The 57,671-nt window shown below is 43.9% G+C and carries 61 protein-coding genes and 2 tRNA genes (1 of these 63 only partly in view); 26 read left to right on the forward strand and 37 right to left on the reverse strand.

Annotated elements, in window-relative coordinates; translation table 11 throughout:
* From MKS91_RS02425 to MKS91_RS02450, 6 genes are all read right to left on the reverse strand, one after another.
* A protein-coding gene (locus MKS91_RS02425) for a hypothetical protein (protein ID WP_258569251.1) crosses the window boundary here: on the reverse strand, positions 1–108 show its start. It extends 666 nt beyond the left edge of the window; the window shows 108 of its 774 coding nt (coding positions 1–108); the start codon lies at positions 106–108; the stop codon falls past the left edge of the window.
* An 81-nt stretch (positions 109–189) separates the two neighbouring features.
* A complete protein-coding gene (locus MKS91_RS02430; protein WP_258569252.1) occupies positions 190–699 on the reverse strand; it encodes a hypothetical protein in 510 nt (169 codons plus the stop codon).
* A 148-nt stretch (positions 700–847) separates the two neighbouring features.
* Entirely contained in the window at positions 848–1,444 is a 597-nt protein-coding gene (locus MKS91_RS02435) for a hypothetical protein (RefSeq protein WP_258569253.1), read from the reverse strand.
* Between the two features lie 241 nt (positions 1,445–1,685).
* A complete protein-coding gene (locus tag MKS91_RS02440) occupies positions 1,686–2,219 on the reverse strand; it encodes a hypothetical protein (protein ID WP_258569254.1) in 534 nt (177 codons plus the stop codon).
* A gap of 211 nt (positions 2,220–2,430) precedes the next feature.
* On the reverse strand, positions 2,431–3,099 hold the full coding sequence (locus MKS91_RS02445) for a hypothetical protein (protein ID WP_258569255.1): 669 nt from the start codon (positions 3,097–3,099) through the stop codon (positions 2,431–2,433).
* A 295-nt stretch (positions 3,100–3,394) separates the two neighbouring features.
* Positions 3,395–3,745 (reverse strand): HU family DNA-binding protein, encoded by a 351-nt coding sequence (locus MKS91_RS02450; RefSeq protein ID WP_258569256.1) that lies wholly within the window; start codon positions 3,743–3,745, stop codon positions 3,395–3,397.
* A 195-nt stretch (positions 3,746–3,940) separates the two neighbouring features.
* On the opposite strand from MKS91_RS02450, the gene MKS91_RS02455 reads away from it, so the two are divergent.
* Positions 3,941–4,648 (forward strand): DnaA ATPase domain-containing protein, encoded by a 708-nt coding sequence (locus MKS91_RS02455; RefSeq protein ID WP_258569257.1) that lies wholly within the window; start codon positions 3,941–3,943, stop codon positions 4,646–4,648.
* Here MKS91_RS02455 and MKS91_RS02460 read toward each other — a convergent pair.
* The 10 genes from MKS91_RS02460 to MKS91_RS02505 all read right to left on the reverse strand — a co-directional run bounded on the left by MKS91_RS02460 (position 4,638) and on the right by MKS91_RS02505 (position 16,116).
* On the reverse strand, positions 4,638–5,234 hold the full coding sequence (locus MKS91_RS02460; RefSeq protein ID WP_258569258.1) for an exonuclease domain-containing protein: 597 nt from the start codon (positions 5,232–5,234) through the stop codon (positions 4,638–4,640). The genes MKS91_RS02455 and MKS91_RS02460 overlap by 11 nt on opposite strands.
* On the reverse strand, positions 5,235–5,900 hold the full coding sequence (gene rpiA, locus MKS91_RS02465; RefSeq protein ID WP_258569259.1) for a ribose 5-phosphate isomerase A: 666 nt from the start codon (positions 5,898–5,900) through the stop codon (positions 5,235–5,237). It lies immediately after the preceding gene.
* The gene (locus MKS91_RS02470) at positions 5,893–6,687 is read right to left on the reverse strand and encodes a symmetrical bis(5'-nucleosyl)-tetraphosphatase (protein WP_258569260.1); all 795 of its coding nucleotides are present in this window, start codon (positions 6,685–6,687) and stop codon (positions 5,893–5,895) included. The genes rpiA and MKS91_RS02470 overlap by 8 nt, the downstream gene beginning before the upstream one ends.
* Positions 6,684–7,901 carry an inorganic phosphate transporter gene (locus tag MKS91_RS02475; protein WP_258569261.1) on the reverse strand — a complete coding sequence of 406 codons (1,218 nt, stop codon included), beginning with the start codon at positions 7,899–7,901 and terminating at the stop codon, positions 6,684–6,686. Before MKS91_RS02475 ends, MKS91_RS02470 begins: the two co-directional genes overlap by 4 nt.
* 4 nt (positions 7,902–7,905) lie before the next feature.
* Complete coding sequence (locus MKS91_RS02480; protein ID WP_258569262.1) at positions 7,906–8,586, reverse strand: TIGR00153 family protein; 681 nt, start codon at positions 8,584–8,586, stop codon at positions 7,906–7,908.
* A gap of 232 nt (positions 8,587–8,818) precedes the next feature.
* On the reverse strand, positions 8,819–9,943 hold the full coding sequence (gene pgk, locus MKS91_RS02485; RefSeq protein ID WP_258569263.1) for a phosphoglycerate kinase: 1,125 nt from the start codon (positions 9,941–9,943) through the stop codon (positions 8,819–8,821).
* A complete protein-coding gene (locus MKS91_RS02490) occupies positions 9,940–11,862 on the reverse strand; it encodes a transketolase family protein (protein ID WP_258569264.1) in 1,923 nt (640 codons plus the stop codon). Before MKS91_RS02490 ends, pgk begins: the two co-directional genes overlap by 4 nt.
* Positions 11,825–14,389, reverse strand: a complete 2,565-nt coding sequence (gene polA, locus MKS91_RS02495) for a DNA polymerase I (protein ID WP_258569265.1) — start codon at positions 14,387–14,389, stop codon at positions 11,825–11,827. The genes MKS91_RS02490 and polA overlap by 38 nt, the downstream gene beginning before the upstream one ends.
* Positions 14,390–14,398: 9 nt before the next feature.
* Positions 14,399–15,805, reverse strand: a complete 1,407-nt coding sequence (locus tag MKS91_RS02500) for a TrkH family potassium uptake protein (RefSeq protein WP_258569266.1) — start codon at positions 15,803–15,805, stop codon at positions 14,399–14,401.
* Positions 15,802–16,116: a YqfO family protein gene (locus MKS91_RS02505; RefSeq protein ID WP_258569267.1), complete on the reverse strand. Its 315-nt coding sequence runs from the start codon at positions 16,114–16,116 to the stop codon at positions 15,802–15,804. The genes MKS91_RS02500 and MKS91_RS02505 overlap by 4 nt, the downstream gene beginning before the upstream one ends.
* A gap of 116 nt (positions 16,117–16,232) precedes the next feature.
* On the opposite strand from MKS91_RS02505, the gene MKS91_RS02510 reads away from it, so the two are divergent.
* Complete coding sequence (locus tag MKS91_RS02510; RefSeq protein WP_258569268.1) at positions 16,233–16,760, forward strand: hypothetical protein; 528 nt, start codon at positions 16,233–16,235, stop codon at positions 16,758–16,760.
* Here the strand turns inward: MKS91_RS02510 and MKS91_RS02515 are convergent.
* From MKS91_RS02515 to MKS91_RS02540, 6 genes are all read right to left on the reverse strand, one after another.
* A complete protein-coding gene (locus MKS91_RS02515; RefSeq protein ID WP_258569269.1) occupies positions 16,757–16,945 on the reverse strand; it encodes a hypothetical protein in 189 nt (62 codons plus the stop codon). The genes MKS91_RS02510 and MKS91_RS02515 overlap by 4 nt on opposite strands.
* 58 nt (positions 16,946–17,003) lie before the next feature.
* Positions 17,004–17,399, reverse strand: coding sequence for a DUF1841 family protein (locus MKS91_RS02520; protein ID WP_258569270.1), 396 nt, complete (start codon positions 17,397–17,399; stop codon positions 17,004–17,006).
* Complete coding sequence (gene nth, locus MKS91_RS02525; protein WP_258569271.1) at positions 17,389–18,027, reverse strand: endonuclease III; 639 nt, start codon at positions 18,025–18,027, stop codon at positions 17,389–17,391. The genes MKS91_RS02520 and nth overlap by 11 nt, the downstream gene beginning before the upstream one ends.
* Complete coding sequence (locus MKS91_RS02530; RefSeq protein ID WP_258569272.1) at positions 18,014–18,580, reverse strand: RnfABCDGE type electron transport complex subunit B; 567 nt, start codon at positions 18,578–18,580, stop codon at positions 18,014–18,016. The genes nth and MKS91_RS02530 overlap by 14 nt, the downstream gene beginning before the upstream one ends.
* 6 nt (positions 18,581–18,586) lie before the next feature.
* On the reverse strand, positions 18,587–20,191 hold the full coding sequence (gene metG, locus MKS91_RS02535; RefSeq protein ID WP_258569273.1) for a methionine--tRNA ligase: 1,605 nt from the start codon (positions 20,189–20,191) through the stop codon (positions 18,587–18,589).
* 67 nt (positions 20,192–20,258) lie between these two features.
* Positions 20,259–20,669, reverse strand: coding sequence for a hypothetical protein (locus tag MKS91_RS02540; protein WP_258569274.1), 411 nt, complete (start codon positions 20,667–20,669; stop codon positions 20,259–20,261).
* A 137-nt stretch (positions 20,670–20,806) separates the two neighbouring features.
* Between MKS91_RS02540 and MKS91_RS02545 the strand changes: the two genes are divergently transcribed.
* On the forward strand, positions 20,807–21,256 hold the full coding sequence (locus MKS91_RS02545) for a hypothetical protein (RefSeq protein WP_258569275.1): 450 nt from the start codon (positions 20,807–20,809) through the stop codon (positions 21,254–21,256).
* 56 nt (positions 21,257–21,312) lie between these two features.
* Here MKS91_RS02545 and MKS91_RS02550 read toward each other — a convergent pair whose 3' ends face one another.
* Complete coding sequence (locus tag MKS91_RS02550) at positions 21,313–22,146, reverse strand: DUF4389 domain-containing protein (RefSeq protein WP_258569276.1); 834 nt, start codon at positions 22,144–22,146, stop codon at positions 21,313–21,315.
* Between the two features lie 145 nt (positions 22,147–22,291).
* Between MKS91_RS02550 and MKS91_RS02555 the strand changes: the two genes are divergently transcribed.
* On the forward strand, positions 22,292–25,345 hold the full coding sequence (locus tag MKS91_RS02555) for a hypothetical protein (protein WP_258569277.1): 3,054 nt from the start codon (positions 22,292–22,294) through the stop codon (positions 25,343–25,345).
* Here MKS91_RS02555 and MKS91_RS02560 read toward each other — a convergent pair.
* Together MKS91_RS02560 and efp are read right to left on the reverse strand one after the other, a co-directional pair.
* Positions 25,337–26,218 (reverse strand): amino acid--tRNA ligase-related protein, encoded by an 882-nt coding sequence (locus MKS91_RS02560; RefSeq protein WP_258569278.1) that lies wholly within the window; start codon positions 26,216–26,218, stop codon positions 25,337–25,339. The genes MKS91_RS02555 and MKS91_RS02560 overlap by 9 nt on opposite strands.
* On the reverse strand, positions 26,196–26,762 hold the full coding sequence (efp, locus tag MKS91_RS02565; protein WP_258569782.1) for an elongation factor P: 567 nt from the start codon (positions 26,760–26,762) through the stop codon (positions 26,196–26,198). Before efp ends, MKS91_RS02560 begins: the two co-directional genes overlap by 23 nt.
* A 134-nt stretch (positions 26,763–26,896) precedes the next feature.
* Between efp and MKS91_RS02570 the strand changes: the two genes are divergently transcribed.
* The 3 genes from MKS91_RS02570 to MKS91_RS02580 all read left to right on the forward strand — a co-directional run bounded on the left by MKS91_RS02570 (position 26,897) and on the right by MKS91_RS02580 (position 28,137).
* A complete protein-coding gene (locus MKS91_RS02570; protein WP_258569279.1) occupies positions 26,897–27,322 on the forward strand; it encodes a hypothetical protein in 426 nt (141 codons plus the stop codon).
* 83 nt (positions 27,323–27,405) lie between these two features.
* A tRNA-Ile gene (locus MKS91_RS02575) sits at positions 27,406–27,479 on the forward strand.
* A gap of 19 nt (positions 27,480–27,498) precedes the next feature.
* A complete protein-coding gene (locus MKS91_RS02580) occupies positions 27,499–28,137 on the forward strand; it encodes a diaminopimelate epimerase (protein ID WP_258569280.1) in 639 nt (212 codons plus the stop codon).
* Here the strand turns inward: MKS91_RS02580 and MKS91_RS02585 are convergent, their stop codons facing one another.
* Both MKS91_RS02585 and MKS91_RS05305 read right to left on the reverse strand, forming a co-directional pair.
* Complete coding sequence (locus MKS91_RS02585) at positions 28,138–28,329, reverse strand: hypothetical protein (protein WP_258569281.1); 192 nt, start codon at positions 28,327–28,329, stop codon at positions 28,138–28,140.
* Complete coding sequence (locus MKS91_RS05305; protein ID WP_258569282.1) at positions 28,326–28,895, reverse strand: TraR/DksA C4-type zinc finger protein; 570 nt, start codon at positions 28,893–28,895, stop codon at positions 28,326–28,328. Before MKS91_RS05305 ends, MKS91_RS02585 begins: the two co-directional genes overlap by 4 nt.
* On the opposite strand from MKS91_RS05305, the gene MKS91_RS02595 reads away from it, so the two are divergent.
* The 16 genes from MKS91_RS02595 (at position 28,863) to MKS91_RS02670 (ending at position 41,636) form a co-directional block, all read left to right on the forward strand.
* Positions 28,863–28,936, forward strand: a tRNA-Met gene (locus MKS91_RS02595). The two genes, MKS91_RS05305 and MKS91_RS02595, sit on opposite strands and share 33 nt — an antisense overlap.
* 88 nt (positions 28,937–29,024) lie before the next feature.
* Positions 29,025–30,491, forward strand: a complete 1,467-nt coding sequence (locus MKS91_RS02600; protein WP_258569283.1) for a phosphoenolpyruvate carboxykinase (ATP) — start codon at positions 29,025–29,027, stop codon at positions 30,489–30,491.
* 47 nt (positions 30,492–30,538) lie between these two features.
* On the forward strand, positions 30,539–31,459 hold the full coding sequence (locus MKS91_RS02605) for a hypothetical protein (RefSeq protein ID WP_258569284.1): 921 nt from the start codon (positions 30,539–30,541) through the stop codon (positions 31,457–31,459).
* 149 nt (positions 31,460–31,608) lie between these two features.
* A complete protein-coding gene (locus MKS91_RS02610) occupies positions 31,609–31,983 on the forward strand; it encodes a HesB/IscA family protein (RefSeq protein WP_258569285.1) in 375 nt (124 codons plus the stop codon).
* The gene (locus MKS91_RS02615; protein WP_258569286.1) at positions 31,980–33,008 is read left to right on the forward strand and encodes a ketose-bisphosphate aldolase; all 1,029 of its coding nucleotides are present in this window, start codon (positions 31,980–31,982) and stop codon (positions 33,006–33,008) included. Before MKS91_RS02610 ends, MKS91_RS02615 begins: the two co-directional genes overlap by 4 nt.
* On the forward strand, positions 32,980–33,564 hold the full coding sequence (gene yihA, locus MKS91_RS02620; protein WP_258569287.1) for a ribosome biogenesis GTP-binding protein YihA/YsxC: 585 nt from the start codon (positions 32,980–32,982) through the stop codon (positions 33,562–33,564). Before MKS91_RS02615 ends, yihA begins: the two co-directional genes overlap by 29 nt.
* 109 nt (positions 33,565–33,673) lie before the next feature.
* The gene (locus tag MKS91_RS02625) at positions 33,674–34,027 is read left to right on the forward strand and encodes a hypothetical protein (protein ID WP_258569288.1); all 354 of its coding nucleotides are present in this window, start codon (positions 33,674–33,676) and stop codon (positions 34,025–34,027) included.
* The gene (atpB, locus tag MKS91_RS02630; RefSeq protein ID WP_258569289.1) at positions 34,018–34,791 is read left to right on the forward strand and encodes a F0F1 ATP synthase subunit A; all 774 of its coding nucleotides are present in this window, start codon (positions 34,018–34,020) and stop codon (positions 34,789–34,791) included. Before MKS91_RS02625 ends, atpB begins: the two co-directional genes overlap by 10 nt.
* Before the next feature lie 12 nt (positions 34,792–34,803).
* Positions 34,804–35,100 (forward strand): F0F1 ATP synthase subunit C, encoded by a 297-nt coding sequence (gene atpE / locus MKS91_RS02635; protein WP_258569290.1) that lies wholly within the window; start codon positions 34,804–34,806, stop codon positions 35,098–35,100.
* 3 nt (positions 35,101–35,103) lie between these two features.
* The gene (gene atpF, locus MKS91_RS02640; RefSeq protein ID WP_258569291.1) at positions 35,104–35,586 is read left to right on the forward strand and encodes a F0F1 ATP synthase subunit B; all 483 of its coding nucleotides are present in this window, start codon (positions 35,104–35,106) and stop codon (positions 35,584–35,586) included.
* Positions 35,573–36,073: an ATP synthase F1 subunit delta gene (atpH, locus tag MKS91_RS02645; protein WP_258569292.1), complete on the forward strand. Its 501-nt coding sequence runs from the start codon at positions 35,573–35,575 to the stop codon at positions 36,071–36,073. Before atpF ends, atpH begins: the two co-directional genes overlap by 14 nt.
* A gap of 4 nt (positions 36,074–36,077) precedes the next feature.
* Entirely contained in the window at positions 36,078–37,637 is a 1,560-nt protein-coding gene (gene atpA, locus MKS91_RS02650) for a F0F1 ATP synthase subunit alpha (protein WP_425248423.1), read from the forward strand.
* Positions 37,630–38,490 (forward strand): ATP synthase F1 subunit gamma, encoded by an 861-nt coding sequence (gene atpG / locus MKS91_RS02655; RefSeq protein ID WP_258569294.1) that lies wholly within the window; start codon positions 37,630–37,632, stop codon positions 38,488–38,490. Before atpA ends, atpG begins: the two co-directional genes overlap by 8 nt.
* Positions 38,487–39,899 carry a F0F1 ATP synthase subunit beta gene (gene atpD / locus MKS91_RS02660; RefSeq protein ID WP_258569295.1) on the forward strand — a complete coding sequence of 471 codons (1,413 nt, stop codon included), beginning with the start codon at positions 38,487–38,489 and terminating at the stop codon, positions 39,897–39,899. The genes atpG and atpD overlap by 4 nt, the downstream gene beginning before the upstream one ends.
* Entirely contained in the window at positions 39,892–40,308 is a 417-nt protein-coding gene (gene atpC / locus MKS91_RS02665; RefSeq protein ID WP_258569296.1) for an ATP synthase F1 subunit epsilon, read from the forward strand. The genes atpD and atpC overlap by 8 nt, the downstream gene beginning before the upstream one ends.
* On the forward strand, positions 40,308–41,636 hold the full coding sequence (locus tag MKS91_RS02670) for an NTP transferase domain-containing protein (RefSeq protein WP_258569297.1): 1,329 nt from the start codon (positions 40,308–40,310) through the stop codon (positions 41,634–41,636). The genes atpC and MKS91_RS02670 overlap by 1 nt, the downstream gene beginning before the upstream one ends.
* Before the next feature lies 1 nt (position 41,637).
* Here the strand turns inward: MKS91_RS02670 and MKS91_RS02675 are convergent, their stop codons facing one another.
* Together MKS91_RS02675 and MKS91_RS02680 are read right to left on the reverse strand one after the other, a co-directional pair.
* On the reverse strand, positions 41,638–42,888 hold the full coding sequence (locus MKS91_RS02675; protein WP_258569298.1) for a hypothetical protein: 1,251 nt from the start codon (positions 42,886–42,888) through the stop codon (positions 41,638–41,640).
* Between the two features lie 62 nt (positions 42,889–42,950).
* Positions 42,951–44,675: a hypothetical protein gene (locus MKS91_RS02680; RefSeq protein ID WP_258569299.1), complete on the reverse strand. Its 1,725-nt coding sequence runs from the start codon at positions 44,673–44,675 to the stop codon at positions 42,951–42,953.
* Positions 44,676–44,936: 261 nt separating this feature from the next.
* Here MKS91_RS02680 and glmS point away from each other — a divergent pair, with 261 nt between their 5' ends.
* Together glmS and dut are read left to right on the forward strand one after the other, a co-directional pair.
* A complete protein-coding gene (glmS, locus tag MKS91_RS02685) occupies positions 44,937–46,637 on the forward strand; it encodes a glutamine--fructose-6-phosphate transaminase (isomerizing) (protein ID WP_258569300.1) in 1,701 nt (566 codons plus the stop codon).
* A gap of 93 nt (positions 46,638–46,730) precedes the next feature.
* Positions 46,731–47,186 (forward strand): dUTP diphosphatase, encoded by a 456-nt coding sequence (dut, locus tag MKS91_RS02690; protein WP_258569301.1) that lies wholly within the window; start codon positions 46,731–46,733, stop codon positions 47,184–47,186.
* On the opposite strand, the gene MKS91_RS02695 is transcribed toward dut, so the two are convergent.
* The 3 genes from MKS91_RS02695 to MKS91_RS02705 are packed head-to-tail and all read right to left on the reverse strand — an operon-like array spanning position 47,183 to position 49,986.
* Complete coding sequence (locus MKS91_RS02695; protein WP_258569302.1) at positions 47,183–47,935, reverse strand: TatD family hydrolase; 753 nt, start codon at positions 47,933–47,935, stop codon at positions 47,183–47,185. The genes dut and MKS91_RS02695 overlap by 4 nt on opposite strands.
* A gap of 1 nt (position 47,936) precedes the next feature.
* Positions 47,937–48,536 carry a 2-polyprenyl-3-methyl-6-methoxy-1,4-benzoquinone monooxygenase gene (gene coq7 / locus MKS91_RS02700; protein WP_258569303.1) on the reverse strand — a complete coding sequence of 200 codons (600 nt, stop codon included), beginning with the start codon at positions 48,534–48,536 and terminating at the stop codon, positions 47,937–47,939.
* Between the two features lie 28 nt (positions 48,537–48,564).
* On the reverse strand, positions 48,565–49,986 hold the full coding sequence (locus tag MKS91_RS02705; protein ID WP_258569304.1) for an AAA family ATPase: 1,422 nt from the start codon (positions 49,984–49,986) through the stop codon (positions 48,565–48,567).
* 203 nt (positions 49,987–50,189) lie between these two features.
* On the opposite strand from MKS91_RS02705, the gene parC reads away from it, so the two are divergent.
* Positions 50,190–52,424, forward strand: coding sequence for a DNA topoisomerase IV subunit A (parC, locus tag MKS91_RS02710; RefSeq protein WP_258569305.1), 2,235 nt, complete (start codon positions 50,190–50,192; stop codon positions 52,422–52,424).
* Here the strand turns inward: parC and MKS91_RS02715 are convergent.
* The 5 genes from MKS91_RS02715 to MKS91_RS02735 form a co-directional block, all read right to left on the reverse strand.
* Positions 52,405–52,857: a Dps family protein gene (locus MKS91_RS02715; protein WP_258569306.1), complete on the reverse strand. Its 453-nt coding sequence runs from the start codon at positions 52,855–52,857 to the stop codon at positions 52,405–52,407. The two genes, parC and MKS91_RS02715, sit on opposite strands and share 20 nt — an antisense overlap.
* Before the next feature lie 79 nt (positions 52,858–52,936).
* Positions 52,937–53,587, reverse strand: coding sequence for a hypothetical protein (locus tag MKS91_RS02720; protein WP_258569307.1), 651 nt, complete (start codon positions 53,585–53,587; stop codon positions 52,937–52,939).
* A gap of 80 nt (positions 53,588–53,667) precedes the next feature.
* A complete protein-coding gene (locus tag MKS91_RS02725) occupies positions 53,668–54,903 on the reverse strand; it encodes a 16S rRNA (cytosine(967)-C(5))-methyltransferase (protein WP_258569308.1) in 1,236 nt (411 codons plus the stop codon).
* An 87-nt stretch (positions 54,904–54,990) separates the two neighbouring features.
* A complete protein-coding gene (cydB, locus tag MKS91_RS02730; RefSeq protein ID WP_258569309.1) occupies positions 54,991–55,983 on the reverse strand; it encodes a cytochrome d ubiquinol oxidase subunit II in 993 nt (330 codons plus the stop codon).
* Complete coding sequence (locus MKS91_RS02735; RefSeq protein ID WP_258569310.1) at positions 55,983–57,362, reverse strand: cytochrome ubiquinol oxidase subunit I; 1,380 nt, start codon at positions 57,360–57,362, stop codon at positions 55,983–55,985. Before MKS91_RS02735 ends, cydB begins: the two co-directional genes overlap by 1 nt.
* Between the last annotated feature and the right edge of the window lie 309 nt (positions 57,363–57,671).

The raw sequence follows: 57,671 nt of genomic DNA on the forward strand, positions 1-57,671 counted from the left end.
AGCAGCTTGTCTCTCAGCAGTAGCAGCATCATGCCTGTATTTAACAAATAAACCCAAACCAGCCAGTATGCCAGAACCAATTAAAATATTTCTTAAAGATGTTTCCATTTTATTTTCCTATTTTTTTTAAATTTAAAGTATTTTACCAAAAAAAGGCAACAAAGTCAACCCCTTGGTATTGACGGGCTACTATAAGCTTGTGATTAAATATTGATCCATATCGTCTTCATCACTGCTATCTAAAGGGTCGTCTACTTCACCATTACTGCTATAAAAAGAATCGCCCAAGCCGAGGGGGTCAACCCATGTATTCCACTCTTCACCTATAGGCTCTGGCGTACTACTTGCAAACCATACGCTCCAAATACGGTTGGGTAACCTCTGATTAATTGAGTATTCTTCAGCCCGCAAAATTCTTTGAGAGGCGGGGTTGCCTTGAGTATTTAATTGACTCTTACACTGAATATGATTTAAATGATTAACCCGTTCACCCCATAGCCTATAGCCCCCTAAGACAATATGGGCCATTAAAAAAGCGGTTACCCCCGCAAAAGAGAAAGCAACGCTTCCAGCTACAACAAAGACTTGTGGGGAAGCAATTCCTACAGAAAACAGTAACTGATACGCCACAAAACCTGAAACAATGTTAAGTGCCGTAAAACCTAAGAGATCGTCAAATGATTTTATATTAATTTTCATGTTCTTAATAAGTTATTGTTTGATTATATTATACCACAATATCCCCAAAAAAGCAAAACACTGGCCTTAGAGTAAAAGATATAAAAAAGCCCAGAAAAAACCTGGGCTTTTAAGATAACACGATTTTTAGAAAATCGTACGATAGTCTCTATAGATTTTTAGAGAAAGCATCAAATTTATCCCGATCTACTCCCTGGGTAGGATCATAATCAGAACATAAATCATTCACCCGAGATGCCTCCTGAAACCAAGCAACTCTCTCAGCAGCAGCTTTAACCGCAGAAGGCGTCTGTTCAACAGCCTTTACGAACGGAGCAAGCAGATCTATCAAAGTTATCACTGGCAAAAGAAGCAAACACATAACATCTTCTGCATCTTCAGGAAAATACTCTTTAACCGCAACAGCAGCTTTTGAAAAAGCATCTTTAACCGCAGTAGCAGATTTTGAAAAAGCACCTTTCTTAATAGTCACTGAAGGCATCATACCTTTTAGTCCCACAATACCTGAAAATACAGCAGCCGAAGTCTTATAAAGGGCAAAGACAGATACACAAGCTGCACCGAGCCCACAAACCAAAACAGAACCCGCTACAAGCGGCTTTGAAAATGGTACAACAATGACTGCAAGCAATATGTAAGCCGCGAAACCAGAAGTAGAACCAAGCACAGGATATTTTAAAACATTATATACTGCCTTAGAAGCACTAGCAAAATTACTAGGTAGTGTTTTTATAAAGTTATTCATGTTTTTTCTCTTTTTAATTTGGTTATCTTAGCACTTATAATCATATTCGTCAATCCCTCAATTCAAATTACCACCCAAGGTTATTGTTTGATAAAATGAATATCTGCTTTCATATAAAAGGCATGACCAATCATTTACGTTGATTCCCGATTCAATGCTAACATAAAAAAAAAGCCCAGGATACCCCCGGGCTTTTAAGACAAGCATGATTTTTAGAAAATCATGCATCAGATCTTAGACACTAAACATCCATTCCAAGACCATCAGCACTAACAGAAGCAGCAGCATTAACAGGAGCAGCAGCAGCAGCAGTAATATCAACGTTACCATGTACATTTGTAGATCCTGGAGCTTCTGCATTATTAAGCTTGAACATAGCGCCAAACTTTGTCTTAATAGCAGAAAACGAACCTACAACCCAATCTTTAGCAGCTGTTAAAGAATCTTTCACATCAAAAGAAAATGAAGGCATCTTAATAGCAGATAACTTTGTCTTAGCAGAAGAAAACTTATCTTGAACCGTACCATAAGCCGCGGATAACGTTTCTTTCGAAGGCATCATCTTTTTAATATCAATCATTGTGTCGGCTGTAAATTTAGCAGTAAAACCAACAGCAGCAAGCCCTGCTACCAAAACAGAACCAGCAACTAGTGGCTGAGAAAATGGCACAGTAACAACTGCAAGCAAGACGTATGCAACAGTTCCAGATAATACAGCAGCAACAGGCTGACCCAATGCCTTAATAGGCCCAGATTTTAATTTAATGTTATTCATATTTTTTCTCTTTTTTAATTAAAGCTATTACAACAACAATTTTACAACATGTAAACAAGTATTTGTTTTTTTATAACAAACCCCTCTTAATATCCACAACCAATCAAGATATATATTAGCATTTGGATGACACCACAATAGATCCAAAAAATAAAGGAGCAAAAAAAAGCCCAGGTCAAACCCGGGCTTTTAAAGATACAAACAATCCTTGCTAAAAAGAAATAGCAGGACTAATAGCGTTATTACCGGCACCATTGTGAGTATCAACTGTAGCTGTATCCCCACGATACAATTCTACTGATTTACTAGCAGCTTCCTTAACACAGTACAATGAACCTATTACTGGAACAAAACCAGCAATACCAACAGCAATAAAGTCTGCAACTGTTTTCACAATCACAGCTGTAAGCATCGTATGAGACACCCCAGCAAGAACTAGAGCAACCACTAGGAACTTTAAGATACTATTTAGTATCGGTAGAACCCTACTGTTACTCGCAGCATCAGCAGCAACCTTCTCAGCATCAGCAGCAGCCTTCTTAGAAGCAACCTTAACAGCAGCAGCCTTCTTCTTAGCTGCTTCAGCGTTTTTGTCAAACACCTCTGTCATCCTACTGAGCATGCCCTGCATGTCGTTTCGTTCAGCCTTCTCAGCAGCTTCATCAATAATTGCTTCCATGATCGCTCTTTCGACAATACCGTCAAACCTATTAGGAGGAAGGTCTGCATTAAGCAAACAAGAGGTGCTTTTAATGAGACTCCACAATTGCGAATCACTCTCATTAGTATCATCAGCGACTCTGTTAACAGCATTTTCAGTAGTAGACTTTTCAGAAGAATTCGAGTTTTCACCCACAAAGTAGGCACTAGCTTTTTTCATAAGGGACGCAATAACAAATATCATAATTTTAACCTTTTTTATTTTAAGTATCTTAATATACAGCAAAAACAGAAAGAAATCAACAAAAACAAATACCTATCAACATATAGTTATTGTAATGAGCTGATTATATCTTGCTATAACATAAATATTTACTTATGAGCGCCTAGGCTTTAATTGCAAATAAACTATATATGCTTATTGATTAAATTTCTCTATAAGCACGAAGGAAAAACCAGATATATATATGAGGCGATTAAAAAAGCCCCAAAATGGGGCTTTTCGTAAAGGAGCGTTAAGCTGTTTCTTCTTCCTTAACTGGGTACTTTTCAGGTAAGTCCTTTGTCTTAATTGGGAACCTGACTCGAGAAGCATCTACAATATTACGCATCGCACGACCTGGCTTAAAATGCACTCGACCTCTTTTTCCAACACGAACTGACTTTCTGGTTCTTGGGTTACGGGCATCTTTTGGGGCGCGCATTCTAACTTCAAAAGTCCCAAAACCTCTTAGCTCTATTCTGCCACCCTCAACCAGTGTTTGTGTCATAATTTCAAACACAAGAGAAGTTGCGTATGAAATATCTTCTGACTGCCAACTTGAGAATTTATCTCCCAAACAATATTTGAGCTCTGATCTTACCATGAGTTTCTCCAACTAAATAACTTTATTTTCAATGCCAAAAGGTAACATTCCACATAGCCCATGTCAAATAAAATAGCCCATATTTATTATTTATTTTTAAGCTGGAAAATCAACAAAACATCATTATAGACAGAATACTAAATAAATCGTAATATGCAGGGTAATAACCTCAACGTCTTATATTAAGGACACAAAATGACCCATGCGCTACAACAAACCTTAGATCTTTCAATCACAAGCACAAAAACATTTGATAACTTTACCTGCCCAACCAATAGTGATGCAAAAAAGATGTTGGAATATTATATCAAGAACCCTTCTGAGTCGATGATTATTATCGAAGGGAACCAAGGGACTGGCAAAACCCACCTTTTACTTGCAGCATGTCACTTCTTTCAGCAGTCTGGTAGAAGAGCCTCATTTATTCCTTTGCGTAACCCAGCTGATATAGAAATGTTCTTTTCGCAACCTATAGCAGGAGATTTAATTTGTATTGATGATGTTCATCTTGCTACCAAGCACTCTGACTTAGAGCACAACTTATTTCGGCTTTATAACCATGCAGAGCTTTCTGGATCTAAACTCATTTGGAGCAAAAGCAGCCAGTGTCAGTTCCAACGAAAAGATTTGCAATCAAGAGAGCAATCCATGTTGTCTATACAGCTACTCCCCTATACGCCAAATGAAACATATCAAATCCTTATGCAACACTTAGAACAATCCCAATCCACCATTTCTGGAGATATCTGTCAATTACTGATCAAAGACTATACCAGGAACATCAGCAAACTTTTATGTAAATTAAAAGAGATTGAAGCCTACGCACACTCAACCCAGAAAAAAGTTACCATGAAAATGGCACGTGAACTCATTCAGGCGGACATCCACCCACTTACCGCTTAAGACTATCTGCGCGCTTAATTAACTCAGAAAACAAATCCGTGGTCACGGTTGCATCATACAATGCCCCATGGGCCTCTGCTTCATCAAAAGGCATGCCCGCTTTTCTAACCGCACGCGCTAAAACCGTTTCTCTTAAAAAGGCAGCACTCAATGTTGCCGTATCAAAGACCAAGAATTTGTGTAATAACATCGATAACTGCTGTCTGGCAAGTGCCGCCTGAATGAATGACAAGTCAAACTGCCCATTATGGCCAACCAATACCGCCCTGGAACAGTTCAGCTGTTCACAATGGTGTTCTATTCTTGACTGAAGGCGTACCAACATCTCTTTCTCTGATATTGCATATCGAAAGGGATGATCCGGCACAATCTTGGTAAACTCTAGTGCATCTTGGTCCAAAATGAGACCTGGCTCAGGGATCACATGCTCATGAAATGTTTCGATAGGAACCAAAACACCATCTTCATAATCAACAAATATAACAGCAATCTCCAACAACGCGTTTGTTTCAGGATTAAATCCTGCTGTTTCTATATCAACTACGATGGGCAAAAACCCTCTAAATCTTTTTGCCAATTTGTTCACTTAGCTCTCCAAGTCTTCTCTATCATACTTTTTTTCAATAACTTTACCAAAACTATCCACAATATACAATTGATCAAAACGGCGTTTTGCAAATATACCTACTTCAACCACACCACAGAGCTGTAATAACGCCTCTTCTAGTGCTTCTGGATCTGTCATTTCAAACCCCTGCACATCGATGATATCATTACCCAAATCAGTTTTTCCCTGCCGGTATATTGGCACCCCTCCCATGACAACAATACGCCTAGATACTGCTGACCTGGCTTCAGGCAAAACCTCAACAGGGATTGCTTCATTAAAAATATTAACCTGCTTATCATCTGTTAACATTCCAACAAATTTTTTGGCTTCAGTTGCCAATACTTTTTCTAGCGTATGCGCGCCACCTTTGCCTTTCAACGCAATATATGATGGCAGCACCTGATCAACACCATCAATATAGACATCCAATGGACCAACATCATTCAATGAGCGCACCTCAAAACCCAATCCTTCAAGCTGCTCTGTTGTTCTGAGAGAACTTGAAACAAAGAATTTTGGGCAAGCAATCGTTGGTAATAATGCAATCAAACAATCAACCGTTGACCCAGTGCCGATTCCAATCTTAAGATCTGGCTTAATCACCTCTAAAGCAGCTTCTGCTACACGCTGTTTTTTATTCATCCTCAACAACCCTTTTTTGCCTCCAACACTGCCGACTATTGGCATCTATCGCAATTAAATCACCGCCATATACTGCCCCGCCATCTAAATGGATATCTCTTTCTAAGGCTCTACCTTTTAATGAGGCCCAGTGCCCAAACCAAACAGTTTCAGAAATAAGGCGTGGCTTCATATACCACGGCACAAGTTGCAAATTTGCCTCAGGTGGGCCTGTGTTATCTAACGCCAGGACACCATTTTCTTGATAATATCGACACCGGGTGAATATCTGTAAAGCCAAAAATCGTTTGTCTTCTTCTGGCAATTGAGGGTCCCAGCGAAGGACATCAGGGGCATGAGCCTTCTGGAAAAAAAACTCTGGCTGTGAAGAGAGTGCTTCCGATAGCCACCCTGATAGGGCCAACGCCTCACTACTCTGCCACTCAGGGGCAATAGACGCATGAACCAAAAAACCAAAATCTTTCTGAATTAAAAAAGGCTGTTGTTTGAGAAAATCAAACCAATCCGCACTTTTGGGAGAACGAGAGAGCGCCAATAGGTCCTCTCGCTCTGGCGACATGCCGATGTATGAACGAAGCCACGAGATCTCATGATTCCCTAGCACCATTTTTTTATTGGGCAATGAGGCAAAAAAACTTAAGACCTCTTCATTGAAACGCCCTTTACCTATTAAATCACCCAGGCAATACAAACAGTCACTTGAGGCATCAAATGACAGCTGTTTTAATAGCGCCTGTAACGTAAAAAAACAACCATGGATATCACCAACAATGATAGAACGACTCAAAACATAACCCCAAAGACTGCAAAATAGAATATTGAGAACAAAGCGCCAGCAGGTATTGTGATAACCCACGACATGAAGATGCCCCGAACGACGTGTAAATCAACAGCAGCCAACCCTCGCGCCAAGCCTACACCCAACACAGCGCCTACCAGTGTATGTGTTGTCGATACGGGAAAGCCAAACCAAGATGCACCCAAAACAACCATACCCGTTGCTGATTGTGCTGAAAAACTTCTACTAGGAGATAAAACCGTTATTTTGCTACCAACACTTGCCATAATTTTATAACCGAATATCGCCAAGCCAAATACCACACCAGCAGCACCAAAACCAAGCACCCAGGGTGGCAGCGGTGAGCCAACCTGTAAGCTACCAAACTTAAGAATCTCAATAACGGATGCCAAAGGTCCTATCGCATTTGCAACATCATTGGCCCCATGGGCAAACGCCATAATGCACGCAGTTATCAACGCCAACATGCCAAATATTCGCTCCGCTTCTTGACACTTTTGACGATAACTTAAGCCTTTAGACAAGCTTTTTTGCCGCCAATAATATGCCCCACTGACAAAAATAGCGGCAAATATAATACTCAATCCTTCAGAGCCTCTCTGAATGTCAACCTGATCAAGCACAAACTGGCCCGCTAAAAATGCCAAACCACCTATACATGCTGCGAAAAAAGCCAACGCACAATATGCTGGCTCTGCATGCCGCAGCACCAGCTTTTGAACCAACTTAAAGATAATAAACCCAGTTATACCTGAGATTATTGGTGTAACCAGCCAAGATGCGGCAATTGATATAATTTGTATCCATTGAATGTTTGAAGGCCCCTGAGAAACCATACCAAAGCCAACAACGGCGCCAATGATTGAGTGAGTCGTTGAAACTGGCCATCCTTTATTCGTTGCCAGCATCAGCCAGGTTGCAGAAGCCAGCAATGATGCTATCATACCATATGCAAGAACCATCATGTCATTTTGGTAAAATTCTATATCAAGGAGATCATAACGAATGGTATCCGTCACCCCACCACTTCCAAATATTGCACCAAGCCCTTCAAACACTGCAGCAATTAGAATGGCCTGCTTAATTGTAATGACCTTTGATCCTACTGATGTACCCATAGCATTAGCAACATCGTTTGCACCAACCCCCCAAGCCATAAATCCGCCACTAAATAATGCCAAAAAAAACAAAAAGTAATCCATAATACTACCTAGAAGAAATAATAATCAGCTGAGTACCCACTCTTTGAGCCCAATCTATCACAGCAGACAGCTCTTTAACGAAATGGTACCAAAACAACACATCTACTGGGTTATGCTGCGATTCAATTTGAAAAATTTCTTGGCGAATTTTTGCCTGTATCTGATCAGCCTCATCTTCTAATGCATCCAGCTCTGTCACCATTTCTTCCAACATCTTAAGCACCACACCATCAAAACCCGCCTCTAACAAGTCACGCATTTCTCCATTAACATCTAGCGCCTTATTGCATGTCTTAATCATCTGAGCCAATAGCAATCGAACTGAACCTTTAACAGCATCCGGAAAAACCATCTTCCGGCCCATCATTAAACCCATGACGTCCTCTGCTTGATTGGCAATGTTGTCTTGAACCTGAAGGAGTGCCAACACATCTGTTCTTGGAACCGGCAAATATAAATCTGCATGCAGTCTAACCTGTAACTTACGCTTCAAAGCATCCGCATCTGACTCCAAAGAAGATATCTTTTTTGCCACTTTTTCAGCCTTCTCCCATTCTCCCGCCTGACACAAATCATAAAAACCCGGCAGCAAAGAGACACACTCGTGCACAACTCGCATATGCTTTTCTAAACGTTTAAATGGTGATTTTGCAAATATACTAAAAAATGATGGCCGCCTAATCATAAATACCTCAACATCGTCACTCCAAATATCACAAAACACATCAGCCCAATAGCAATCCAGCCTAATGTACCCATGGCCCGTACAAGATCTGAGGTGTTAAAAACCGGTGAATTACTCTGACCAATTTTATACGCAAAGAATAGCAGAAAACCTGCCAATATTATCAACAAATAGTCCGACATTCCAATCTCCTTACCTGATGTTATCACAACCTTACACAATCACCAACGGGTTATTGAGATTCAAACAAGAAAGATTTCATAGACTCCCCTCGTGTTAAATACGCCATCTCAAGCGTACTCCCTTCAACAACATATGAAAATTTATCTAACAGTGACAGCCTATTTGCTGTCACAATACTGTCTCGACCAATAATGGCTGTTTTTAAAACACTCTGAGACAATGCTTGCAGCAATAACTCGCTGCAAACAGAAAATCGTGGATCCAAATGACGCCCCATCCCACCAGACACAACCACCATCTCGACATCAGAATCCTCGACATGTTCTAATATTCGCATTCTTGACTTTGACCCTAAATCATAAAACTTTTCCCCAGCATCAAGATCTTGAAACAAACAAATTCTGTTACGCTGAGACTCAACCGAATAAGCAACCACATCTACAGGGTACAACACCTTCACCTTTTCTTTTTTAAACAGCGCCAGTGTCTGGAATACATCATCATAGAGTGACTTTAATAGTGGCGGCTCTGCCCCCATCATCACAGAAGCCACTTCACTACCTACAGCAACAAAGGAAAGCTGATGCACCAAAGACCTGGCCAAGCGCAACTGCCATGATACAGACTCTCCCCCAAGAATCAAACCAACCCTAGATGAACGCATTGCTGCATTAAAACCCTCTAAATTCTGCAAACCGAGCCCTAATGTTTGTGGGCTTTGTGACAACAACAAACCTCGAGAAGAGGCATAGTTTGCATCCAGATGATGCAATGTGTCATGTACCACAACATCAACATTTTCGTGTAACTCCCCAACATAGCTAGGATCACAAAGAATATCCCTTGAATCTTTAAACGGATTCTCTAAAACATATAGTCGCCCAAGCTTCATGGAAACATTGAACAATGATGGCAACCAGGTTACCTGGGTATCAAAACGCTCCATCAATAAGGGCAGCAACCCATGACAGCTCTTTGCTGGATCTAACAACACTGGCCCAAGAGGCGCAAGCACACAGACGCTACAGCCGTTTTCTAACAGTACTGCAATTGATGGGAGAATCTGCTCTACCATAAAAGGAAATTGCCTTGCACGATCAAGATTCACCCTAAGCAACACACGCTTTCTGATAATGCGCTGAATATCCGACAAATCTGAGTGAGACGCCATCATGCCCGCTCCTGCTCTAGCTCAAACAGGATCCTTTCGACAATAGCAGGGACTGTTAGGCCAAAGTGCTGATATAAATCACTTGCTTTTGCAGATGCCCCAAATGCATCCACACCAAAAATATTCTGTGGGGGCGCTAAATCATACCAAGACATACTAGAGCCGGCCTCAATCACAAAACAACGGTCTCTACCATGAACCAGCAACTGCTCTAAATTCTGGTTATCAGCCTTCCGGCATGGAACAGAGACGACATTGCAGAACACCTGTTTTTTATCTAAAACTTCCGCCACCTTAACTGCTATCGCAACCTCCGAGCCTGTTGCCACTAGAGTCATCACTGCGTGATCCGTTTGCTTTCTAAAGTAAGCCCCTTGTTGAACTGCACTAAAATCATCAACCGACGGCAGTACGTCAACACTTTGCCTACTTAGCGCCAAAACTGTTGGCCCCTGATGCCTTAATGCTGCTAACCACGCTGCTACCGTTTCCTGTAAATTACATGGCCGCCAAACTTGAACATTGGGTGTTGCCCGGCATATCAATAAGTGCTCCACTGGCTGATGTGTTGGACCATCTTCTCCCAAGCCAATAGAGTCATGCGTTAACACATAAATGACCTGTTGCTTCATCATAGCCGCCATCCTCAAGGCGTTCCTACCATAATCCACAAACGTTAAAAATGTTGAAACAAGTGGCAAATACCCCGATAACGCCAGACCATTGGCTATTGCAAACATCGCAAACTCTCTAACCCCATAAGCAACATAAGCATGTTGAGGCTGATGCTCATTCATAAGACCTGGAGCGGCCTGCGTTAAATTAGAGGCTGCCAAATCAGCAGATCCAGCTACCAACATCCGCAGTTTTGCACTAACAGCTTTTTGCACAAGTGATGAACACACGCGAGTTGATAGCGAACGGTCCTCTTGTTCCCCCAGCCAACTTAGCAAATAATCGGCCACATCTTCATCTTGTGGCAACGCCCAGGTTGTATCATAATTAACAGCCCGCATATCCCACTGCTGCAATAGCTCATCAGGTATAACAAAAGGCGCATGAGGCCAATCTAAATCTAATCGCATTTGAGAAATTGCCTCTTGGGTTAAAGGCTGCCCATGTGACTTAGCCGTTCCTTCTACAGAACGAGCTCCTTTGCCGATCGTTGTTTTCATTTGAATAAATGTTGGCTTTTTTGCCTGCCGTGCTTCTAGCAACGCCCGACGAATATCACCAAAGTTATGACCATCAACATTCTTAATCACGTGAAAACCATACCCCTCGAAACGCTTTAGGACGTCATTTTCAAACCAAGGGGTAATTTTGCCATCAATTGAGATGCCGTTATCATCCCAAATAACCGTTAAACCTTGTTGTAACAATTTGGGCGCCAAAGAAGCAGCCTCATGGCTAATCCCCTCCATCAAACAACCATCACCGACAAAGCAAAATGTATGATAATTGATTTTATCTTGGCCATACAAAGACTGCCCCCTTTGCGCAGCTAGAGCCATACCAACAGCATTGGCCAACCCCTGGCCTAAAGGCCCCGTAGTCACCTCCACACCTTTGCCCACATCATGCTCAGGGTGACCTGCGCAATCCGACCCTAATTGCCTAAAGGTTTTTAACTCCTCGATAGTCCATGGATAACCACTCAAGTACAATGCTGCATACAACAACATTGAACCATGCCCGTTAGACAAAACCACCCTATCTCTATTTGCCCATGATGGATGATTTGGCGAATGGCGCAATACATCTCGATACAAAACTGTCATGACATCAGCAAGACCTAAAGGCATTCCCGGATGCCCAGACTGTGCTTCAGAAATTGCATCTACCGCCAAAAAACGGATGCAATCCGCTAAGCGTTGTTCCTTATTAATGGGCCACCTCCCAGTTCTCTCCTTCCGACACATTTACCACCAATGGTACCTTTAATTCAAGCACATTTTGCATCAACGTCGTCACATGTTCCTGAAACGCCCCAACGTCCATTTCTTTGACTTCAAATACCAATTCATCATGTACTTGCAATACCATTTTGTAATCAAATTGGTCTGATCTTGTTGCAATGGCAATCATGGCAAGCTTGATAATATCAGCAGCCGATCCTTGCATGGGTGCATTAATCGCAGCCCTAAGGGCGGCTTGCTTTTCAATTGACTGGTGCGACTGAGCCCCCTGAGCCTTGAGACGTCTACCTAAGATTGTCTCCACATACCCTTTTTCTTCAGCTTGTGCACGAATAGTTGACATATACGTTAACACACCGGGATACTGCTCAAAGTATTTATCAATCACCTCTTGAGCCTCAGATCTAGATATACCCAATTGCTTCGACAAACCAAAAGCACTCATGCCGTATATCAACCCAAAGTTCACCGCTTTAGCGCGCCGGCGCATTTCTTGAGACACATCAGCAAGGCGCACCCCTTCAACCTTTGCTGCTGTTGCAGAATGCACATCTTGGTTGTTTTGAAACGCCTCTATCAGCGAATGATCTCCTGAATAATGTGCCATAATTCTTAATTCAATTTGAGAATAGTCTGCAGAAACAATTTTGTAGCCATTTGATGGGATAAAAGCACTTCTTATCCGCCGCCCCTCATCTGTGCGAATAGGTATATTTTGTAAATTGGGGTTAGTGGAAGACAAACGCCCAGTCACTGTCACAGCTTGATTGAATATCCCATGAATACGCCCTGTTTCTGAAACCTGTTTTACCAAACCTTCTGCATATGTTGAATAAATCTTACTGAGTGAGCGGTGACGCAACAGCAATGGCACCAAAGCATGTTGTCCAGACAACTCTGCTAAGGTTGATTCAGCCGTAGATGGCTCACCGCCGGGTGTTTTCTCAATAACGGGTAGCTTCAGCTGCTCAAAAAGTATCTGCCTTATTTGCTTTGGTGAGGAAAGATTAAAAGAAACACCAATCAGCGCATGCGCTTGAGCCTCAATTTCATCTAAAGAAGCCTTTAACTCTTTTGCATAATTTTGCAACAAATGATCATCCACCAAAATGCCTTCCTGCTCCATATTGGCAAGAATATTCAACACTGGCATTTCTATATCGTTAAAAACATGACTACACGTCTTATTCCCCCTAATCTCCTTAGAAATTAACGGATACAACTGACCAACATTCCAGCTTTCTTTTGCTAGCGCTTCTGATATAGCATCTTCTTTTTTCACCACGGCTGCTTTGTCTAAATAGCGCATTTGCAGCAGCTCAAGCGACACCACAGAACTACTATCCAAGACATAACCCGCTACCTGCAAATCATAAACCCTCCCTCTGCAGGCCTGCCCCAACAAGGCCCAATAGTTTAGCAACATTTTTGCATCGAAAGTGACGATCTCCACAGCCTCTAATGCTGGCATCAATTCTTGCCACAAACTATCCATATCTAGGTGTTCAGCGTCTAGCACAAAACACTGGTCTCGAACTTGAAGCGCAAAGACTGTTAGCATGGACCTTGGTGTGTATGATTTAGGCTTAGATGCCATTAAAACCACGAACGGCGCTTGTGAGACCTTGTCTCTTATCCCTGCCAACAGCCGCTGTTTCCGTACAATTGAAAAAGACACCTCTTCACCAACAGACAGCTCACTCAACCACCTCTTAAAGCCGAACTTCTTATACAAAGCCTGCAACCTAGGGGCATTCACGCCTTGGCCAACAACCTCATCAATTGACTGACAGACCTCTAAATCATCAACCAATGAAACCAGCTGAACCGATAAATCAATCTCTCCCAAATGCTGTCGAAACGTTTCTCCAACCTTCCCCTTGAGCTGGTCTCGTGACGCTTTAATGCCCTCAATCGAGCCATACTCACACAACCATTTTGCGGCCGTTTTAGGCCCTACGCCGGGAACACCTGGCACATTATCCGAACGATCCCCCATTAACGCCAAATAATCGCGAATTTGCTCTGGCAAAACCCCGAACTTATCTTGGACGCCCTGAACATCAAGTAGTTTGTTGTGCATGGTATTAATTAAATGCACATTCTCAGACACCAGCTGCGCCAAATCCTTATCTAGCGTTGAGATAAGCACCCGCTTTGATCCACAGCGCTTGGCAAAAGAAGCAATCACATCATCTGCTTCATAGCCTTGATGAATAATCAATGGAAACCCTAAAGCCACAATCACTTCGTGCAACAGTGGAATCTGGACAACCAAATCATCTGGAGCCTGGCCTCGATCGGCTTTATATCCATCATATATTTCATGCCGAAATGTCCCACCTTTAGGATCAAAAACCACAATAATTTTTGCATCCGGACAATCTTTTTCTAACCGCTTGATCATATTAATCACGCCATAAATAGCGCCTGTAGGAATCCCATCCTTATTAACTAGCGGTGGTAGCGCATGAAATGCTCTAAATAAATAGGAAGACCCATCCACCAAAATAACATCATATTCTTTCATTTTACATCATCATTTTATCTGCCAAAACTGCGGCATGAACAACACCAAAAACACGGCCATTTCAACCCTGCCCAGCAACATAATACACGAGACTCCTAGCTTTTGTATCCCCGTCAAATCGCCCGGGCTTAAAGCCTGAGTTGATGCGCCAACATTGGTTACTGTCGCACAAAGCCAACCAAATGCCAAGTCAATTGGCATACCTGTTGAAACCAAAAAAAACAGGCCTAACAACATTGTGCATAAAAACAAGAATATATAGCCCCGAATGCTCGAAACATACGTGCCTGATAATGCGCGTCCATCAACAAATACCGTTTTAACAATATTGGGCTGAATACACCGCAATAAAAAAAACTTTGCCTCTTGCATCAACACATAAAAGCGAACTATCTTAATCCCCCCGGCCGTTGATCCTGCAGCGCCCCCCACCAAGCCCAACACCATAAAAAACAAAGCCAGAAACGGCGATGACAAATGCAGCTCTGTCTCAAACCCCGTCGTCGTTGCAAATGCAACCACATCAAATACTGTTCTAGCGATACTTTCATTAGCTGATAATAGTGCACAAAACATATATCCAATCCCCACAAGCAGCAACAGTCCTCGGACTTCCGAGCAACGAAAATACGCCTGTTTAACCCAGCGATACAGCACTTGGTAGTGGACATGAAAACCTACCGCCCCCAACAACATAAACACAATGGCAACCCATTGCTGTGTTGCAGTAACCTCTCCAACCATTCCAATGACTGAAAACCCTCCTGTTGAGACCGTCGCCATCGCTTCTAGCATCGCATAATATAGTGGCACCCCTCCCAGCATGTAGCATAGCGAACAAGCACTCCAAAACACGCCGTAAATAAAACACACAGACCGAGCGGTACTTTTCAGCCTGGGGGTTACCCTTACATCACGAACGTCCGAGCCATACTCCCCATAATAAACTGACAGCAAGGCCCCCTCATGCAGCGCCAACAGCGACAGCATCAGTATAATAATCCCTGCGCCACCAATCCATTCAAGTTGCTGCCGATACCACAATAGCGCTTTTGGCCATTCCTGAATGCTACCGACAAACTCAATGCCTGTTGTGGTTAATGCTGACACCGACTCAACCCAAGCAGTACTATAGTGAGTAGAACCATACATCAGAAACGGAATGCTTGAGACCAAAGACACACCCAACCAGGTTAACACCACAACCAACGAGCCATTGCCCGTATCACCAGCCATGGCGCCAAAAACCCAACGCACCATGCCCAAGAACGACCCAAAAAAGAACAGCAAGCCGACAAACAACCATGCTTGCTCGTATTCTTGATAATACATTGCGACACCCGCAGGAACCACCCATGACACCATATAAGCCTGAACAATCATGGCGCTTAACGAGACTGCGCCACCAAGGCTCACGTGATATCCTCAAGTTGCGTCACCTCAAACACCGCCTCTTCATAAGGGTGTGCAAGCTTTAAGGCCGCTATTGCTGATTCAAGAAAATCGTCTTGAACCAAAACCTCAACACGGTATTCCTCGACCCTTTCCAGCCGACCTGCCTTGCCCAAAAAGGGCTCAGCGCCTTCACACGGCCGATACTCTCCCTTTCCAAGAACATACCAAAGACAGTGCTCATACTGCCCTACGCGTCCTGCACCAGTAGACAATACCGCCGTCTTTACTTCAGAAAAATGTGAAGGTGGTACAAAAAACACCATTTTATACATCAAAGCAATCCTTTAAACTACTTTTAATCTACGTGAGATAACGCTTCTTTTCAAGCCGCACTTTACACCTTACAAAATAATGTTATGATATCCGTATAATTCATCAGGATTAAATAATGGAACTATATATAAAATTAAACTGCTTTGGACTAATAGCCCTATCCACTCTTGCTTTTAGCGCCAGCACGCCATCCACACCCGTCAATATTAATAATGACACTGCCTGTACGTTTACGCTTCATGCACTGTCCAACCGGACCTCTATGCTGTCGCTGCCTAAAACGATCGGGCCGTACTCTCTTTCTCAAGGTCATATTGAGTTTTCAGGCAGTATATTTAGCACGAACAACCAATCCTCTAAAGGCGAATACTTAGCACTATGCCCGAATAGCAAACACGCCTTAACCCTAAAGTTTTATATTGGCCAAGTCCCTCACACCAATGAATATGATTACTTTTTTGATATGGAGCCTTCAACCAACCCCCTACCTCCATTTTTACTACTACCATCAAGCCAACAATTCATTCGAAACCATAGCCCTGTGAATATTCGATTTATTGACCAAAACAGCCCCGACATTACCATAAAAGAGCCCCCCTCAGACGAAGAAGACCAAGACACCGGCCAGGATTCAGCACATTAGCGAAAAAATTTCCGATATAGTGCAAAACCTAGCCCTACACCCAGCATCAACGCAACAAAATCTGCGAATCCTCCAAAAATAATGGTCAAAAGCGCCATGATGCCCGCTATGGCCATTACGGTCGGCACATCCATTTCATCGATAACCTTAAACAAAGGTGCCAATTTCTCTTTCAGGTCTTGCATGATGCATCTCCTCTTTTTTATCCATACCATTTTAGCACAGAAACAAGCACTGACAGAATTATTTTGCCAATACTTTATCTATTGCTCCCAGATACGCTGCTTCAGATGGCGCCTCACCATAAGAATATGACGATTCCAGCATCCCAATCAGCACCTCAAGCACCAACTGTTTCGTACGCTCATGACCATAAGCCCGCACGCCCTCAGAGTATATGGCTCTAATTCCCTGAGGACGATCAAGCTTGATTTGATCATTCAACGCCATATGTGCCCCCAAAACAATATAAGGGTTTCTACCCCCGCTAACAGAGATGCCCTGCTCTGTCATATTCTCAACATATTCTGGATACTCTACCAAAACAGCCAAAACCTCTTTCTCAAAAGCCTTTAGCGGCTGCTTGCTTAAATGCTTGCACCAGACTTGGTAAAAAATTTCCCGATGATTATGCTTCATACACTTTATCCGGAAACTCACAAAGCTCAGCGATGGGACACTGTGAGCACTTTGGCTTTCTTGCAACACAGGTATATCGTCCAAGCTGTATCAACCATTGGTGCAGATCTTTTTTATACGCCTCAGGAACCACTTTTAATAAGCACAATTCAACTTTAAGCGGTGTCTCGCCTTTGGCCAATCCGGATCTATTACAAACACGGAAAATATGGGTGTCCACCGCAATAGTTGCGTGCCCAAATAGCTCATTTAATACCACATTCGCTGTTTTTCGCCCAACGCCTGGCAGCGCCTCCAAGCCAACCCTAGTTCTTGGCACCAACCCTTGATATTCCTCTTGCAATATATGGCTAAGCTTCATAACATTTTTTGCTTTAGTATGATACAGGCCTATACTTTTAATAGCGTTTTTTAGATCTTTTTCCCCAAAGTCTATCATCTGTTGTGGATCGGATACCTCTGAAAACAAGCCCTTTGTTGCTTTATTAACACCAATATCTGTAGCCTGAGCCGATAACAGTACAGCAATAAGCAACTGAAATTCTGTTTCATAATTTAGCTCTATCCTTGCACCTTGATAAACCTCCTGAAGCATTTCAAGCATTTGTACCCTTTTAAGTTGATTCACTCCCATCCTCCTTTAGAAGTCCTAAAATATCTGCCTGCAGGTCATGTATTGATTTTTTATACAGCTTCTTAGGCTGTAGTTTTTGTTGGTTTTTCTCATGCATATTCCGATACTCCTGCGCCAAATCTAACGCTGTCTCATGCGATGCTGCATCCAACCCCATCACAATACAGTCTACTGGGCAATAAGCCACACACAAACCACAACCCGTACAATCTGAACCCAAAACAAAATGATTGCGCTTGGGCGCTCCAATAATAGCACCTGTTGGGCAAGGTTTAATACACTTTGTACAACCAATACAAACACTCTGATCAATTTCCGCCAGCTGAGGCGGCTGAAACCTACGCCTTACTTTGTCGCGATCTCCCTGGCGATCCAACAACAGGGATAGCTTCTCTAAAACAACCTCGCCACCCGGAGCGCATAAATCAATACTTTCACCACTTACTATCGCTTCTGCATAAGGACGACATCCCTTATAACCACACTCTTCACACTGGGTTTGTGGCAACACTCCTAGAACAGCCTCTAAGCTGGGCGCTTGGTTCATATTTTATTACTCAAAAGCCACATCCTCTTTCACCACGCGACTTAACAGATGCCCAAACTTATTGACTTTCATACCCACAAATGGGTCAAGCTGGAGCACCGGCTGTGACTCCCCCATTGCCTCAGCAACTTTTTCGGCAGTATTTGGGATAATTGGTGCCAGTAAATATACCAAGTAACGAAACGCAGCCAACGCGGTGGTTGCAACTAACAGTAACTGCTCCTGATCCCCTTCCTTAGCAAGAACCCAGGGTTTATGGTGGTCAACATATTGATTGGTTTCATCACAAAGCTCCATGACCAAGCGACAAACTTGAGCCAAATTGACCGCCTGATAAGACGCCATAATCTCTTCGTGGCGTGAAATCAACGTTTGCCAAAAATCTTCATCAACCCGACTTCCCAAACAGCCCTCATGATACTTATGAACAAACCCTTGACTACGACTGCCAATATTTGCTAACTTCCCCACCAAATCAGCATTTACCTTCAAGACAAAGTCTTGCCAATCCAAGTCTACATCGGCAACGGTTGTCGACAACCGCGATGCAAAGTAATACCGGAGCATATCTGCTGGCAATTTAGCCAAATAATCACGGGTTGAAACAAAGCGGCCCCTTGACTTAGACATTTTGTCACCCGCCAACGTAAGAAAACCATGCACATGCAACTTTGACGGCGCTTTTAAGCCCGCTTTCTTTAAAACAGCCGGCCAAAAAACACCATGAAAGCAAACAATATCCTTACCAATAAAGTGCTCAATATTCAAGTCATTCCAAACATCAAATATCGCCTGCGGCTCAGCGAGGCCGAGCGTGGCGCCTAAGGCGCTTAAATACCCAAAAGGAGCGTCTAACCACACATAAAAATACTTATTGGGCTGATTGGGTATTTCAATACCAAAGTATGGCGCATCACGGGTAATATCCCAATCCTGCAGCCCTTCAACAAACCACTCGCCAAGCTTGTTTTTCACTGACTCTTGAATATCAGACCCAGATAGCCATTGCTCAACACTGCCTTGCTCTGAAGACAGTCGAAAGAAATCATGTAACGACTCTTTCCATACAGGAGAGGTATTTGACATAATTGACACTGGTGACTTCAGGTCTTTAATCGCATACGTTTTGCCACAAACCTCACAATGATCACCATATTGGTCTTGAGCACCACATTTTGGACACTCTCCCTTAATATACCTATCTGGCAGAAACATCTCTTGATCCACATCATATGCTTGCTGAATGCTTTTTTGTACAATCATGTTCCCTTGATTTAACCGATGATACACCTGGTGAACTATTTGCGTATTCAGCATGGAGTGAGTGGTATGATAGCCGTCAAAAGATATCGCAAAACCCCTAACATCTTGCACATGCTCCTTATAAAACTGGCCTATCAGCTGCTCCGGAGAGATGCCCTGCTTCATCGCATTGAGCATAATTGGTGTCCCATGGGCATCATCCCCGCAAACAAAGGTAACGTCAATATTTTGCATCCGCAAAGACCGAACATAGCAATCCACCTGGACCATGCCCATTATATGCCCTAAATGCAACATGCCATTTGCATAGGGCAATGCATAAGTTACCACTCTTTTGTTATTCGTCATATTCTTCCTCAACGCTTAATCAATCAACTACTGACCCACCCTTTAGGTTATACTGCCTACCACCAAACTATTCAAGAAAAACCAGCTTAAACAACTCTCCAGCTTCACCCAAATAAAACAGAAACAGCAATAACAATGCCGTAAGAACGCTTCTCACCACGCAATAGTCCGAATGGACGCTCCTTTCTCGGTACAACAAACCATCATGAAGCAAACCATACACGTACCCCCAAAAAAAACAGAGAAATGCCTGTCCATACACCAGGACCAACAAGCTGGTTACAACAGGGTATCCCATAGCCAAAATTCGTAGCCATTCTGATTGGGACAACTGAAACTGCATCCCTGCAATAAACGCCAGGACTATTAAGGGATACACCCCAATAACCCAGCCATAAACATGCACAGGAACTGGCACTGCCAACACCAACACAAAAGGCAGCAATCCACCACCCATCCATAACAGCCGACGACTCATACCCTTCTCATTTATAGACCAAACCCAGTTTAAAATATTTCAACCACTGAAACAATCTACAATTTGTTCACTTCCAAAGGTTTTTGTTGACATTGACGCTTACTGAAGATACTTTAGTAAAAAATTCAGGAAAAATAATGTATAAAAAGCACTTATTGGGGCTCGCATTAATCGCCCCCCTTGCCTTTGCAACCAACCGGTTAAACTTTGGCGCAAGTATTGAAGTAGCCGCCCAACAAAGCTCCGGGCAAACTTCTCCAGAAGTTGCTATTGGCTTGTTCGCCTCCAACGAGGCACCTTGGGTTATTGGCTCATATCACTATACAGTGACCACAACGTATGCCCTCTTTTTTGAGGAAGCTGACTCTAAAATACACATAGGCGCTGAAATTGGTGGTGACACTCGCGCGATGCTCGCCATATTGCGCTCTGACAAGTATGGGGGTTATAGCATAGGGATTAACCATAGACTGGCCAATATTGACAATACTTGGATCAATGGCAAACTGTCATGCATGAAAATTGGTGGTGAGCCCAATTTTAGAGCATCTCTTGGCGCATCTCGGACCTTTTTCTCAGAATCTTAGAAAAATACGTAACAATAAAAAAGGGCCGCATGGCCCTTTTTATCATTGACGCCTCCTTACCGTCTTAAAAATATCATATTTGGATACTTGTCTGTAACCAGCAACAAAGCATACGCCGCGATACGGAGATAGAAATTAATCACCGCAACATGGTATCGGTGTATCCATCTCGGCATCTTGCCCGTAACCAGTATCAAGAAATAGGTTAATGGCACCAGCGCAAAGCTCACCGTTAGACATACCAAGTATATAGCCAGATACGGTAGCACCAACAACCACTTCACCAATGGCATAAACCTGTTAAGGTTCTCATGCGATGGGTTTGGGAGTGCTAGCTTAATAACACTGTCTTCCTCTTCTAAGCTGGGATACTTATCCGTTAAGAACAAAGCATAGCAATAAATCCTTAGCACGAATGACTGTAATGACTTGTTCCAGTGAAACCACCAGCTAGGATATTTTTTCCTAAACAATAATGTCATTGCAACTGCTAGGTTTACCACATACATAAACCACAAGCTAAATGCCACCAATGGCACAAACAAGAAATAAGCACCCAGTATGGCTGCATAAGAATATAACGTTGCCTCTCCCGAATTGCTTGTTAAGGAACTCCAAGAAAATTTTTCGCTTACCATCTCATAACCATTAATCGCAACGGCTGTTAGATCATAATACGCAACATCTTTTGCCTCGATAACGTTACCACGTCGATCATAAGACACCTCCTCTGTTACCACGTCGTGTACACGAAATGGATTAAAAGAGTGATTGGGCACAATCATTAACAACATAGCCACAATAACCGGCAATGCCAATAATGGCCTCAAAAACACACTTAAGCGACTGTGCCGCTCCTGATATGGAATATTTACATTTACTTCGCTCATAGCAATCTCCTCTGTTAAAGCACACTTGTTATAGGTCAAAAATATTATTTGACAGGGTTAATTATTATAAATCGTCAAAAAAACCCTTATTGCATAACAAATATTCTCGTGATAATATTAAAAATATAGTCAATTCGGTAAGGATATGCGCAAATACGACTTATTAACTAAGCCTGGGTCACCAAACACCATAGTTCTTGATGCCAAACGCGCCCAGATCCGAGATGATTTAGAAGCCCTCTTCTCGAGCCTGGTTGAACTTCCCCCGCGTTTTCTTTTTTTAAACAAAGCTTGGAAGTCTATCATTTCTAATCTTGCAGAAACAACCAAGCCTGCTCAGCGTAGCAGAGACTATGGTTTGGCACTCGAAAGCATCAACACATACTCAAACAAAACTCCATCACTACATCGGTTAAAAGCAACCAAAGCCTCTAGCGACTTGAAAGAAGAAATAGCAGGAAGGCATGCTCTATTGCATTATGTCAAACATGGTACTTGGCCCATGGGTTATGCCCCTAAGCTTATTAACTTCAAGTCTCACCCTGTCATTGCCGTTATTGATGATATGTTTTCCCACAGCAAGAACCTGACGGCTGAGGAAAAGAAACGCTTAAAAATGGCTCTCGAAATAACGCTCACACCAGAAGCCGCCACACGTGTTCACAACTTCATTCAGGCACAACACATCCTCGTAGGACGAGCCTCATTAGCCTACCCTCAATGGCTAAGCCTTACAAGAGGCCAGGTAAATTTATTGCGGCTAGAATTGCAAGACAAAATTGTGATGATGGCGTGCATATCTTCCCATGCGAAAAAAAACATCGTACAAAAAGATCTAGACAGTATGTTCCCATCGCTTGACAGGAACATGCATGACCTTATCTCTGGCTATCTAAGCGAAGGGGTTTCAGCGGCTAGCATCAAAGCCTTTTTGGTCGACGCTCACATAGAGACTCCAAGCCTACTCATGAGTCACCCACTATTTGAGCCTCTGTTTTTACTTCTTGGACAAGAAACCCAGAGATATCAACAGGACCTTGATCCGCTGGATGGTGACATTTCAGCACTTGAGCTCATTAAAACAACCCCAGAAGACCAACTACCTGCATTACCTAAAAAATTGGCCTCATTTATCTTTAGCAGGATTTATCGACCGTTTCTCCTGCCGCAATTTCAATCTTGGCTAGTAGAGCTGCTTGACCCTACGCACGCACCACCTTCAGCAAACGCCATTGATGTAAACCTACAGGTATTAATGTATGCCTGTACCCACTTAAACCGAAGTACTTTATCAGAACAAAGATTTGCTGATACCTATGGCTCTAAGTATAATCCCATTCCTCACATTAGTAGAGGCTGTAAACTTAGCCACTCTAGTCCCAAAGCGATTGCATACCTGCAAAGCCTAGGGCTTAGTTATAATATTTATACCCAGGTTAACTCTTTATGGAGCCACTGCTCTAGCAGCATCTTGACATACGCTGGAAGAGAAGAAATAAGCGCACATTTTTCCAGAGAGTCGCATGACCCCAATGGGCTAGATATTCGATATTCTGGGCTTCAGCTAGAGGAATTTCCTCTTGTGCAACATGCCATACAGAGCACGATAGCTCAAGCAGCACAGGAATTTCATGTTGACATCATTCCCTCAGAATTTTTTGGGAGGGAAGCATTCACTCGCACCACCCAAGACCGCCAAGACAACACGAAAAAGCTAATACAATTTATCACATCTCAAGGCATGGCTGTATCAGAAGAAGTCATGAGCGCCATCGATATGCATCGTGCGACAGCAACGATTTGTGCTGACTTTTTTCAAGAATATGGACAAAACTTCTACAGCTGCCTCCAGGAGGCTTATCAGCACAGCGCTAAAAGTATTGCAACAGAGGCCTTAGATTCTTTAGCTTTATCCCCTGGTGAGAAAAAAACCCTCGCGTCCATATTGGTCACAACGCCCCCTGAGTGTGTGCAAGACTGCCTAAACAGCATGCTAGACTGCAAGGATGAGCAGCGCCGCTCTCCTCTGTACACCAAAATTAGTCAATTTGTTTCCCGCCTTGAACCGATCATGTACATACTGCTGTCTCCCGCACGATCAACTTACTATAAACTCCGTGGCGCAAGCGAGTCTCAGCTACGGTTTGCACCCCACATAGAAGATTTTTTTAAGCGGACAAGGGCGCGACTATCTGAGCTATTCATGATTAAGCTGATAGACGGCACAACAATGCCCTGTGGTCAGTTTATTGAGGTCTACAATGGTATAACCAAGCTTTGGGGAAACACCACCAAGGTTGGCTCACTTGACCCAATTACAAAAATTTCTCACTTCCTAGCCATGGAACATGGTTGCACCATTCCACACAAAATGCTTGAAAGCGCTCCCAAAAAATCGACACTGCACATTTTAACATACAGCACAAACCATGCTGCAATATTGGCTATATTTTGTAAACTTAAACTGCCTGAAATTGAGATCGCAACACCACTTAAGAAGATCTTGCAAGATAACGGCCTTCTTGCTGAAGACAACACCATTCCTCAAAATGTTGCCCGCATTCTTTCATCATCAATTAGCTACTGCCCAAAAGAGGGAACATTACGCCTTAAACGACCAACGGAAGATCTAATCCCCAAGCTAGACATCATTCTTCCCCACAAAGTTTTCTCTTCAGGAATAGAGAAGGTAATGAGCAAGATGATGTTTTTAGAGGTAAATACTGCCATGATTAGTGCCTGGTGTGGCCCTGCTGTGCTTCATATGCTGGCTTTTCTAAAACACTCAGCATCGCTGCCCGCCCAAAACCTTGACCAAAGCGGCCCGGTTATCTCAAAGCTATGCGAAACGATTGAATCCCTCAACAGCTCAGAAGCATTAGCGAAAACCGATAGTGGATCCGCTTGTGTTGAGATTTTACACGCCGTAGCTGACCAAAATGCCACAAAAGGCCAGAATCCTGATCAGTGGCTAATCTCTGCCATGGAGCACTTAGGGTTCGTGGATATGGCCCCACAGTTTGAGCAACCTCTTCCTAGAATACTATCTGCTGCTCAAGGTTTTTTCAAAACCCTTCTTAAACCCGTGTTTGAAATTGGCAGCCCTTCTCGTAGCCCAGAGGAACAAGAGTTTGAGACTATCTGCTCATCTGGCTCCTGCAGCCCAGGACTGCTATCCATGCGCCTCATGTCAAAATAACGACCTAAGGCCTTTTATTTGTGCAAAAAGACGGTCAATGCCCACAGAGACTCCTGCGCAAGCTGGCATGTTTTTTATATCTCTGACATCAACAATGGGAACATGGCTTTTAGCGCTATGAAACCGCTCTTCTAAGACGCCAAGATCCGTTGTTTCGTGATATCCATTGGCAAGCTCACATCCGTTTAACAATATTTCAAATCTCTTGGCATGAGGGTATGGCTCAGACACAACTTCTGCTAGCGCACTCTGAGACGGGTGAAAGTCTTTTACCACAACCAAGCCCTTTAAACCTGGCTCAATCTTAGTGACCCAAATCAAATCCAGCCAACTAGATGTTTCTTCTTTTTTTTGCAAGCCAGAAGCATCAATGCCTTCTGCGTGGCAATATAGCTTTAGCGTTTTAACATCCATGTCTTCAAATGTTATGCCACAATATTGCTGATATAAGTCTTGCATTGTCAAAATGCAAGGATCTTCCTTGACGCCGACTGTGGCCAGCAGTGACAAACACTGCTGGATAAGGTCCTGGTCATTAATGCCAAGCTCATACCACTCCAGCATCATAAAAGCAGGTTTATGCCAATTTTGGTTTTGGTCATCTCGAAACACCGATGCCATTTGATAAATTGACCCCGCCCCTTCAGCCAGCAGCTTCTTCATCTCCCACTCTGGTGATGTATGCAGAAACCTTTTACCAATTTGCAAATCAACACCAACAGGATCAACCCCAGCATCTGGCACAACCGCCTTGACCAATGGGTTTGTGATCACCTCACAAATGCCACGATGCTTCATAAACGCCCTAATTTTCTCCAGAAAATTCGCATAATTCTGCAAATTTTGCCGTTTATTTTCCTGCTCTTGAAACATACTCTTCCGTTCTTGTATCAATCCGAATCACATCACCCTGCTCAACAAATAATGGCACCTTGATCTCAATCCCGGTTTCAACCATCGCAAGCTTGGTTCCTCCCGTGACTGTATCGCCTTTTGCATTTGGCGCACACTCGGTGATTTCCAACTCAACAAAGTTTTCTGGAAGCACTGATATCGGCCTGCCATTCCAAACAACAACAACGACCAAAGCCTCATCTTTGAGCCACTTCTTGCTCTCTCCAACCTCTGAGGCCAACATCACATATTGCTCATATGTTGATGTATCCATCAAATGATACCCTGACTGGTCGATATACAGCAAGTTCATCTGTGTCTCAACAACATCTGCAGCTTCTAATGTTGCGCCTGACGGATGGGTTTTTTGGATTACACGACCATTGAGCATATTACGCATTTTCAAGCGATTAAACGCTTGCCCCTTACCTGGCTTAACGTGCTCATTTTCAACAACATTATATGGCGTTCCGTCTACCATCACCTTTGATCCAGACCGTAACTGATTCACGCTTATTGACATATTTTTACTCAATTTCTCACCCCAACAGTATAGCTTGGTTGATTTTCAGTGTAAAATTTATTTTTTAACATTGTCGGATTTACACCCCACCTTCTTTTCTATATAATCTCAAAAGCTTAACTTAAGGGAATAATATGATATCTAACTTCTTCAAAAAAACGTCCGCCCGCTTAGTTTTCTTAACCCTATCAATTGCCTTGCTTGCAGCTGAGGATCATGCAATACATCACACATTTGTTAATCTCTCATCAAGCATTATTAAAATTTCCTCCGACAATGGCGACTTCGACAGCACTCTTCGCCCAGGCTCTTATCTAGGCGGAATAAAACGCGCTAGCGAAAAAAACAAAAAGCGCACGTTTTCAGTATCTAATCTCTCTAAAGCCGAAGTATACACCTTTACCGACACCGCCGAGACTTTTGGGTTAGGGCAAGTCCGCTTAAACATTCATGAGCATGGCCAGCCTAAAAGCCTAGCGGTAGAACATAAAGTCAGCTATCCTAACGATAACCAGACGCATCACGTGGTTATCCTAACTGATCCTAAGAATGGTTATTAGGAACAAACCTAACACCTATTAGGCCTTTATTAACCAGATAGAATTGACTAATATAAAAACAACCTGTAGTATTAGTCTATTCAGGGCCCATAGCTCAGTTGGTTAGAGCAGGGGACTCATAATCCCTTGGTCGTAGGTTCGAGTCCTACTGGGCCCATAATGAATCAGAGGTTTGGATGCTATACCGATACTCGGCAGCAGGGAATATTATTGGGATTGCAGCTTCTACCGAAAATCGGCCCAGCCCCCCCCACTGCCCTCAAGCTGTTGATCAATGGGTTATCTATCACCCTGAAACACTGAATCTACACATCTACAACCAAGATGGGACCATGGCCCAGCAATGTGGCAATGGCCTAAGAACTCTAGGCCTGCACCTGGGGCTGCCCAAACTAACCGTAATCATTGGTCACAAACAATTTCTCATTGTCAAAAAACACGGACGCCACTGGGTTAACCTAGGGCAAGCCTCAAAGCTTCCAGAAACACCCATCCCTGTGCCACACCACGCTGTTAACCTAGGCAACCAACATATCATTACCTTTGTCAGCGACAACCTGATATCCGACTTTCAAACGGCCTTCAACCACTTCAATATTAGCTTTATCAGTCAGCACAGAAACCAGATTGCCATTAGAACGCACGAAAGAGGCGTTGGTTGGACGCTATCCTGTGGAAGCGCTGCAGCTGCAGCTGCTTTTGTTTGCAGCCGCCCCGGATACAGATCTTGGGAGGTGTCTTCTTCTGGTGGCATTTTAAATGTTGAGCAACATCAAGGAAACTTATGGCTATCAGGGCCTGTAAAACAACTATGATTATTTCGCAAATAGATATTTAATCAGTGCAGCAAAGCCCATAACGTGGATCATCACATCCACAAACCGATACAAGCGATCGACCAATAGTGCCTGGAACCCGAACCACCCGCCAATTGGCGCCGTGGCTTCAATGGTGGCAAAAAACAAACCTAAAAACAGCAGCACAATGGTTAGGTCATATACTTTCATTCTAAACTCCGCTTTTCATACAATTCAGAAACTGTCTTGCAGTTAATACACTCATCTGCAGTGGGCCTTGCCTCTAGCCTAGAAACACCGATATCATCACCACACACCTTACAGTATCCGTACTCTCCTCTTCCCAGGCGATTCCGGGCTTCTTGAAGCTTTTTCTGAAGCTTCCTCCGACGCTCTGAAGCCCGCAGCCCCATCCTTTGGCTTTCTTCTTGTGACGCCTGGTCTAGGTAATCAACAAAACTTTCATTATCTTGCAAGCTTTCTTTAAACTGAAAAGACTCTGACGCCAAGGTTTCCTGCCAAAGTTTGAGCAAGCGGGCAAAGTACCGCTGTTGTGCTGACGACATATAAGCCTCGTCTTCCTGGCTCTCGTACCTTGGCATCCCTAAAAAATTTTTGTGAGCAACACCCATAATCAAGCCTCCTTTCACACAAAATCTTTTACCATGTTTTTGCCGCCCACGCAACTTGGTTGTATTTCTCTTGACATTCTTGCACTTAGAAGACAAAATACTGAAAAGATTGGCTATGTAGCTCAGTTGGTTAGAGCGCGGCACTCATAATGCTGAGGTCGGTGGTTCAAGTCCACCCATAGCCACATTCTGACAGGGAAACCAGAAATATCTCAAAGAATCTACAATAAAATAATACAACAAATCCAAACAGCTGTATTCCTTGCCAAACTTATGATCACCTTAAAGGGTGTGGGACGAAAGAATACGGACATGAACAACAGTGCATATGTGAAGTCATTAAGGGACAGGGAAGGGCTGCCAACGCCTTCCGGGGCGCTTGCTGTGCGCTCAGGAAAACACATGGCACGATTTGCCGCAGGGAAGTTTATTGTCGAGAACGAGGTTGATGGCATTGCCTACAACCAATACCATCACCCATTGCCTCTTTGTATGTTTCAGCAGTTCTGGCTCGAAACCAACCCATTTCCTATTAAATCAAAAAACACGTACCAAGTGGGCAACCACCCAACAAACAACATCTTTGTATCTGTTGAAACTCAAACGCACTGGCACCAGCTGTTTGCATCACACCTGTTCTTAGAGCCCTCGGGAACGCCCTTAGAACGCTGGACCCTACGCTGTATACCCGATGCAAAACTCAGCCAAGGACCTGAAGTATTTATTGGCATTTGCTTCTCTGAGAAAAAAGTTTTAATCACGGGAACTGGGTATGCAGGAGAGATTAAAAAAGCCATGTTTACCATCATGAATGTGCTACTGCCCCAAAGCGACATCTTAACGCTGCATAGCTCTGCAGTCTTAACGCCGTCAAACACATCCATGCTGCTGCTAGGGCTTTCAGGGACTGGCAAAACCACCCTAAGCGCCTGCCAATCCCTGAGAATCATTGGTGACGATGAACACGCCTGGTCTCACGATGGTATCTTTAATCTCGAAGGGGGGTGCTATGCCAAAACCATTAACATCACCCCAGAATCAGAACCCAACATATATCACGCGCTACGCCAGCCTGCAATCCTTGAAAACACCATCCTTAACAGCCAAAACCTCCCTGACTTTACTGATGACCGGCTGACAGAGAATACCCGTGCAGCATACCCCCTTGATCACATCCCGAACGCCTATCATCAAGTAGCCCCCCACCCGGCTGATATTGTTTTTCTGTGTTATGACTTATATGGTGTTATTCCTGCAGTGTCTCGGCTTGATGCTCTTGAAGCTTTGGCATACTATGAAACAGGGTACACTGCCAAGGTTGGCGCAACAGAGGCTGGCTCAAAAAACATATCGCCTGTTTCTAGCCCATTTTTTGGCCTGCCTTTTTTCCCTTTAAACAAAGCAACCTATAGCGACCTATTTGCCAAAAAAATTCAACAACACCAATCTCGTGTATGGCTTATTAATACTGGCTGGAGCGATGGGGGAATCAATGCAGGTCGCAGACACGCTCTATCACAAACACGCCGGATTATTCAGGGTATCGCAGAACAAAAGCTTCACAACCTGGCATACAAACGACACCCAGAGCTACAATTACAATACCTCTGCTCTCAACCAAGCTTTCCCCTTAACCCTGAGCTATCTCCTGCATGGACTCGGACCGCGAGCTTTAAACAGGGGTGCATGATCCTCAACAAGCTGCTTCGCTCGTGTAAACAGACAGTCGATATTGACTAATGCATAGGCGAGTGTCACAATACCATCAACATTAGACATGGAATGTCATGCTATTTGACTTTAAGCGCGCTGCTAACAGCAGCCTCCAAAGCGAGTTCAACAAGTTGTTACAGCTTTTTTTTGCTATAAAAAAAGAAGCCAGCGCCTCTTTAAGTTTAACATTTGGGGCTGGGTATCTAGCTCCTGCAGAAACACAACTTTTACGAAGGATAGCGTTCGCACTCACAAACACCGCTAAAGGGGTTAAAAACACCTTGCTTTTCTTGCTTTATAAAGGCTGCTTTTTACCCATAAAGCTGGCTTTATCTCTTGTCATCAGCACTCTGGATGTGTGCTATATTGTGCTCGAAGCAGGGCTCGGCATTGTTGCCAACTTATTGTATGTTCTTTTAAACAATTTGTTTATTCACATTGGCGTCTTACAGCTTGGCACTGCGTTAGCCACAACCATTCTTGCTGCGCCGCCAGCCATCATCGACCATTGTGCCCGCCAACAATTTAAAATTGGATTGGCTGGCATTAAACGTGCAGGCATATCATTGCTTCAATACCTTAAGATGCTTGTGTTCGCATTGCCCTCTTTGCTAACTGGACAGAAATACATGCTGTTAGACACCAGAAAAATGGTTGACCAACAAAGCCTAACAAGCAAAGAACATTCTAACGAGCAATGGATTATAGGCATTGACAGTTACGTCATCAGCGCGTTTAAAGCCACAATGAAGAGAACCTACCCTCGTTTCAACAGCCTACTTGCCAACATTGTCGAATTAACGCTTTCACCGCTACTTGTAACGATTAAAGTCGCTCAAATGGCCGTTTTCTGCTTATTAAGCCTTGAGTATATTGTACTGTCAGCCCCAATAACCTTATCCCAACTTTTCAGGCAGCCTGTTCCACCCAAGACAACAACTCCTGACCTTAGCGTTTATGCGCCAGCAGCTTGTGACCCTGAGCCCAAGCAATAACTTTAACTTGCCAACAGCTAAAAAAAATGGTATATTTTTTAACTAAATATCAAGAGACCGCCTTATGCAAGATCACACAATGACCGTCAGTGTATTGATGTTAATAACCATGCATACCGCCATCACCTTTTCAATGGGCCTGGTGTGACATGCCTACCCCTGAAATAACAATAACAGCGCCTGCAAGTGCCAAAATTGGACAAATTCTGTCTCACACCCCCTCTAAACCACACTTTCGTGTGCAAATAAAGGGCGGAGGGTGTAGTGGCTTTGAGTATGTGTTCGGCATAGACGACAACATTAGAGAGCAAGACTTTTCGCAAGAAGTTACCACTGAAACAGGGCGTTTTTCTGTTTTGATCGACGCCATCAGCCACCAATACATCCATAGTGCAACCATTGATTTTAAGCGAGACGAACAGGGCGAGCGATTTGTTGTATCCAACCCCAATGCCCGCGCCATGTGTAGCTGCGGCTCATCTTTTGCAGTTGCCGACCACCAAGACAACGGAGCCTCCCAATGACGCTAGTCCCCCTGTCTACACTGCTACGGCATGCACACAAAAATGGCTACGCCATTCCTGCATTCAATATCAGCTTTCAAGAACAGGCTCAGGCAATATTGGACGCAGCAACTGAAACGCAAAGCCCCGTTATCATTCAGCTGTCTACAGGGGGGCTAAAGCACGCCTCAACCTGGATGGTTGATGGGCTAATACAGCATATCAAAAAGAGTCCTTTGCCTATCTGCCTGCACCGAGATCATTGCCACTCTCTTGATGACTTTCAAGCCGCCTTAGAGCTTGGCTTTTCATCGATTATGATGGATGGGTCTTTAACCGCCGATGGGAAACCAAATGCTTTTGAGGAAAATGTGCGCATAACACAGCAAGCTCTCGACATGGCAAAATCATACCCTGCTTCAGTTGAGGGGGAACTTGGCTGCTTAGGCTCACTGATAACCGGCCTGTCTGGAGAAGAAGATGGCACGCAGGCTGCTGATATTTTGTCACTTGAACAGCTGCTCACAGACCCTTCCGAGGCACGTGATTTTGTCGCTCAAGCAAACGTTGACGCTTTGGCTATCGCCATCGGCACAAGCCACGGTGCCTATAAGTTTTCAGCGCCTCCTACCGAGTCTGTTTTAAACATTCAAAGAGTCTCTATGATTGCGGAGGCCATCCCCAATACACCGCTGGTTCTTCATGGCAGCTCCTCCGTGCCTCAAGACCTTTTAACAACCATCAATCAGCACGGTGGTGCTATAGACCCAACATTTGGCGTTCCTGTAGCCGCAATACAAAAAGCCATTCAGCACGGTGTTGCAAAAGTAAATATCGACACTGACCTCCGGCTGGCCGCCACTGCTGCTGTCCGCCAACACCTTAACGAGCATCCAGAAGAAATGGATCCTAGAAAATATTTATCCGCCAGCCGTGCTGCCATGAAAGAGATTTGCATATCGCGCTACCAAGCTTTTCGCGCTGCAGGCCAAGCCCCATTCATACAAAAGACCCAACATGACCCCTTTACAACTGAAGTTTCTTAAGAGCGCACCCTCAATACGCGACCTTCCTGAAGATACCGGCCATGAAATTATTATGGCTGGCTACTCAAATGTTGGAAAGTCTTCAATCATCAACGCCATTGCAAACATCAAAAATCTTGCCAAGTGCAGCAAAACACCAGGAAGAACCCAGCTATTTAATGTATTCACATGCCCAAACAACTCACGTGTGATTGACCTCCCGGGCTATGGTTTTGCGCAGGTATCCAGGGCCAAGCAAGCCAGCTGGGCAATACGGCTACAAGAATATTTAGAGCACCGAAAATGCTTAAGCGGCCTTATCATCATCGTAGACATCCGTAGAGGCTTAAGGCCTATCGACCTTGATATCATCGGCTGGTGTTATGACCAAGGGGTTGATTATAGTATCGCGCTTAACAAAGCAGACAAACTCTCAAGAAAGCAATGCATTGAGGCACAGCAAAAAATTTTACAAACAATCGAGATCGATGCCTCAAATCTTATCTTATGCTCTTGTTTGAAAAAAACAGGCATAGATGCTCTTCAAGCAAAACTGCGGAAGCAGCTAGACATTTAATAATTCATATAAGCACATGCTTTGCTTTTAGCGCAGCCTCAATCAAGAAGTTCTTGCAAAATCTTCATATTAACACTATGATGGCTATGAATTATAGCAACTGGACCTAATGACCCGGACATACAAAGCAGATATTGAAAGACTCCTTCTCCGATACCTTGCTGTATGGGCATTTTTCTCGGTTCTTGCTTGCTTACGGTCCTATTCACTGCCAGCTTTAGCGTTAGGTGGTTCCTCCGCATATATTGCCCATGCCATTCTATTATATAATCCTTTTGGTGCGCAAACCTTGTCTAGCCTGGTTAAGTCTGCAGTACTTAAGCATCTGGCGTTTTTTGGGCTACTATTTCTATCATTAAAGGTTGCATCTGGCACAGTCAACGAAGTTTTAGTAGGGGCGGGCCTGTCTCAATTGGCCTATATGCTTTGTTGTATGCTTCCTGCGGAGACGTCATGGCTGTAAATGCAAACGACTATATTCAACACCATTTGAAGCACTGGCAGTGGAGCCCTGTGGGCGACACAAGCAGCTTTTGGACATTCAATCTTGATACCATTTTAATTTCTGTCGTATGTGGGCTCGCTTTTTTCTTTACCTTCCACTACTGTGTTCGACAAGCAAAAGCAGAAAACCCTGGCAAATTGCAGGTTGCTGTAGAAGCCGTCGTTGGTTTTGTTGATGGCCAGGTACAAACAGCGCTAAACCAGCATGACAGCAACGTCTCCTCATTGGCTTTAAGTATTTTTATGTGGATCTGGTTAATGAACTTTATGGACCTGATACCTGTCGACTTAATACCTTTTGTTGCAAGCCATTTAGGCGTGGCGTACTTCCGAGCAGTGCCAACAGCCGACCTTAGCCTGCCCCTTGCAATTGGCCTCAGCGTCTTTTGCATGATTGTTTTTGAATCTATTAGAGCCCATTCATTAAAGGGATTCCTATATGATGTCCTCGCCCATCCTTTTTCCATCTATTTCTTTCCAGCCAACATCTTGTTCAGGGTTGTCGAAGAGGTCACAAAACCCGTCTCCCTATCCTTGCGTTTGTTTGGCAACATGTTTGCCGGTGAGCTGGTTTTCTTTCTCATCGCGCTGACGCCTTTTTGGATGCAATGGTTTTTTGGGTGGATCTGGCTTGGGCTTCACCTATTTATTATTTCATTACAAGCGTTTATTTTTATGACACTAACCATTGCCTATCTAGGTATGGCTAGAACCTCACATTAACTGGAGAAAAACATGACCATTATTTCTGATATTGCTTTGGTACAAAGCAACACCGCTCTTGCTGTGGCCATCATGATCGGCTTTGGCGCCCTTGCCGCAGGCATTGGTGTTAGCCTTGTTGGGAGCAAGTTCATTGAAAGCGCCGCGAGGCAGCCTGAAGTTGCGCCATACTTATTTGGCCGAACAGTCATTATCATTGGATTTATTGATGCCGTATTGATGATCAGTGTTGGGATTGGTATGTTCTTTACTGTTGCAGCTCCTTTTGCCAACACCATCATTCAACAGCTTCCTTTGTTAAGCGGATAATCTATGAACATTAATGCAACACTCTTGGTAGAAATGGTTGTGTTTGCTAGCTTTGTTGGCTTAACCAGAATATACCTTTGGCCACCTCTTATCGAGATTATCGAAAAGCGTCAGGCTGATATCGCCCAAGGGGTTGAAGATGCCAAGCGTGGCAAAACGCTCTTATCCTCTGCTGAAAAAGAGTGTGCCGACATGGTCCAAAACGGCCAGAAAAAAAGCAAACGCATTATAGACCAAGCCGAAATGGCGGCTCAAGAAATCCTGGATGACGCTAGAAGAGCGGCTTTGAATGAAGAGAAGAAGCAACTCACAAGAGCGCAAGAAAAGATTGACCAGCAAGTGATTGCTGCCCATCAAACCCTTGAGAAAGAGGTGCTTGTACTTGTGAAAGCTGCGTTAGCCAAGGTGATTCCAAACCTCCCTGATGACAGCTTGGTAGATCCTCTTATCGTCAACGCGATAAAGGAGGCCTATGAAGAAAACTAGTCGCGCATATGCCAAAGCTGCTTTTGATACGGCGCTAGAAACCCAAGCTCTTGATGAGTGGCTGCGCCTCATTGAGCTCTTAAAAGAAACCGCGCACCCAGCCCTGAAAAACCCACAAGTGGCTGCTGGCGATATCTTAAGGATCTTTACAGAGGCGCTTGCGCCTACGGCAACACAGTCCCGGTGGTTGGCACTATTGGCCAAGCACCGACATATACATTTGCTGCCAAATATTTGCAAGCACTTTGTTGCATTGGCACAAAAAAAGCAAGCCATCACCCCGGTTACTGTGGTCACTGCCCGCACACCAACTGCTGCACAAAAAAAGAACATATTGGCTCAAATAGAGCGCAGCGTTCCCAATCAAATAGACTGTTCGTTTGTTGTTAAGCCCGAAATTCTTGGTGGCATACAAATAGAACTTAACGGCAAGCGCATTGATATGAGTATTGCCGCAACCCTTAATCAGCTACACACAGAAACATAGGTGAATAATGACCATTGAAACACATAACATTGCTAGCGTTATTCGCTCAAAACTAGACAACATACAGCTAGATGCAAAAGTTTCTAGTAAAGGAACCGTCATTACCGTCAATGATGGTATTGCACAAATCTACGGCCTAACAGATGTCATGTATGGTGAAATGCTACAGTTCGAAAACAACATCATTGGTGTGGCTCTTAATCTTGAAACAGACAGTATTGGCGCTATCATCTTTGGAGACTACTCAAAAATCCAAGAAGGCCAAGTCGTCTCTGGCACCAAAAAAATACTAGAAGTCCCGATTGGCCCTGAGCTTGCTGGAAGAGTGGTCAACCCCCTGGGTGAGCCGATAGACGGTGACGGCCCCATTGACAGCAAACTATTCTCCCCTATTGAAAAAATAGCACCAGGTGTTATCAGCCGTCATGCTGTTAATGAGCCTTTGCAAACAGGGCTTAAAGCGATTGATGCCATGACCCCCATAGGACGAGGCCAGCGTGAACTGATCATTGGTGACCGTCAAACCGGAAAAACCACCATTGCTATCGACACGATATTAAACCAAGCCAATGCATCCAAGCCGATCCATTGTATTTACGTTGCAATAGGCCAAAAAGCGTCTACTGTCGCAGGTATTGTGAAGAAGTTAAAAGATGCAGGCGCCATGAAGTACACGACTGTTGTGGCGGCCAATGCTGCAGACCCTGCAGCCATGCAATATATCGCACCCTACAGTGGTTGCAGCATGGGTGAGTACTATCGAGACAATGGCTTAGATGCGCTAATCGTCTATGATGACCTGTCCAAACATGCTGTTGCGTATCGCCAAATCTCACTGCTCCTGAACAGACCTCCTGGTCGAGAAGCGTTTCCTGGTGATATTTTTTACCTTCACTCAAGGCTTCTAGAGCGTGCTGCTCGAGTCAGTGCTGCGTATGTTGAGGAAATTACTGAGGGAACTGTGTCCGGAAAGACAGGCTCTTTAACAGCGCTTCCTATCATTGAAACACAAGCTGGAGATGTTTCTGCATTTATTCCAACCAATGTTATCTCGATCACCGATGGACAAATATTCCTAGATGAAGGTCTCTTTAAATCTGGTATTAGACCCGCCATTGATTCTGGTTTGTCTGTTTCAAGAATTGGGAGTGCAGCACAAACAGCCATCATTAAAAAACTTGGTGGACAATCAAGAATGGCATTGGCTCAATATAGAGAGTTGGCTGCCTTTTCTCAGTTCTCCTCAGACCTTGATGACGCGACTAAAAAACAGCTTAAGCATGGCGAGATTGTAACGGAAATCTTCAAACAGCATCAATACCAACCCTTGTCGGTTGCTGAAATGGCCATTAGCATGTTTGTTGTTGAGCTCGGACTTCTTGATAATGTAGCCAGTTCTGAAGTATCACGCTATGAACGTGAATTACAGCAGTATATGACCCACCATCAAAAGGAGTTAATTGAAGCCATCAACCAAAACCCCGAGTTAAGCCCACATGAAAAAGCGCTTTCGAAAGCGCTTGAAACATTCCATGACAATAGTGAGTGGTCGCCCAATGGCTAAATCACATAAAATTAAGCAAGTCATCAAGAGTACTGAAAAAACAGCAGTGATCACAAAAGCGATGCAGGTTGTTTCTGCTAGCAAGCTTCCCAGTGCCTTAGATCGGTTTAAAAGCACCAAGCCCTATGCTGATTTAGCACAACACATCATGGCACATTATAGCCATGCCAGTGAACATCCGTTTTTTCAGAAGCGTTCTGATGCAAAAAAAACAGGGCTAATCATCCTCTCCTCTGACCGCGGGCTGTGTGGCAGCTTAAACCTACAGCTATTTAAAAAAGCACTCCACCACCTTCAGGATCAAGAAAGCTCTCAACAACACGTTGTGCTGTCTGTTTCAGGAAGGAAGGGGCTTCAGTTCTTTTCAAAGCATGCCGATATTTTATCCTCCGTTGAAAGCTTGTCAGACAAGCCTAAAATCCAGCAACTAATGCCTCTTATTACCCCGATGCTAGATGCTTACGAGGAAAAAGAGCTAGACCGGGTTTATATTGCATATAACCAGTTTGAAAACACCCTAACGCAAACGCCCACCATTCGCCAAATACTTCCTCTTCAGGAAGAACCCAACGTAAAAAAAACAACAACATACCATCACGAACAAGAGGCCAACACCATTTTGGATATGCTTCTAAAAAACTACATTGAGTCGACAATATATAGCTGCGTTACCGAAAACATTGTGAGTGAACAAGCTGCTCGTATGATCGCTATGAAAAATGCCACCGATAACGCCAATGATATTATTGCCGACCTTAACTTAACCTATAATAAAATCCGACAAGCATTGATTACCCAAGAAATTGCGGAAATCTCTGCTGGTGCAAACCAATCTACAGGAGAAACCCTATGAGCGAGTCAACCAATCCACAGATAGAAGGCCACATTACCCAAATAATTGGCGGTGTTATCGACGTCACCTTCCCTGATGGACAGCTTCCTAAAATTCTCGATGCACTGCATGTCACTGATGCCAATTTGGTTTTGGAGGTCCAGCAACATATTTCAGATGCGAAAATAAGAGCCCTTGCTATTGGCTCAACAGATGGCATTAAACGTGGCACTGCCGTAAAAGGCTCTGTTGGTAAAGGCATTGAGGTCCCTGTTGGTCAAGGCTGTTTGGGAAGAATTATGAACGTTCTGGGTGAGCCTATCGATCTCAATGGGCCAATAAAAACAGATAAGAAACGCGCCATCCACCAAGACCCGCCTCCTTTTTCTGACTTAAACCCGGAAGAAGAGCCCTTTATCACCGGGATTAAAGTTATTGACCTTATTGCACCAGTCGGGAAAGGCTGTAAAGTCGGACTATTTGGTGGTGCTGGTGTCGGAAAAACTGTCACCATCATGGAAATGATCCAAAATATTGCAACCGCTAGTGGCGGGCTTTCCGTCTTTACCGGTGTCGGGGAAAGAACCCGTGAAGGTAATGACTTGTATCATGAAATGCAAGAAGCCAATGTCCTTAAAAATGTTGCCCTTGTTTACGGACAAATGAATGAGCCACCAGGAAATAGGCTGCGTGTCGCAAACACAGGGCTTACTATTGCCGAAAGCTTCCGTGATGAGAAAAAAGACGTCTTGCTCTTTATTGACAACATTTACCGCTATACCCTAGCGGGAGTTGAAGTATCATCCCTACTCGGAAGAATGCCTTCTGCAGTAGGTTACCAGCCAACCCTGGCAGAAGAAATGGGCGCACTCCAAGAGCGCATTACTTCTACAAAAAATGGTTCCATTACTTCTGTGCAAGCCATTTATGTTCCTGCTGATGATTTAACAGACCCGTCACCTGCAACAACATTTGCGCACCTTGACTCAACCATTGTCTTGTCACGACAGGTTGCTGAGCTGGGCATCTATCCAGCTGTTGATCCTTTGGACTCCTCAAGCAGAATGCTTGACCCTCTTGTTATAGGTAAAGAACATTACGATGTGGCCAGGAGTGTTCAGTCAGCACTACAGCGCTACAAAGAACTAAAAGACATCATTGCCATCCTTGGCATGGATGAGCTCTCGGATGACGACAAAAACACTGTCATGAGGGCTCGTAAGATTCAAAAGTTCTTTTCACAGCCCTTCTTTGCGGCCGAAGTCTTTACAGGCCAAAAAGGGCGATACGTTACGCTAAAAGATACCATTCGAAGCTTTAAAGGGATTATTGAGGGCACCTATGACCATATCCCAGAACAGCATTTCTATATGGCCGGTGACATTGGCGAAGTGATTGAACGCTACGAAAAAGAGAAAACCAATGCTTAAGGTAACAATCTGTAGCCCCGAGCAATGCTTTCTTGAAGGGGAAGTGACCCACCTCTCGCTGCCTGGATTGTCTGGTGGCTTTGAAATTCACCCCAATCACTATGACATTGTCTCTCTTCTAGCAACAGGTTGTGTGGTTGCGCACCAAAAAGACGCCCAACCGACTGTACTCTACATAGAAGCAGGCTTGGTTGAGTGTCAGAACAATACTGTCTCAATATTAATTGATGCTGCACATAATGCTCGCACAGCAGAGCAAGAAAAGCTTCTTGCCAAACAGCGACAATACCGCAGGGATCTTCAAAATCAAGAAAAAGTCAACTACCATGAACTGCTTAAGAGTCTGCACCGGCTTTCTGCCGAGCTACAAACCATCGAGAAATCCCGTCAATACAGGAATCGCCATTAATGATCAACACAGGGATTGTGATACTTGCTGCAGGAAGTGGCTCAAGACTCGGGTTTTCTAAACCAAAAGCTTTAGTTCCCTTAGCAAACCTCGCACTGCTCTCTCACATTTTGGAAAAACTACCTAAAAGTTGCCCCTGCTTTCTTATCATCAACCCTGCTGATACGCAACATTTTGAAGCTTATGCGCCACAATGCGCCTTGCTTTACCAAGAAATCCCAAAAGGAACCGCCCATGCCATCACAGAGAACTTAGAGCACTTCAAACATTTGTCTGCACTCATTGTCTTAAATGCTGATACCCCTCTAATTTCGTCTGAACTCATTAACCAAGTATTACAACAAAAGCCTGACAGCCTCGTTGGTGTTCATAGCCCAAACCATCCTTCTTTTGGACAAATGACGATTGTTGGCAATCAAGTAACCAGTATCATTGAAGCATCTGACAGAGAGTCGAATATCTCAGATACCTGTTATGCTGGCATCATGAAGCTATCAGCACAGTCTATTCAGGCCCTCACCAACATCCAACCTTCACCAATGACCGGTGAGTACTACCTCACCAAAATTGTTTCAGAAAATCGCAGTTTTTCTTTTCTCATTGCCCCCTTTCATGAGGTATGTGGCATCAACACACCTCAAGAGCTGATCCAAGCTGAGACAATGTATCGCCAACAAGTCGTACAACGATTGTTAAACAAAGGCTGCCATATTGCCTGCTATCAAAGTATGGTGATCTCACCAGAGACTCAAATTGGTGAAAGCTGCACCCTAGACGCCCAGGTTACACTGCAAAATAGAACAATCATTGGCAAAAACTGTCATATTGGGCAAGGTTCTATTTTAAAAAACGTACAGTTGGCAGACAATGTCACCATACTGCCCTACTCAATTTTAACAGACTGCCACATTCAAGAACATACGACCATCGGTCCTATGGCACACATATATCAAAACACTCATGTTGGCAAACATTGCCATATTGGCAACTTTGTTGAATTAAAACGGTCCACGGTTCAAGACCACGTCAAAGCCAAGCACCTTGCTTATCTTGGCGACAGTAATATCGGTTGTCATGTCAACATCGGCGCTGGCGTCATCTCCTGTAATTTTACACCATGGAAACCTGGCAAACAGATCACTCAAATTCAGGACCATGCCTTTATTGGCGCCAATTGCACCTTAATTGCACCCATTAAAATAGGCCGAAGCGCTATATGTGCCGCAGGCAGCACCATCTCCTTGGATATACAGAAAGAATCTTTAGCTATCTGTCGCGCAAAGCCTGTTATCAAAGAGTCCTGGCGACCAAAAATCACAGAAACATAACTTAAAGCTTACTCCTTACCAAATTTACAAGGCCTTCCTGGTTTGTGTTTTGCGCCTCCAATAACTCATCATCTGTTTGAAATTGAAGCTCATCGATTATGCTCTTTACTATCCCTGTAGGCTCCTTTTCCATATTGCTCTTGGAAAAGCTTGAGACAATCTCTACTACCCTCTCATCGCCTCTAGAAAACAAACCTACAGCATCTAAAAGGCCTCCTATAGAGAGTGTATTATACGCCACCTGTGCTTTTTCGTCATCCTCTCCTCTGACTACAGTGTAATTTTTACTGTGCAAATACATACACATTGCATCATAAACAATTTCTTTCCTAAGAGCATCTCCTGACAGCACGTCTGTTTTCTGAACCAGCTCGCCCTCTGGAAACGTCTCATCAACCGTTTGTGCAGCGGCGCCTCCACCTTCTGCAGATACTTGGTGGGCATCAGGTTCTGCGCCAGGCTGGGGGGCAGGGCTTCCACCTTCTGCAGGCACTTGGTGGGCATCAGGCTCTGCACCAGCTTTCGGGGCGAGTTTGCCATCAAGCAGTCTTTGGAAAAGCTGCTGACCCTCTTTGGACGCTATCACTTTAGCGGCTTTAGCATCTGCACCCACTTTAGAGAAAAATGATTTCTGATTACTCCTAAATGCTGCAATATTTGCATTATGCTCGACGGCAGCACGTAGGCCATCCCAGTGCACGCCCTTTAATGCCTGCATGTGCTCTGGTAGCACTTCTATGTCAAAGTGCCCTTGTGACGCCCTGTTGATCATCAAAGGAATATCAGAATAGGCCTCCATAACTGTATCACGGTCATCGAATAGCACGATGCTGTCATCATCCATAGAAATGCCATTTAGTGAGGTCTCTGTAATTCCAAACAGTGCCATTTGAGAGCCAGATTCATCTCTTGTTTCTTCAATACATTGGGTTAGCACACCTGAAGAGGATATGCGCTCAAAACTATTGGCTAATGAGACAGTGTCTCGTGAGGCTGCCCCAATAGAAAGTCGAAAAGCAATCCCCAGAAGTTGGCTTGACTCATCATATGTCAAACCTTTGATGATAGAATCTAATGGATATTTTGATACGAATTCAGCACCCAAATAATCTTCAAGCGCCTTATGCCAGATCCTTTCTACACCCTTGTCATGCATATTGTTTACATACGAGACAATAAAATGTGCTGCTACAGAGATATATAAACAGTTATTGCCCGCCCCTGAAACAGGAAGTATTTCTTTTGTTTTCATGCTATTTCCTACCTTATTAATGGTAGTGATAGCTCAAAAAACAAAATTGTCAGAAAAAACGCTTACCCTGCTGGAACCTGGAAGTCATACAAATATTTAAGACTGGGGTCAGTCAAAACATGTGATCTGTTTGCATCAAACGCTTTATTAAAAAAGTTTTGCGGTATCCCTGTGGCTTTGCAACCCCCAAGGTCTTCAGCTACCCGAACAAATGACTGTTGAAGCGAGGATCCGCCGGCCTTGGGCCGATCAAACACTTTCTCTATCGGCACAGATATCAGACATGCTGAATAATAAGCAACGGCACTTCTAATATCATTAACATATGGCACAACACCCGCAAGATATTTGACTAAAGATCTAGCCCTGCTATACGCCTTTTCGTCAATATAATCACACAAGCCACTCAGCAACATCATCGCCGTACTAAAGACGATCACTGTTGCAATAAACGACAACTGCAAATGCGCAACACCTAGAGCAATAAACGAAGAACATACTAGCTGTCCTATGCTTGGAAACAAGTCCTTAACCCAACGCTTGATGTTAATCAAAACAGCCGCCAAAACAGCACTGAGCGCCATATTTTGATAAACATGAGCCTCATGGTGCCTTTCAATAAGCGACAAAATCAGCTTTTCAATGTCAATTTGTGATAGTTGGTCGCACACAGTTTGTTTACTATCATCGCTGTCCGCCTGACTGTAAGCCACCCCATACTCTTTTAACAAATAGTAAGCTCCTCGTAAATCATAAAGACCTTTACCGACATCTTCCAAAATGTTCTGTTTCTCTGCATTGCTGCCATGGGCATACTTTAGCAGCAGATGCAGTCCCCGGAGCTCTTGCTCAGCTTTTACAATGCTTTCCGGGGTTGAGTTTGTGATTAATAACTTTTTGCGCTTATTTCGTAGGTTTTTTTCTGTGCGGCGCAACAACGCTTTTAAATTACGCGCCCTTTCCCGTAAAGCCCTGCATTCTCTCCGGATCTTTGGTTGTCGTTTAGCGTGGAGAATACCCTGGCTGACACCACGGTCCTCCTCTCGAAAAGACAATAAGGAGTGCAGGGCAACAGACAGCCAAGCGAGCAGTCCTGTAACCGCTAGTAATGGGTGTTTTGCGCCCAGTGCAAATACGAGCCTATAACACTGCATCAGCAAAACCATTACAACCGCAAGCACCCTTGCGAATACCTTTTTGGCTAGTAACGTCAGTGCATAATAATTAAACGCCCTTTTAAAATAAACATCTCTACCTTCAGGAAGAGCCCCGTCAGAATCGTACAGGTCGTCTAACTGATACAAAAAATCTTTGTAGTCTTGCTGTTCGCCGAATGCTTTATACATCGCCTGGTGGCTCAACAAGTGGTTATCTCCCACGTACTTTGCTTCTAGATAACGATCAATACTTACAGTGCTGTACTGGAATAAATCCTCAGCCACCCCAACAACCATGGAAGACACAAAAACTGCAGCCACTTTTTCAACACTAAGCTTAACGTTGTCTCTTGATGGCTGAAACCGCTGAACTGACTTCATGCTTAAGGCGTAATCTGTTACATCCTTTAGGAAGTGCTGAAACGCACTATTTTCATAAGTATATGCCAATTTGGCGCTTTCCCACTGAAACGTAGGAAGATAATGCTTTGCTGCATCAAACCCGATACCGTTGAGATATTTAAAGTCAACAGAAAACGATGAAAAAGCTTGTGTCTCTTCGAACTGGGCACAAAAAGCCCTATAGACCTCTTTGCCTACACGCCAAAAACCTTCTTTAACTCGCCTCATAGCATCTCCCGTACAGCAATATGTACTTCAAACACACCAACATTATACAAAAAAACCGCCTTATAGTCAACCCCCTTTGCTGGACTTCACACAAAAACACCCGGTCTAATTGCTTAATAAGGCGTAAGATATATCTCACATAGGTTTTCAGGGCCGCAGATACGTTGTTTTTGGCTTAACGGGCTGGGTGTTCAACACCTTATGCCTTTTGGCTGTTTTTTTGTCGCGGTATAATGGAGACATTACACTTGGTATGACAAAATGTGTGGCATTTTTGGGGCCGTGTCTCGTGCGCACAATATTAGCCCTAGTATAATAACAGCTTTATATCACCTGTCCTACAGAGGCTATGACTCTAGCGGGGTTTGCTTAGATATAGGCCAACTGCATGTGCAGAAAACAACTGGCGATGTGTCAAATTTAACACAACCGCAACCTTTTGCCCGTGTTGGTATTGGCCACACTCGGTGGGCCACTCACGGGCTTGCAAACATCAAAAATGCCCATCCTCATACCAGCCATAAGAGCGTCGCAGTTGTCCACAATGGCATCATTCAAAACTATAGGGCGCTAAAAAAAGATCTTATTCTACAAGGGTATCACTTTACTTCAGAGACTGACTCAGAGGTCATCGCACACTTAATGCACAGCCTTTTAAAAACACACTGTGTAAAGGAGGCCTTGATAGCTCTAAGGTCCTTGCTAAAAGGTCGATATGCTACTGCCATACTTCTAGCTAACGACCCTGCCATTCATGGCGTCACAAGCCATATGCCTTTGCTCATTGGTTACAACGATGACATGTGGTGCCTTTCTTCTGATGTTTCAGCGCTAAAACAGTGCCAGCACTATGCCAGAGTTCCTCCTGAAACCTCTTTTTCATTAACAGATCATGGCGTCAACATTCTCCTTGATTTTGTACCCATTCCTGATTCACCTATAGAGCCAGATGATCTTCAAAACATCACCCACCATGAGATCATGTCTCAGCCTAATATCCCCCACCTGGTTTTTTCTGCGTGGAAGAACACCCATGTGCCACGCATGCCTGACGCTCACCAGAACGTCCTGGCCCTTGCTTGCGGCTCAAGCTTTCATTGCAGTGAAGTCATGACATGCTGGCTTGACAACTTTGGCATACATTCACGTTGCATCCTAGCAAGCGAGTACAAACACCTTCCCGCCAGAGACCTGTCAAAGACGGTCGTTATTGTTGTCTCTCAATCGGGAGAAACAGCAGATACACTACTCGCCCTCCAAAAAGCAAAAGAGCTGTCACCCGCCCTAACCCTTGCCGTTACAAACGTCACGACAAGCACGCTCAGCAGCTACTGTGATGCCACCGTTCCCTTAAATGCCGGGCAAGAAATTGGGGTTGCCTCAACCAAAGCCGTTACAGCCCAGCTATTGGCTTTGTTTTTACTGAGTCAGCACATTGCACAAAAAAAGCCTACAGTCCCCGTTACGGACCTTGAAACCGAGATAAATGCGGTCTTAAAGCTAACACTTTCTCCCTTCGCAAGCACTCTAAGCCAATACCAGCACATTTTTTGTCTTGGATCCCATACCTGTCTCACCATAGCGAAAGAATTCGCCCTTAAGCTAAAGGAGCTGGCCTATATCCATGCAGAGGCCATACCCTGCGGCGAATTGAAGCATGGGCCTCTTGCGCTAATCGACCAAAAAGTTTTGTGCATCATTATTGGCCAGTCTAACTGCCCCCAAACAGCAGCGGTGCAATCTGAGATCGAAGCCAGAGGCGGAAGCGTTACCCGGATCCTTTATGGCGCACAGACCACTCAAAGCACCAAAGACACCATTGCGCTTCATGGCCGCCTAGAGAGCTTAAGCGTCATTCCACTAAATATCGTCTGCCAGGTTGTTGCATATGAGGCTGCTCGTTTACTTTGCAGGCCCATTGACCGCCCCAGAAACCTTGCAAAGTCTGTCACTGTGGAGTAAGGTGTTTTTAACACATGAATGAGACATTGTGAGCTTCATACAAGCCATACAAAACGTTTTTTCAAATGATGCAACCTTTTCAGGAGACGCCCCATGCTAAAAAATATCCAACTTAAAGTTTTAGACCCTCGTATCGGCCAAGAATACCCTTTGCCTCAGTATCAAACCGAAGGATCTGCCGGCTTAGATCTTTATGCCTGCTTACCAGAGTCTCTGGTTATCCCTGCAAACCAATGTGTCTTACTGCCAACAGGTATTGCGCTCTATATCAAAGACCCTCGTTACTGCGCTGTCATTGCGCCTCGGTCAGGGCTTGGGCACAAAAAAGGCATCGTGTTAGGCAACTTGGTGGGCGTCATCGATGCAGACTACCAAGGCGAGCTAAAGGTCTCTTGCTGGAACAGAAGCACAACACCCCAAACGATTGAGCCCATGGATAGAGTTGCACAACTGCTTTTTCTTCCAGTATTGCGCCCGTCCTTTGAGCTGGTTGATCAGTTCTGTGGAACAGAGCGTGGCGAAGGCGGTTTTGGAAGTACCGGACATTAACCCACCAATGCCAAATAATTCTTCGTGGTTTGTTCTGCAACAGCCTCCCATGAAATCCCTTTCAACTCAGCAACTTTCTCTGCCACGTAACGGGTATATCCTGGATAATTTGGCTTTCCTCGATATGGTACTGGCGCTAAAAAAGGCGAATCGGTCTCTAACAATAGATGCTCGAGCGGGATCTTTTGAGCGACCTCATGCAGCTGGTGTGCATTTTTGAATGTTACAATGCCCGACAATGAAATCAAAAGCCCTTGACCCACTGCCTTTTTAGCAACATCGTAGCTCTCTGAAAAACAATGCAATATCCCCTTTCCTTGGTATTTCTGACATAAAAACGCCATCGTATCATCTGTTGCGTCTCTCATATGGATAACCAAAGCCTTCCCTGAATCTTCCGCAATGCTTGCATGAGCCTCTAGAGCTTCCATTTGTATCGTTTTTTGAGTGCTATCGTGATAATTGTCCAAGCCTGTCTCTCCTATCGCGACAACAGCCGGATCTTTTGCGGCCTGTCTTAAGCGCTCCTCCCAGCCTTTCTTGGCTTTTATCACATCACATGGATGAATGCCCAAAGCCACATCAATGTCTGGGTCTTGGCCTAAAACGATCAAAGAATCCCACTGAGACTCTTCGACTGAGATTGTCAAAAACCGCTGAACCCCAAGAGCTTTTGCCATTGATTTCACCTCTTCCAGAGGCTTGTCTAAATAATCCAAATGACAGTGGCTGTCAACAATAAAACCCATCTTATAACCTCTCTGATACCGACGTTAATACCCGCCCCATGGCTGCCATCATCTGGCAGACCTTAGGCGGCAACTGTACTGCCCCTAAACGCTTGGCTTCTTCCCCATGCGCCTCTTCTTCTTCGATCATGGTCATTAATATTTGACGTGAACGAACATCTTCTTGAGGGAGCCGATCCAAATGATCCTTTAAATGATCTAACACCTGCCTTTCAGTTTCAGCCACAAAGCCCAATGCATATGAGGGCCCCGCTATTCGACTCATTGCACCAATTGAAAACGCTCCAAAAAACCATATTGGGTTACAATAGCTCAAGCGCCCTTGCATGCTTAAGACCCTGGAACCACACCAATCAAGATGCCGGAACTCATCAATCAGCGCATGCTGGTAAAATGACTGCAATCTCGGATCTGCTTCAAAAAACCCCGCTCCCAAATAGAGCCCCTGTGCCGCAACCTCTCCAGCATAATTTACCCGCATCAAGCGCACACTGTGTTCATTGTATGCTTCATAATGTGGCGTTCTGGGCGAATGCCCCAACACTTTTATCATTTTATCAACAGCATCAATGAGGCTATCAATCCCTTCAAGCTTTATCACAACAAAAATTTATATCAATTAATAAATATTACTCTAGAGATTGTAGCTTGTCTACATCAACACGAACTTGGCTCAATTGACGTATCCATGGCTGGCCTCCTGTCATTCCCTCAGACAAGACGCCAACATGTTCTTTTGCTGCTGATATATCAGAAAATGAGCCCACAACAACCAAAAACTTTTCTTTATTTTGCCGTGCCGCATGAATCACGTGAGCATTATCATACTGCTTAGCAACACGCATAGCTTCCTCACGATCCGGTGTGGCCAATACCTGCACCGTATATCCTTCACTCTTCTCCAGCCACTCACCTTGACTCTCCTGAGTCACAGACAAACTGGGCACAACCGACTCTTGCCTAACCGGTTCGACATCTACGATTGGCGCCTGCGGGCTAACAACCGGCTCAGCTTCTAGGGCCTCTTCTAGCGCCTTTTTCTCTGGCACAACCTGATCCTCTACCAGTTCCGCCAAAACAAACCCTTCTTCAACAACTGTTTCAGGGCTTTCCATGGCCAAAACCTCTTCTGCTGCAGTGTTTGCCGCCCACACCGGCTCAGAGGCTTGGTCCGCTACTACTGACTGATAACAGAAGTACCCAAACAAAAGAGAAAAGAATAGCGCAATGGCCCACAACGCATTGCCTTCACCAACAATAGGACTGCTTGGTCTCTTAACATGTCCTTTAATTAGCTGGTCCAGCATCGCCCCTGCTCTCTTATTTACCTGCATTGGCAAACCTCCTGATAGTTGATAAATTTTTGCACATGCTTTGCGACAAATCTTTTTGGACGAACTTACGCCACTTTCCTTTAAACGAGATAAAATATACGCCTCTGTTTGATCTGCGCCCCAAGCACGAATCATTCCTTGCGGAAAATCCCCCTGCACCCCCAACTCGGCCCAAAGTGCACGCACCTTAGTCAAGGCAGCAGACGTCCCAAACAGCACCACTTGGATCTTGTAAGGCTCTTGCTGCAGCGCTGTAAGGCGTAGCACTGTGCTTAATGCTTCCTGGCTCAAGTTTTGGGCATCATCAATAATAAGCGCTACCGCTTCTTTCCGCTTAGCAATAACACGTCTAACGCTGTCAATCTTTAGGTTATCCACCATATCTCCTGGCGGAAGCTCAATGTTAAACCGGCAGCAAATCATTTTAAGTAGTCCAGATGACTTTATCGTTTTGGTCGCTGAGATTAACTGTGTAGGGCGCCTTTTGTTCTTAAGAAAGTGCTTGGCTAACTGCTTTGCATGAATTGACTTCCCAACACCGGCAACACCCGTAAACACCAGAAGTTGCGTCATGCTGTCCGACAATGAAAACACTTCTTGCTGAGTAAATACAGCCTGAGCATTCGGCCCAGCTGATTTTGTCGGGAAAGGATTTGATTTAAGCCCAAGCTCTACCCAGTCGGCACTTCCGCCATAAACACCTGTCCTGATTGTCATTCGCAAACCTCAGTAATATTCAATGATATGGTATGCCTATGCCGCCACTTCCGCAACCCCTTCTCTGCACATTAAGAAAACACCTACTCAACATTGAGAAATCTCTTATATACAGCACTTGGCGGGGGGGCATAACAAATATTGTTTGAAAATAGCCACAAAATGCGCTAATTTATAGCACCTTAAGACGTAAAGCCACTATCATGCATAGTTTTGAACAAAAACCCATCGCAGAATATACCGAACAAGCTTACTATGAGTACGCACAATATGTGATTCAAAACAGAGCGATCCCTAAGTTAGAAGATGGTTTAAAACCTGTCCAAAGACGCATTCTCTTTGCAATGTCAGAGCTTGGCTTAAGGTCGACCAGCAAGCCTAAAAAATCCGCACGGACCATCGGGGATGTTTTAGGAAAGTTTCACCCTCATGGTGACACCGCTTGTTATGAAGCCATGGTGCTTATGGCTCAAGACTTTTCTTACCGATATCCCTTGGTTGAAGGGCAAGGAAACTGGGGTGCTATCGACGCGCCCAAGTCTTTCGCTGCCATGCGATATACTGAAGCAAAGTTGTCGCCATATGCCCAACTGTTGCTTAAAGACCTCAACCCACACACAACAGAGTGGGGGCCGAATTTTGATGGCACACTTAGAGAGCCTATCACGCTGCCAGCACGGCTTCCCAACATTTTATTAAATGGTGCCAGCGGTATTGCCGTTGGACTGGCAACCGACATCCCCCCTCATAATATTAAAGAAATCGGGAATGCTTGTATTGCGCTACTAAAAAAACCAAGCCTGTCCTCCCAGGCTCTGGCAGAAATTCTTCCTGGCCCTGACTACCCTACCGGCGGTGAAATCATTAACAGTGCTGCTGAATTAGAAGCTATCTATCGATCCGGCCAAGGGCAGATCAAGCAAAGAGCATCTTATCAAATAGACGATACTGCCTTGACAATAAATGCGTTACCCCACCAAGTATCCTCCAGCAAGGTCATTCAACAAATTGCTGACCTTATGATTGGGAAGAAGCTGCCTTTGGTAAAAAACTTGCGTGATGAATCTGATGAAAACGCACAAGTAGCTATTGTTTTAAGCTTAAAAAACAGTCGTGTTTCAGGGGACGATATTATGCATACTTTGTTTGCAGAAACCGATCTTGAAAAATCACATAAAGTCAACATCACCTATATCTCTCCAGAGAAAAAGCCCGTTCAAACAGGCGTCTTGCCACTACTGCTGTCCTGGCTGGTTTTTCAAGAAAACACCCTCATCAAAGGCTTACAACACCAGCTTAGCATCACCGAAAGCCGACTCCATATTATAGCAGGCCTAGTGATTGTTTTTGAGTTTTTAGACGAGGTGATAAAGATCATCCGTCACGAAGACAATCCCAAACCAGTATTAATGGCTCGCTTTTCGCTTTCTGAAGAACAAGCCCATGCTATTTTAGAAACGAAGTTAAAGCATTTAGCAAAGCTTGAGGCCCACAAGCTACAAGAAGAACAACAAAACCTGAAATCCTTGGCTGAATCTTTAAAACAACTTCTTGAAGACCCACAGGCGCGCAAAAAGCACATCATCAAGTCAATCCGACAAGATCTTGCTGATTTTGGGGATGAGCGTCGAAGTAAAATTATTGAGCGAAAGCCTGCCAGCCGCACAAGCATTCCCCAAACAATCCCCAAAGAAGCAATAACGATTTTGCTGTCAGAAAAGCACTGGGTAAGAGCAGCAAAAGGACATGACGCTGACATAGAAAAGGTTTCTTTTAAAACTGGCGACAGCTTGGCTGTATCCTTTAAGGGCTATACACATTGGCCCTGTATCCTTTTTGATGACTCAGGTATAGCCTATACCCTGGCAACACATGAACTACCATCAGCAAGAAGCCATGGCGAGCCCGTTACTAAAATGATTTCTCCCTCTGGAACGATCTTGCCGAGGATACTATGCGGGCCTCTAGAACAACCCGTATTGCTGGCCAGCTCCTTAGGTTACGGCTTTATTTCTTCTATTCAGGCGTTAAGCACAAGAAATCGCGCAGGCAAAAAAGTACTCTCCTTAGGGGAAGCCAGTATTGCTTATGCAAAACCTTTACGAGAAGTCACGTATCTGGCTCTATTCACCCAACAAGGAAGGCTGCTTATTATTCCAACTGCAGATGTTCCTTCCTTAGCCAAAGGGAAAGGAAATAAGTTAATTCAAATTCATAAGAAAGAGTTAATAGACAATGTCGATTCTTTGGTTCGTATCCAGCCACTTGCTGCTGATGACATCTTGGTAGTACACTCAGGCAAAAGAACCTTTACTCAGCCCCCTAAAGCATGGGATGCATACATCGGCACAAGAGGACAAAGAGGTGCTTTTCTCCCCCGAGGTTACCGTAGAGTGACCGACACAGAGATAGACTCCCCTAATCAAGATTCGATCTAAGCAACCACGCAAAATGATCCACTGCTCTAATCCTGTCCGTGAGTAAATCAATGGTTCCGGCATCATTGTCTTTTTCTAAAACCTCAATGTGCTCTAACATCAAATAACTCATTTGTTCATAGTCATGAACCAAAGCTTCAACACCCTGCCGAATATCTTTTTGGCTGGATGTAAACTCCTCTAAACGTGAAAGTGCTACAAACTCGCTCATAGCCGCTGGACTATTCTCTCCCAGCGCTCGAATCCTTTCTGCAATCACATCAATAGATTCACCTAAATCTTCATACAGTTCATCAAGCAGTTTATGAATGGCAATAAACGTTTGCCCCTCAACATTCCAATGAACATTTTGTACTTTAACCAAAAGCACATAACTGTCCGCTAACACATGCTTTAATGCCTCTACACTACTCAGACTATTGCTTAATGCCATCGCCATCTCCTAATCTACTTATCTAGTAGCGTATTCTAGTGCGTTTTTTATATTTGACAGAAGAATATCTAAAAAGGCTCTAGGCACTGGCAGAAAGCGCCTTTTCTTCTCTCCCTATCAGGCAGACGGGTCGCAATACTGATACAGCTGCATGCATGCCTGAAAAGGCCTTAACATGGAGCGCTCTTACGGCTGAAATAGTATAGTAATTACCCAGATATATCCCTAGCAAACCTGTCATTAATAGTGGGAGGCCCAAGGTTTCTGGCCTTTCTTCCCAACGAGAGCTCACAGCCTCAATAAAACTGGTTTCTGTGCACAAAAATGCCAAAACATGTAGCACCATCATGACTACTGGTGGTACAGCATACTGCACAAATGCAACCAAAATCGCAAAAAAGAGCGCGACTAGGGTCGCATCAAATAACTCAACAGGTGTCTCACTAGGCTTGGTCTCGCCACTCACAGAGAAGCCCGGGGCCTTCATCCCTAAAGGCTGGCGAAAGGCAGGTAGCATGATTAAGCCTACACTGACAACATAGCCTTGCATGTTGAATTTTTCAAAAATCTCTTGAGAAAACGCCACCAATACAGCCGCAACAGTTGTTGCCGCAGTGCAAACAAAGCCCCATACCACCTTGGGCAAAAGAAGCCATAAATTCACCACCGTAGATAAATAATATAGAGCATATAATGCTATCATGTATTCAAGAAACCCCAAGACCATCACAAATCCTCTCTTTATTATAAAATAGATATTGACGCTTTCTCAATGCGCCTGGCTTATCTTACGCGCTTACTAATGATAGATCAATGTTTTGCAAGCACCGCTATATATACAACATCTCGGCTATGCTCACTCGTTAAATAACACCCATGCTGCCCCTTGATCCAGCCCTGCTGGGGCATTGTGACCACAGATGCATCTTGCTGTTGAGACAAGAGCCAGGCTACCTGCTGTTCATTCTCCTCAGGCAACACTGAGCACGTGGAGTAAACCAAATGCCCTCCTGAAGACAGCTGTGCCCAAAGGTTCTCAAGCATCTGCCTTTGTTGCATCTGGTTTTGCAGATCATCTCTTTCTTGAATCGCTATTTCTGGATGCTTCGCAATAACGCCTGTCGCAGAACATGGCACGTCTGCCCAAATCAAATCAAAAGGCTCTTGATAATCATAAACGGCGCTATCCGCTTCAACAATCTCAAGCTTTAAACCTAATCGGGCATTATTCTCCTGTAACCGAGTCAAACGCAGAGAATCGTTATCTGCAGCAACAACCCGAGGCTTAAAGCCATAACGAGATCTGAGCATGACTGACTTGCCACCAGGCGCTGCACAAGCATCCAAGATCGCCTGAGGGCGTGCATCAGGTAGTAACGCTTCAATTTGTTGGTTAGCCTCTGACAAAACTGTAAACCACCCTTTTTCATAGCCCGGTAACTGACGAATATGACCGAAACGCTCCAGTACTATAGCAGGCCCCTCTTGCGAAAATGCCACCTCTGCTTCTTGTAGCTGAAAAATCATATCCTCTACTGAGACATTGTGCTGGCAGACCGCCAAGCAAACAGCGGAAGGTTCTTGCATAAAACGCACAATTTCTCGCCAACACTGATGATGGCTTTTTAGACGCCCCAATAGCTCTGGCCGCATATTGTATTGGATGCTTTCAACCCCCCTGGCTTTGATACGAAACTTTTCCTGATTCAGCATATACTGACGCAACACTGCATTCACGACAGATGCAGGCAATCCCATCACCTTGGACTGCTCAACCATTGCATTAACAAGCTTTGCCGTATTTGTCGAGGAAGTATCAAGCCGAAAAAAACAAATCATAAGATAGATGCTAAGAGGCCTTGGGCTGTTTTTTCGCAAAAGCTTATTTAAACAAAACTGATAAAAAAAATAGTTGCGCAATACGCCCAATCCCCAAGCTTTAACCTTCCCCGTATTCGCTTCTGTTTTATCCACATTGAAGGGCTTTCTCTTATATAACGTTGCCTCAAGACAAGCAACTGTTTCTTTCTCAGTCACAGCACTCATGACAAACTCCATCCAAAAATCACTGACAAAACTTTATGTACGATATACAATGCAAGCACCCCTGATAGATAAAGGCCAAAAGCCCATTTAGTGGTAGAAGGAATCACTGTCTTYCACCTTTCCTCTAAAGACCCAATAAGCATAACCACTATAGCCAATCAACATCGGCAGCAAAACCATACTTACTGTAACGATAAGCCTTAAGGCGCTCTCATGGGAGGCCAGCTCTTGATAACTTTTACTCGGTAGCAAATCCGGGTATAAACTAATAGCCAATCCCAAAAAACACCCTAAAAACATAAAAACAGCACCATAAAATGGCCAAAAATCGGCACCCTGCTTGGTTTGGTAAAAAGCCCATACCAAAACTCCCCCTGACAATAATGGGAGAGGCGTCAAAAACAGGACAGAATCACTAAACCAAATTTTTGCAATCATGGGATTTACCAATGGCGTGATAATGGTAATAGCCGCCAAAATAATGAATGCTGAAATATACAAATTTAATGACAAATGACGGGCCTTATCCCTCATGCTGTTGCAGGTTTTTGCAACCAGCCACCCAGAGCCTAATAGCGCATATCCAAAACAAAGCCCCATACCACATAAAAAGACAAACGGACTATTCCAAAGTACCTTACTGTTTTCATAGAGGTTGATGGCTTGATGGCTAATCTGTATGTATGTTCCCAAAATCACTCCCTGAGAAAATGTTGCGATCAATGATGATAGAAAAAACGCCCTAGCCCACACATGCTTACTTTTTTCTGCTTTTGCCCGGAACTCAAAGGCAACCCCTCGAACGACCAATGCGCACAACATGAGCATCAGTGGCAGATAAAATGCTGGTAATAGCGTCGAATAGGCATGAGGAAAAGCTGCAAATAAAAGAGCCCCCCCTAAGATCAACCACGTTTCATTGCCATCCCATAAGGGCGCAATGGTTTTGAGCGCTATTTCTTGTTGCTGTTCGTTAAAGAAAGGAAATAAAATCCCAACCCCTAAATCAAAACCGTCTAAAACAACATACATAAAGATTGCAAATGCGACCAACCCCAAACATATAAATGCATAATCCATTAGCTATCCCTTTCTGCCCCCACAGCATCAATTAAATACCCCAAAGCGTCAACCTCTTCTTCCTCAGCATGACCTGGGCCCTTTTGAATCACTTTGACAATAAAAAATAGGTAGGTTGCCAAAAAGCTCATATACAAAATAAAAATAACGGTCAATGAAAGCGCCACATGTGACACAGCAATGGGTGAAACCGCATCACGAGTCCTCATTAATCCATAAATAACCCAAGGTTGCCGGCCAACCTCACTGGTAATCCACCCACAGGTTGTCGCAACAAACCCCAGCGGAATAGTGAACATATACGCTTTCAGTAATATCGGATGTCTCACCAAACGCTGTTTGCGTATGGCAAATAAACCCAAGAAGGACAACAAAACAAAAAGCAAACCAATCCCAACCATGATTCTAAATGAAAAGAAAACCATTCCGACTTGAGGTCGATCTTTTTTATCCACCCTATCTAAACCTGGTAAAACACCATCGAAGCTGTGGGTATTAATCAAACTCGCCAACTTTGGAATCTTTATCTCAAAATGATTTTTTTCTTGAACCATATCTGGTATCGCAAATAATATTAAAGGCGCACCTGATTGCGTTGTCCAATTGGCTTCAATTGCTGCTGTTTTCACGGGCTGATGTTCCATCACATGAATGCCAACGAAATCTCCTAAAATAACCTGACCTATAGATAAAACTGCAGCCACGTACAAAGCCGGCAGAAAAGATGCCGACGCATAAACAACATCTCGTTTCTTATAAAAGTAATAAGCAGATATCCCCATAACCACAAAACTTGTGGATATCATACTGGCCATGAGCATATGAGAGGAGCGCAAAACATAAGATGGATTGAATATAACCTCAAGCCAACTATTGGCAATCAATCTCCCACCCTCTATAGCAAAACCTGCTGGCGTGTGCATAAATGAGTTTGCTGACATTATCCACAAAAGTGAAATCACAGTCCCCAAAGCGACCATGCATGTGGAAAAAAAATGAGCTTTTGGTGAGACTTTCTTCCATCCAAAAAGCATGATGCCCAAGAAGCCGGCTTCTAAAAAAAATGCAGACATTGTCTCCATCATAATTAATGGCCCAAGGACGCTTCCTGAAAAGTCCGTAAACCCTGAAAAATTTGCCCCCAGTTCATAGGACAACACCACCCCAGAGACAACCCCCATCGCAAAACTTAATGCAAAAATTTTAGACCAAAATTGGCAAAGCTTTAAATAAATTTCAGACTTTGTGTATAAATATTTTGCTTCCCAAAACACCAAAAACAATCCCAGGCCTATATTAAAAGTAGGAAACACTCCATGAAAGGTAATGGTAAAAGCAAACTGTACTCTTGACAAAAATTCAGTCGAATATTCAATCATATTTAATCCAAATAGCTCCCTACAGTATAGGGGAAAAAAGACCAAAAGACAAGGTGTGGATAACTACCCCCAAAACCGTGGATAACTATGTGGATAACTATGTGGATAACTACTTATCCACATTTTGTCCACAGGTTTATCCACAGACTTGTCCACAGGAAAAAAGTGCGTAACTTGTTGTCATTGAATGAAAACAAAAAGTTATCCACCGAAAAGTGGCCACCCTATTATTACTATTCTATTTTAATACTATAATTATAATATAAGCACCGGGTTTTGTCAGATAATATTAGACACATATAATATTGT

It is taken from the genome of Candidatus Synchoanobacter obligatus, assembly GCF_024259865.1.
GTDB lineage: Bacteria > Pseudomonadota > Gammaproteobacteria > Comchoanobacterales > Comchoanobacteraceae > Synchoanobacter > Synchoanobacter obligatus.

What these genes read in the sequence shown, in the direction of transcription:
- MKS91_RS02580 (WP_258569280.1), top strand. Translation starts at nt 27,499, where the DNA reads ATGCTATACCGATACTCGGCAGCAGGGAATATTATTGGGATTGCAGCT.
- atpG (WP_258569294.1), top strand. Translation starts at nt 37,630, where the DNA reads ATGGCTAAATCACATAAAATTAAGCAAGTCATCAAGAGTACTGAAAAA.
- pgk (WP_258569263.1), bottom strand. Translation starts at nt 9,943, where the DNA reads ATGATGGCGTCTCACTCAGATTTGTCGGATATTCAGCGCATTATCAGA.
- MKS91_RS02600 (WP_258569283.1), top strand. Translation starts at nt 29,025, where the DNA reads ATGATCACCTTAAAGGGTGTGGGACGAAAGAATACGGACATGAACAAC.
- MKS91_RS02675 (WP_258569298.1), bottom strand. Translation starts at nt 42,888, where the DNA reads ATGAAAACAAAAGAAATACTTCCTGTTTCAGGGGCGGGCAATAACTGT.
- MKS91_RS02515 (WP_258569269.1), bottom strand. Translation starts at nt 16,945, where the DNA reads ATGCAAGACCTGAAAGAGAAATTGGCACCTTTGTTTAAGGTTATCGAT.
- MKS91_RS02445 (WP_258569255.1), bottom strand. Translation starts at nt 3,099, where the DNA reads ATGAAAAAAGCTAGTGCCTACTTTGTGGGTGAAAACTCGAATTCTTCT.
- MKS91_RS02550 (WP_258569276.1), bottom strand. Translation starts at nt 22,146, where the DNA reads ATGAGCGAAGTAAATGTAAATATTCCATATCAGGAGCGGCACAGTCGC.
- atpH (WP_258569292.1), top strand. Translation starts at nt 35,573, where the DNA reads ATGAAGAAAACTAGTCGCGCATATGCCAAAGCTGCTTTTGATACGGCG.
- MKS91_RS02490 (WP_258569264.1), bottom strand. Translation starts at nt 11,862, where the DNA reads ATGTGTCGGAAGGAGAGAACTGGGAGGTGGCCCATTAATAAGGAACAA.
- MKS91_RS02510 (WP_258569268.1), top strand. Translation starts at nt 16,233, where the DNA reads ATGGAACTATATATAAAATTAAACTGCTTTGGACTAATAGCCCTATCC.
- MKS91_RS02610 (WP_258569285.1), top strand. Translation starts at nt 31,609, where the DNA reads ATGCCTACCCCTGAAATAACAATAACAGCGCCTGCAAGTGCCAAAATT.
- MKS91_RS02570 (WP_258569279.1), top strand. Translation starts at nt 26,897, where the DNA reads ATGATATCTAACTTCTTCAAAAAAACGTCCGCCCGCTTAGTTTTCTTA.
- MKS91_RS02705 (WP_258569304.1), bottom strand. Translation starts at nt 49,986, where the DNA reads ATGACAATCAGGACAGGTGTTTATGGCGGAAGTGCCGACTGGGTAGAG.
- MKS91_RS02435 (WP_258569253.1), bottom strand. Translation starts at nt 1,444, where the DNA reads ATGAATAACTTTATAAAAACACTACCTAGTAATTTTGCTAGTGCTTCT.
- MKS91_RS02530 (WP_258569272.1), bottom strand. Translation starts at nt 18,580, where the DNA reads ATGAACCAAGCGCCCAGCTTAGAGGCTGTTCTAGGAGTGTTGCCACAA.
- MKS91_RS02450 (WP_258569256.1), bottom strand. Translation starts at nt 3,745, where the DNA reads ATGGTAAGATCAGAGCTCAAATATTGTTTGGGAGATAAATTCTCAAGT.
- atpF (WP_258569291.1), top strand. Translation starts at nt 35,104, where the DNA reads ATGAACATTAATGCAACACTCTTGGTAGAAATGGTTGTGTTTGCTAGC.
- dut (WP_258569301.1), top strand. Translation starts at nt 46,731, where the DNA reads ATGCTAAAAAATATCCAACTTAAAGTTTTAGACCCTCGTATCGGCCAA.
- MKS91_RS02440 (WP_258569254.1), bottom strand. Translation starts at nt 2,219, where the DNA reads ATGAATAACATTAAATTAAAATCTGGGCCTATTAAGGCATTGGGTCAG.
- rpiA (WP_258569259.1), bottom strand. Translation starts at nt 5,900, where the DNA reads ATGAATAAAAAACAGCGTGTAGCAGAAGCTGCTTTAGAGGTGATTAAG.
- polA (WP_258569265.1), bottom strand. Translation starts at nt 14,389, where the DNA reads ATGAAAGAATATGATGTTATTTTGGTGGATGGGTCTTCCTATTTATTT.
- glmS (WP_258569300.1), top strand. Translation starts at nt 44,937, where the DNA reads ATGTGTGGCATTTTTGGGGCCGTGTCTCGTGCGCACAATATTAGCCCT.
- metG (WP_258569273.1), bottom strand. Translation starts at nt 20,191, where the DNA reads ATGACGAATAACAAAAGAGTGGTAACTTATGCATTGCCCTATGCAAAT.
- MKS91_RS02560 (WP_258569278.1), bottom strand. Translation starts at nt 26,218, where the DNA reads ATGTTTCAAGAGCAGGAAAATAAACGGCAAAATTTGCAGAATTATGCG.
- MKS91_RS02430 (WP_258569252.1), bottom strand. Translation starts at nt 699, where the DNA reads ATGAAAATTAATATAAAATCATTTGACGATCTCTTAGGTTTTACGGCA.
- MKS91_RS02625 (WP_258569288.1), top strand. Translation starts at nt 33,674, where the DNA reads ATGACCCGGACATACAAAGCAGATATTGAAAGACTCCTTCTCCGATAC.
- MKS91_RS02455 (WP_258569257.1), top strand. Translation starts at nt 3,941, where the DNA reads ATGACCCATGCGCTACAACAAACCTTAGATCTTTCAATCACAAGCACA.
- atpE (WP_258569290.1), top strand. Translation starts at nt 34,804, where the DNA reads ATGACCATTATTTCTGATATTGCTTTGGTACAAAGCAACACCGCTCTT.
- yihA (WP_258569287.1), top strand. Translation starts at nt 32,980, where the DNA reads ATGACCCCTTTACAACTGAAGTTTCTTAAGAGCGCACCCTCAATACGC.
- atpB (WP_258569289.1), top strand. Translation starts at nt 34,018, where the DNA reads ATGGCTGTAAATGCAAACGACTATATTCAACACCATTTGAAGCACTGG.
- MKS91_RS02555 (WP_258569277.1), top strand. Translation starts at nt 22,292, where the DNA reads ATGCGCAAATACGACTTATTAACTAAGCCTGGGTCACCAAACACCATA.
- parC (WP_258569305.1), top strand. Translation starts at nt 50,190, where the DNA reads ATGCATAGTTTTGAACAAAAACCCATCGCAGAATATACCGAACAAGCT.
- MKS91_RS02615 (WP_258569286.1), top strand. Translation starts at nt 31,980, where the DNA reads ATGACGCTAGTCCCCCTGTCTACACTGCTACGGCATGCACACAAAAAT.
- MKS91_RS02725 (WP_258569308.1), bottom strand. Translation starts at nt 54,903, where the DNA reads ATGAGTGCTGTGACTGAGAAAGAAACAGTTGCTTGTCTTGAGGCAACG.
- MKS91_RS02540 (WP_258569274.1), bottom strand. Translation starts at nt 20,669, where the DNA reads ATGAGTCGTCGGCTGTTATGGATGGGTGGTGGATTGCTGCCTTTTGTG.
- MKS91_RS02715 (WP_258569306.1), bottom strand. Translation starts at nt 52,857, where the DNA reads ATGGCATTAAGCAATAGTCTGAGTAGTGTAGAGGCATTAAAGCATGTG.
- MKS91_RS02680 (WP_258569299.1), bottom strand. Translation starts at nt 44,675, where the DNA reads ATGAGGCGAGTTAAAGAAGGTTTTTGGCGTGTAGGCAAAGAGGTCTAT.
- MKS91_RS02520 (WP_258569270.1), bottom strand. Translation starts at nt 17,399, where the DNA reads ATGAAGCATAATCATCGGGAAATTTTTTACCAAGTCTGGTGCAAGCAT.
- MKS91_RS02480 (WP_258569262.1), bottom strand. Translation starts at nt 8,586, where the DNA reads ATGATTAGGCGGCCATCATTTTTTAGTATATTTGCAAAATCACCATTT.
- MKS91_RS02735 (WP_258569310.1), bottom strand. Translation starts at nt 57,362, where the DNA reads ATGATTGAATATTCGACTGAATTTTTGTCAAGAGTACAGTTTGCTTTT.
- MKS91_RS02475 (WP_258569261.1), bottom strand. Translation starts at nt 7,901, where the DNA reads ATGGATTACTTTTTGTTTTTTTTGGCATTATTTAGTGGCGGATTTATG.
- MKS91_RS02545 (WP_258569275.1), top strand. Translation starts at nt 20,807, where the DNA reads ATGTATAAAAAGCACTTATTGGGGCTCGCATTAATCGCCCCCCTTGCC.
- atpC (WP_258569296.1), top strand. Translation starts at nt 39,892, where the DNA reads ATGCTTAAGGTAACAATCTGTAGCCCCGAGCAATGCTTTCTTGAAGGG.
- MKS91_RS02585 (WP_258569281.1), bottom strand. Translation starts at nt 28,329, where the DNA reads ATGAAAGTATATGACCTAACCATTGTGCTGCTGTTTTTAGGTTTGTTT.
- MKS91_RS02605 (WP_258569284.1), top strand. Translation starts at nt 30,539, where the DNA reads ATGCTATTTGACTTTAAGCGCGCTGCTAACAGCAGCCTCCAAAGCGAG.
- efp (WP_258569782.1), bottom strand. Translation starts at nt 26,762, where the DNA reads ATGTCAATAAGCGTGAATCAGTTACGGTCTGGATCAAAGGTGATGGTA.
- atpD (WP_258569295.1), top strand. Translation starts at nt 38,487, where the DNA reads ATGAGCGAGTCAACCAATCCACAGATAGAAGGCCACATTACCCAAATA.
- MKS91_RS02505 (WP_258569267.1), bottom strand. Translation starts at nt 16,116, where the DNA reads ATGTATAAAATGGTGTTTTTTGTACCACCTTCACATTTTTCTGAAGTA.
- MKS91_RS02670 (WP_258569297.1), top strand. Translation starts at nt 40,308, where the DNA reads ATGATCAACACAGGGATTGTGATACTTGCTGCAGGAAGTGGCTCAAGA.
- MKS91_RS02695 (WP_258569302.1), bottom strand. Translation starts at nt 47,935, where the DNA reads ATGGGTTTTATTGTTGACAGCCACTGTCATTTGGATTATTTAGACAAG.